Source organism: Halogeometricum pallidum JCM 14848 (assembly GCF_000337095.1).
GTDB lineage: Archaea > Halobacteriota > Halobacteria > Halobacteriales > Haloferacaceae > Halogeometricum > Halogeometricum pallidum.
The window spans coordinates 57,672-115,342 of record NZ_AOIV01000035.1 but is presented as its reverse complement, the minus strand read 5'-3'; the positions used below and the strand labels follow the sequence as shown (position 1 = coordinate 115,342).

Sequence of the window (57,671 nt, the reverse complement as noted above, 5' to 3'; positions counted from 1 at the left end):
GAATAGGCTGGCCGAGACGAAGGCGTAGATAAACACTGTCAGCGCCATAATGGGAAGGCTGTCGACGCTGACGGACGACGACCCGGCCACCAGCGAGAGAGCGGCGAGTAGCCCCGAAACGGCGAAATACCGTGCAAGCGCATCGAAACGACGCTCGACGCTGAGGGCGCGTGAGAGGGTTAGCCAGCCCGCGACGCCGAGCCCCAACCAGACGAGCAGTTCGAGCCCCGCGGCACCGACGAAGTAGGGAACCCGAAGGTCGACCAGCGCGCCGACGTTCCTTGCGGTCCGAGCTGTCCCCATCGGAATCATCGAGTACTGGATACTGAACGTGTCTCCGAGCGTCTCCGGTGTCACAAACGAAACGGGACCGAGCCTGCGGAGCCAGTCGGCCAGCGATACGAGGAGACCCGCGACGACGAACGGAGCAGCGAGTGCCGGATTGCGACGAAGACGCGTGAATGCGAACCGTAGCACGGTTTCTATCGTCACTGTTTCTCCTGCCATCGTCTCGTCTCGACTCGCGGGCGTGTCGAGGCGTTCAGTTGTGCCATCCGAGTCGGTCGTCATGCCGACTCCTCCAGTGCGATGACTCGTCGACGATTAGTCGCGTATAGAACCCCGTCGCCGACAACCGGGGTCGATAGGGGAACCTGTGAGGGGCGGTACTCGAACAGCCTTTCCCCCGAGACAGCGTCGAACGCGAGTAGTGAAAACCCCGCACGGACGGCATACACCACACCATCCGCGACGACCGGCGACGTGGGTCCCTCGAACGGCGTCGTCCAACGGACCTCGCCCGTTGCCACGTCGACCGCGTGCAGAGTCGCCCGTTCGTCGCCGACGAAGATGGTTCTATCAGCTACCGCTGGTGCGCCCTCTGTCATATTCCCGTCGAGTGAGCATCGCCAGAGCGTGGTACCGTCCTCTGCGTCGAGTAATCGGACCCCGCTCCGGGTCGGGACAACGACGCCTGCCTCTGTCGCCACTGGCGCGAGCACCATCTGTTCGTCGAGTTCGCGACGCCATTGCCGCTTTCCGGACTCCGCGTGGTAAGCGGTCGCCTGGTTGGGCCAGTTCGTCACGTAGACGAGACCCTCCCGGACGGCCGGTCTGTTGAACTCGGCGCTCGCCGCGTCGTTCTCGTGGTGAGTGTGCCGCCACAGCACGGACCCGTCGTTCGGCTCGAGCGCCGAGACGCTGTTCGTCCCCGGTATTGCAGTGTAGACGACGCCGTCAGCCGCGACGGGTGTCTTCAACGCCGCAGGGCCGAAGAAACCAGCACCGGGAGAGCGGGGTCCCACCCACCGTCGGGCACCGAACGACCGGTCGAGGAACGGGACGTTGACGCCACCGTCCGCGTTCAATCCGAACACGCCCGACGGCGCGGTCACAGCGAGCGTATCTGTCGTGTACGCGGACGCCGGAACGCGCGCTGGGGCCGATTGGTAAGGACCGGGGGCTCCGAACCGCTTCGTCCCCGTGTCAGCGTCGAGAGCAAGGAGTCCGCTCCCGACGGCGTAGATAGTGTTTCCAAGGCGAATCGGTGGGGCGGTTCCGAGGAACCAATCGGTCGTCTCGTGTGACCAGGTGACTTCCACGCCGTCTTTCGGCCCCGATGCGGTGGGGAGATAGCCGGTGCCGGCAGGGTCGCACCGGTCCATGGGCCAGTCGAGGGAGGGCGTCGGACTCGCCGTGGCGGTAGTCGGGGCGAATGCGCCGGCGAACGCAACCCCCACCGATCCAAGGAATTGACGTCTGGAGGGAGACATCACGCTACCGGTTCGCTGCTCTGTATATAACTCTTGAAGAAGTGTCTATGGATTGCGACGGTCGCCGCGACTCGGCGGCGAACGCTACTCTGAGTAGAACGCTATGAAAACGAGTGCCTCCAAGCGGCAGTCTCAGCGCCGTGCTGTCGGTGCGAAACTGGGTGAGAGTAGTTCTGGTGAGTCTCGGTTCGCTGTTCGTTTCCGTGCTCAAACGGGGATTGGGATACTGCCGATTCTGCATTGATTCGAGAGCAGACAGTTGAGTGCCTTGTTTCTGGAGTAAGAGAGCAAATTGGGTCGCATGAGAGGAAACCGGTGCTAGAGAGTGCTCCTAAAGCTGGCAGAAAGATAGGAGACGTGCGAGGTTGTTCGGGCGGTGGGGAGACACCTTTTTCCTCCTACAAAGCTTATGTTCTAGTATTACTGACTGTACTGGTATCAGATGGAAATGAGAACGTCTCGGAGGGCGTTCCTGGGGGCGGTCGGGACGGTGGCCGCAGTTTCCGTAAGCGGATGTAGCTCTCCGGATGAAGGTGAGAAATCGAGTGATCTCTCCGGTGTCGAAATTGCGAAGCCTGTCGTAGATTCGGGCAAGCTTGAGGGATGGGAAGAGACCGACGCACGGAAGATGAAGATGCAGTCAGAGATAGGAACGACGCCGTATGTAAGCTTCCGCACGTTCGAGAACGTCGCATTCCGGGAGCGGGTGAAGAATCTCACCTTGGGCGAGTTCGATAGCCCACTAGCGAAGTTCTTCGCAGCACACATCGACCTGCGCGGCTACACGACGATCGGGGCGACTCCGGAGCGGCTGGTCGGGCCTGCAGCAGCCGAATTGAAGGCCAACATGAGACAGAGCGGTATCAAGAATATCCGTGAAGTCGAAGTTGGGGCGAATACTCCGGATGTCGCGAAGCAGACTCGTGAGTACGAGGGCGAGTTCCACTACGAGGGCTTCTCGGACACGATGATGCATGAGAAGGCGGGGGAAATCACACTCAAACTTGACGGAGGAACGCTTCCTGTTCGAGGCTTCGTTTCGACATGGAAGGTGAATTCTGGGACGGGTTTCGCGGCGGGTGGTGCCTACCCTGCTGAATCATTCCAAAAGGCAAGCACGACCAGCGTTACCGGGAATGAGTCGGTTGGATTGAATCTCATCCTTTCCGCAGACTTGGGGCTCCAACCCACGAAACGCCGGGTTGAGATTGTTGAGTTAGCAAACTCAGTAACGATTGAATCTAACTCATAACAGGCTCCGCATCTTCTGCTATCTTGAGTATGCCTTTCCTCAAGAAGGAACACCTGAAGGATGGACTTCAAGCGCTAATCATTGGTCTCTATTCAGGCCTTGCAGCAACATGGTTGGTCGCTCCAGATACAGGGATCCACTGGTCACTTGGTTCGGGGATGACTTTGTTGGCCGCAGCGGTGATTACTCCGTTCGCGGTCGCTGCAATTGATTACGCTACTGAGAAAACATTCCGACCTGGCAATCCTCCCCATTCTCAGATTGACGATCGAAGCTCTACGAATAAGTTGCCTAATCGTGAGATACCGAGCGATTCTGACGGAAACTCGGTAAGGCTGATCGCTCGTCGCGGTCGAAATCGCCGGTAAATCATCCTGACTAACATCTATTCTGTATCGGGTTGGGACAGGTGTCTGGCAGTTTTTAGCACAACGCCTCTTCCAACTCACCCCAAGAGGAGTTACGATCGTCAAAGGCCGTCCTTAAATCTGGATGTGCAAACTATGTGCATGCACCGGAATTATTATCCGACTGTGTGCAGAATTTGCACATAGGATGGGCGCGAGTGACAAGCCCCGACGGGTCCACTTCCAGTCGCCGGAGTACCTCGTCGAGCGTCTCGACGCGATTGCGGACCTCTTCGACAAAGACCGGACGGATGTCCTCGTCGAAGCGATCCGCGAGTACATCGAAGAGACCGCCGACAGCGAGACGTTCCAGGAACTGGTGGCGACGAAATACTACGACGACCAGCTCGACTTTGAGACGGTCAAGCAGTTGGTCGGCGCTGAAACCGCCCAACGGCTCCGCCTGCTCAAGGCGGACCTCGAGTCCGAACCGTTGGATCTCGCTGCGCCCACTGACGTCGACATCTACGGCGACGACGCGACGACGGTCGAGACTGGTGACGGCGACGAGCGATGAGCAGGCCGCGGCTGCGGACAGTCGTCGCCGACACGAGTGCACTGGTCAGTCTCGCCGTTCCACGAGCCGACGCTGCCTACGACACCGACACCGCTCCGGATTCCCTCCAGTATCTCCTCACTTCGTGTGATGTGTTCGTGCCGCCAGAAGTAATCGCGGAGCTCCGCGACATCACGCAGTATCAGGATATCCACGCCGCAGCCGCGAACAATGTCCTTGCAGCCCGCAATCACTACACGGTCGAGGATCCCTACGAGCGCGACGATACGCCAGACTCACGGCCGACGTTCGGTCTCGACGACGGCGAAACCGACGGCATTGTCCTCGCGAACGCGCTCGATGTCGACGGGTTTCTGACCGATGAGTTCGGTGGGCGAACTTCCCGCTGATTCACGCCGTGCTGCAGGGGCCGCGGATCGTCCCGATGTCTCGGCTCATCGTGGATTACGCTCGAAATGGGCATATGAGCCACGAAGAGGCCCGAACGCTCATCACGACGATTAGCCCTCATCGGAGTTGGGAGAACAGTCCCTACGTCGCTCAATTGCTCCAACGCCTCGACGAGTTTCTCTCGGCTATTTGTGAACTTGATGTATAGGTCAGGGATGTGGTTTCCAGCACCGACGCGGATGGTCGGGTTGGGAAAACTACTGACGTGGTCGGCGTAGACCCCCTTCGTGTTGCTCTGCCGCTTGTACTTCTTCGCAAGTGCCTTTACTGCGCGGTCATGCTCGCTTGCCATCTATATTGTACTTCGCACACTCCAATATATCAAATTTACCGCTGCACCATGCGAACAGAGGTTCCTAACGCAAATCCGCAGTTGTTTCATTACTTGTCGAGTAGGTTGCTCACCCCCTCACCAGTTCGGAGACGTCGATATGCGAGTACTCGTTCTTCGTCGTCGACAACGACTTGTGACGGAGCACGTCCTGCGCTAGTCCGCGGTCGATCCGGAACCGTTCGTCGCCGAGCCCGCGGTGGGCACCGTGTGGGAGTGGGAGTTCCCCGTCGATATCGACATCGGCATTTACACTATACCATAGACTTATACAAGTTGGAATTAATGACTTACAATGTGGGCAACAATACTGGACATCAGTTGGCTGACGACGATTTAAGCAATGATGTGTCGCGTCGTTCAATGATCAAGCTGACCGGAACTGCACTAGGCATTAGTGGTGGAGGCATTAGCATTCCAGCCATCGCATCTACAAACGCTGAAGCTGAAGTCTCAAATTTAGACGTTGAAGTTGATAGCTTTGAAAAAGAGTCGTTTGCGGCATATTCTGATGTTGAGGACCGTTATGAATTTATTTCATTGCCAGAAATTGATAGCACTGGTATTCGACTAATAGATGATAGTTTTGTCACTGAGATAACCAGCATGTCCGGACTATTACGTTATCCTGCTGCTGGTGACACTTTTCAATTCTCAGTACTTCACAAAGCCGCTTAGTCAGAACGTCTGCTTGCTGAGGATGTGCACTCCAACAAGCAAGCAGACACTGTGATTCACGAGGACCAGCTTCTNCTCGGCAAACAGAAAGACATGCCCAAATTCAGTACTTCACAAAGCCGCTTAGTCAGAACGTCTGCTTGCTGAGGATGTGCACTCCAACAAGCAAGCAGACACTGTGATTCACGAGGACCAGCTTCTTAACTTTCTCGTCAACCGCCTCGACGAGGAAGTTCCGCTCTCGTTAGCCAATAACGCTGAAATCACTGCCGAGGACATCTATGAGGTCCTCGTCGGCGCTTGCGCCGACGGGACCTCTGTCTCTACGCTCTGTGCTTCAAGCCAGAACGCACCCGCTGGGAACACGATCCTCTACCACCTCCGGACGAAGTTCGAGCCGGAACGGCTCGAACGAGCCGCTAATACGCTCCTCCGGAAGGATCTCGATGAACTGCTCCCCGAGCAGGTGGAGGTCTGCGCAGACCTCCACCTGCGCCCCTACTACGGTGACGAAGCCGACACAGACGGCCTCTATCACTCGGTGGCGAAGCGTGGAACCACCGCGTTCCACGCCTACGCCACACTCTACGCGCGTGTGAAGAACAAACGCTACACGCTGGCGGTACGCCGTCTCGAAGACGGCGACACCGCCAGCAGCGTCCTCGCTGAGTTTCTCGGTGTTCTCGACGGCCTTGACACCGAGGTCAAGGCCGTCTACCTTGATCGCGGATTCTACGACAGCAAGTGTCTCACGCTGCTTCAGGCGCACAACTACGCGTACGTGATCCCGATCATCCGATGGGGTGAGACGATTCAGCAAGAGCTCTCGGAAGGGTGGAGCCGTGTCATTCAGCATGATTTGACAGGGAAACTCGACGGTCACAGCTGGACCGTCGAGTTTCCCGTCTACATCGACTGTACGTACCTGAACGGAAAGTACGACGAGCATGGCGTGGCGCGTCACGGCTACGCCGCTGACGCGCCGTTCATCGAGACACCACGCGACGCTCGATACCACTACTCGAAACGCTTCGGTATCGAGTCGAGCTATCGGTTGTCCGAGCAAGCGATAGCGACGACAACGACGCGAGACTCTACGGTGAGATTGCTGTACGTCGTGGTGAGTCTGCTGTTGCAGAACACGTGGCGGTATCTGCACTACGAATACGTGGCGACGCCGCGGCGAGGCGGGCGTCGCCTCTGGTGGTGGCCGTACAAGGAGTTCGTGAATATGGTTCGGCGGGGTGCGTGGACGGCCCTCGCGGTGCGTCGGGCCGTCCCCGCGAATCGGCCACCTGACGACCGGTTCTACCGGTAGTCACTGACCGGGATCGCCGCCTTGTGAGTGGCAACGCTGTCGCGTCGGCGGCTGACCGCCGCCGACAGCGACAGCTCCCTCTTCGATCAGCGTTGCTTGACCAGCAGCGACGACTCATTACAACAGAACAGGTGGCTCAGGTCAGGCTAACTGGCGATGCTTTGTGAGGTACTGANATCAGCGTTGCTTGACCAGCAGCGACGACTCATTACAACAGAACAGGTGGCTCAGGTCAGGCTAACTGGCGATGCTTTGTGAGGTACTGAACATTGAGCAGCAAGTCAAGGATCTGATTCACCACTTTGCGATGATGTCCGTCCAAGAGGAAGACGACGGTATCATCCCCCTCTACGGTGTCGACGAGCAACCTGACATGCTCGATTGTATCATTAACTGTTTCGAGGAAACCTACGGTGAGGAAGCACAGGACCGTCTGGTCGAGGTTGATGATGTTCTTGGGACTGTCTCCGCTGGCGAAGAGGCGTATCCCAACCTTCGGGCATTCATTGAGGACCATTTGTTCGACTATCACGTCAATACAATGAATAGCACACCAATAGTCTGGAAACTCACCACCGAACGAACCATCGCCGACTCAACGGACGAGGGATTCGCGTGCTTCGTCGACTATCACAGCCTCAACTCTGGAATGCTCGACAGACTCACGTCTAAGTATCTAGAACCTCGGAAAGCCGAGCTACGAGAACGCCGCAGCACCGCGAACCGTCGTCGGAGCGACGACTCACTATCTACAAGCGAGCAGGCTGAGGCAGCTGAGAAATACGAGCGCTGCACGAGTGGACTCAATCAAATTAGCGTCTTCGAGGATGTGATTCAGGAACTGGGGAGCACCAATAAGCGGAATTTCGACGATGAGGATCGCCAGCGCGTTGAAAAACTGGCCCCCAAGATCGCTTCCTTCCGTGAAGAAACCCGAAAACGCGTGGACACGCTAGCGGAATTGCGAGAGCGCAGGGGAGAGAAGTGGTTTAAAAATACATTCTCCGACAAGTTCTGGGAGGCTGTCGACGAATGGCGTGACGAGTGGATTGACGCTCTTGAAGAACTTGAACGAGCCTGCATGGAATACGCCAAGCCAGTTGATAAGCCGGTCGAATCGCACTTGGCAGACCTATTTAATTACTTTCATTGGCGGCTTAAGGGTTCAGACCACTACTCCAGCACAGGGATCCTATTCATGACCTACTACTTCGAGCGTGAGGGTACAGATCTTCTGGACGACGATGGCCAACCGTTTGAGAATTTGACCGAAGATGAACGCTTACTCGCTTCGCTCGCGACGGGCCTTGACGATTCTTCAATTGTAAATACAGAGTATCTGGAGGCGATGACCGAAGATGAGGAGAGTGTTGGCGACCTCCCGCCACTTGCAGAGTTCAAAGCGCTAGCCCAGGAGATTGACGACCGATGTCAGGCTGTTGAGAAGGAGATCCCGTCTGATTGGGCTGTTCGCGCGCTCTCAGAGATTACGACGGCTGGGTACCAGCCGAACCGAGATCACGGCGTCGAAATCAACATTACGCCACTCGTTGATGCCAATATTGTTCCGAAGATCGTGGGCAAGCAGGTGATCTAATGCAGGCCCACATCTTCACAGAAGGGTCAAACACGACTGCAGAGAACCGCAACCGCCCGGTCAAGGAGTACTACGAAGGGCTCTTTGGAATGGTAGCTGGTCTTCACGACGAACTTGCTGAATTCACCGATGCTCATCTGCACGTGCTGTCAGAAACATACGGTGTCATCGGTGGCGAAGAGATACTGTCAGCAGTATCTGATGAGAGACAAGAGCCAATGAGGCGTAGCGAGATGGTTGAACAAGCGAAAACTGAACTCCTCGAAGCTGCAGACGACGCCGATGTGTTGGTCGTGATGTTGTCGACCGACATCTTTCAGAACACAGCCGGAAAGGTGTGGAACGACCTTGTCAACGCAGCTAAACCGGGCTCTATCTGGTGCCTTAGCGCCTCCAGGAGCTCTCTTGATGCACTCGAATTTGACGCACTCGAAGCCAAGGGGTGTACGGTACTCACCTACCAGCGTGTGGGAGTTGCTCGAATTGGCACGGAGACACGCGAAGAACTGCTCGAAGCGGTGAGACAGAAAGCTGTGAAATAGTCATGCCTGCGACAAAGACCCTCCCAGAGTGTGCCCACGACGCCATCGAGACCGCCGTCGACGAAGCAGCCGACGAGGACCCCGTCATCCTCTGGTGGGACGACGGTGGCTACCTCCGAGACATCGTCAAGCACGCGAGCACGCAACTCCGCTGTGAGTTCCGTGCCGCCGAGCAGACGCCGTTAGAACTCCGTGCAGAGGCACCACGAGATCGAACCGTCTGGTACATTCCTCAGCCCAGCAGCGGCGACATAGACTGGTTCAGGGACGTCGAACACACTGGTGGTGTCGTTGAGCAACACATCGGCAAGCTCGCGGCACGCTGCTTCGAGGGCGATCGCCTCCAAGCGGCGACAATCCGCAGCGCCTACGAGGACGCCGAGGACCGTGAGAAGGTCGCACAGACGCTCTACGAGGAACTCAACGGCGAAGGCGGGCTCCCATCCCTCCAGGGTCTGCAGACGAAGATCGTGCTGGACGGCCACGACGATCCCGTGCAGTTCGTCCTCGAACACGGTACTCGAAATCTTCCAGAAGGCGACGAGCTGCTGAAGATCCGTGACCTGCTGGTTGACGACGGCGTCAAGTCCGTCGAGGGCGAGTCCGACGCCTGGACCATCGTCGAGAGAACACGCCGTTGGGCGGTCGCTGAGTGGCTCGTCGACGAAGGGCTCGACAAGTCGCTGCTCCCGGTGGAGTATCAACCCGAACCGAGCACTGGGTTCGGAATCTCCAGACCCGAGCTCCGCTCGGTGCTGAGCAAGACCGCACAGAAACGTGAACTGGCGAACGTCTACCTCGATCCGGACCAGCGGTTCTGGCACGACGTCCTACGCACCTACGACGAGCCGTGGGATCTCGTCGACTGTCCGGTCGACGCCTCGCTCGAACACCGGCTCTGGGACGAGTGGACCCAGTCGTTCAACAGCGGCGAGTACGAGACGTGTGTCACCCAGGCGAAGCAGCGTCACGATCGGCTCGACTCGACCTACGGCGACGTTCCGTGGACGAACGTCTGGGAGCAGGCCATCGACGTGGCCACCCTTGCGAACGAACTCGCGACATGGGAAGAGCGCGGCGACACCAGTGACGTCGTTGATCTCTACGGCGACGTCGATGGGGGGACCTGGCAGATCGACAACGCCGTCTTCAACCTCATCGTCTCCGGCGAACCGGAGACCGGACTCCCAGAGGAACACCCGGCGACGGCGACGCTCGACGGGCTTCGTTCCTCCCTAACCGAATCGCGGTACCTCGAGTACCTCACCGACCTCGGTGACCTCGTCGTTGACCAGATCAAAGCTGGCTCACCCTTCGTCGGTGAGAAGCATGCTCACCAGTTCTTCGCCGAGGAGCAGGAGCACCTCCAGAGCGGCCAGAGCGTCGCATTGTTCATCGTCGACGCGTTGCGCTTCGACCTCGCCCACGAACTCGCCGACTCGATCCGTCGCGAGCTTCCCCAGCTCGAAGTCGACGAGAGCACGTGGGTTGGCACGCTCCCATCCGATACCGAGTTCGGGAAGGCCGCGCTCACGCCCGGCAGTAAGTTCAGCTTCAACATCGAACTCCAGGACGGGGAACTCGTCCCCGAACGCAACGATCGCAAGATTACGAACCACCGTCGCCAGACCCTCCTCGAGAACGACGGCTGGAGCTACATCATGCAGGACGCTGAGGACGAGGTGGGCTGGAGCAACACCCGTGTCGCCTACTACTGGAACGACATCGACGAGACGGGTGAGAAGGAGCTGACGAACTTCGAGGAGCTGTTCAGCGATCGCATCGAAGCGATCTCTCGCATCATCTGTGAAAAACTGCGGAAGGGTGAGTGGGACCGTGCGTACATCCTCTCAGACCACGGCTTCGTCTCGCTGCCGAAGCACGTCGATATCGACGACCTCCACCCACCGGACAACGCCGAACAGGTGACCCGACGGTGGGTCTCCGGAACAGATCTCGATGACGACGCACCAGGCGTCCTACTCGACGAAGACACTCACCTAGGCTACCTCGATGACGATGCCAGGGTCAGTATTCTCGCCGATCCGATACAGCGCTTCCGCAACCAGGGCCTCCCTGACGCGCGGTTCTACCACGGCGGCGTCCTCCCACAGGAGTTCGTGTTGAACTTCGTCACAATTACTCAGGAATGATTGCCCGCCATCCGAAATATCAGATATGTTTATATTAGTGTATATCTGTAGATAGGGTATGCCTGGTATATCAAGCGTAATTCAAATCGCTAAACATGCTGCCAAATCTTCTGCAACAAAATCGGCCGCAAAGAAGGCTGTTAGTTCTAGTATTGTAAAAAACGCAGTTTCTACTATCGTGCTTGATGCCGCAGTTCCCATAATCAAAGACCGGATCTCACAACGTTTTGAGAAGGAAGATATAGAGACAACTACAAATATCAATGGTTTAGATGGATGGAAGGACCCGTCAACGCTTGGACTCCAAGATGAAACCTACTCCCGATATCTTCAATCACAACTCCTTCTTTTATCCGAATATGAACATTACTTAGAGTCATTTGAGGATGATGAGTTTCAGTCCTATATGAACCAATTCTATAGCTTCTGCGACGAATTGGAAACTCAGGAGAAAGCAGCCGAGTTCTTGATCAGCTCACTTGAGTCGTATATCAATCATCTTGAGCAATTCGCAGTCAGGGACGACGAATTCCGTTCATATGCAGTTCAGGGGCCTGTAGATATCCGGAGCCAGAATTCGGTTGCTTCTCCTTCCGACGACCGAATTCAGTCACTAAATGATTTAGAGGACTATATCAATGCTTGTGATCGCCATATTGAGTATCTACAGGAATATATGAACGAGGATGCTGCGTACAAGATACATGTTGAATCAGCCGATGACCTGTTAAGTGGGTCTGTCGCAGATATGGAAAACGCTGTTCTGGCAGGGGTCAGTTATTTGGATTACTTAGAACAGTATGCTGGGAAAAACACCCATTACAATCAATATGTGGAAGGATTCTCCGTGGCTGGTGAATCGTATTACTCGCTCGTGGCTGCCGAAAACGAGCTAATAAAGGATCTGTCGGCATAGTTAGATACAGGTTAGCAGTTTGATCAAATAATGAGCAGGTTTGAGTCAGGGGATCAAATCCTCCTCAACGACAACCCCGCCGAGGTCATCAAGACGTACGCCGTCGGCGACCTCGAGTACCTGCGGGCCTATGTCGAGGACGCCGGCGTCAAGACCGTCTGTATCGACGACGTGGAGATCGAGCGGAAGCAGGACCAACTCAGTGCGCTCGAACCTGCAACGGCCACTCAGCTACATCCTGACCACGAATCAGTCTCTGCAGAGTGGTTCGACCTCCGTTCACAGGCGCTCCAGCTCCAGATCGCTCACGAGCAGGGCCAACTCCTCTCCATCTCTAACTCACTGGTCCGCCTCGAACCGTACCAGCTCGCCTGCGTCAATTGGGTGATGCAGAAGCTCCGACAGCGAGCACTCATCGCCGACGACGTCGGGCTGGGGAAAACCATTGAGGCGGGGCTTATCCTCAAAGAGCTCACAGCACGCAACCGCGCCGACCGCGTCCTGTTTGTCGTCCCCGCCCATCTCCAGAAGAAGTGGATCCGCGATATGGACCGCTTCTTCGACATCAGCCTCACACCAGCGGATCGGCAGTGGGTCGAAGGTGAACGCCGTCGTCTCGGTGAGGAGGCGAACATCTGGGACCAGGACCACCAGCAGCTGGTCACGAGTATGGCGTTCCTCCGTCAGGAAGAGTTCCGCGAGGAACTCGACGACGCGTTCTGGGACGTCGTGGTCGTCGACGAGGCACACAAGGCGGCCAAGCGCGGCGAATCGCCGAGCAAGACCTCGAAGATGGTCGAGCGTGTCGCCGACAATTCCGACTCGCTGCTCCTGCTGAGTGCGACGCCACACGACGGCAAGGGCGAGGCGTTCCGCTCGCTCATCGAGTACATCGACCCCTTCCTCGTCGCCGAGGACCAAGACCTCTCGAAAGAGGCGGTCGACCGCGTAATGATGCGTCGCGGGAAGCAGACCATCTACGACGACGACGGCGAACGCATCTTCCCGAACCGAGAGGTCGGGACCATCCCGGTCGAAATGACTCACGAAGAGCGCCAGTTCTACCGTGCGGTCACGGATTACGTCAAGCACGTCTACAACCGCTCTGAGCAGCTCAACGAGCCTGCTGTGGGCTTCGCGATGGCGCTGATGCAGAAGCGCCTCGTCAGCAGTATCGGAGCGATCAAGGCGACGCTCAGCCGCCGACTCGCGAACCTCGTGGACCAGCAGACGACGGCGACATCCTTGTCCGAAGAGGCCTCCGCCTATCTCGAGGGAGAGGACCTCGACGAGCAGGACCAGCAGAAGGCCGAAGAGGAGCTTGCAGGGCTTACGATCACCGAGAGCGACGCCCAACTCGAAGAGGAGATCGAGACGCTCAGAGACCTCGTATCGCTCGCGGAGGGCATCCCTGTCGACTCGAAGGCCCAGAAGGTTCGGCGGTACATCCAGCAACTGCTCGAAAAACAACCCAACGAGAAGGTACTGCTGTTCACGGAGTACCGCGATACACTCGACTACATCCTCGAACTGGTGAAGGACGAACCGTGGGCCGACGAGATTCTCGTCATCCACGGCGGCGTCGACAAGGAAGACCGCGCTCGCATCGAAGACGAGTTCAATCACGGCCAGTCCCGCTTGCTCTTCGCGACCGACGCAGCCAGCGAGGGGATCGACCTCCAGCACAGCTGCCACATCATGGTCAACTACGAGTTGCCGTGGAATCCTAATCGATTGGAACAGCGCATCGGTCGCCTCCACCGCTACGGCCAAGAGAAGGAGGTCAAGGTGTGGAACTTCTCGTTCGAGGACACCCGCGAGAGCGAGGTGTTCGAGATGCTCCAGGAGAAGGTCGAGAACATCCGCGGCCAGCTGGGGAACACTGCTGACGTGCTGGGGATGCTCGACGACATCAACGTCGACTCGCTCATCATGGAGTCCATTCGGAACGACGAACCAGCGAGTGCGACCAAGGAGGAGCTCGAAGAGCTCATCGACGAGCGACAGCGGACCCTCGCGGAGTGGTACGAACGGAGCCTCATCGACACCAGCACGTTCGACGAGGAGAGCCGCCGGAAGATCCAGGAGGTGATGGACCAGTCCGAGGACGTCTACGGTAGCGAAGCTGACATCCGACAGTTCTTCGAGCTGGGGATTTCCGCGCTGGGTGGAGACGTCGAGAAGGCTGGAAACAACCTCTTCCGTGCAGAACTGCCCGACTCGCTTCGACGCTCGCGTGACGGTGAGCCGTACGGACCGTTCACGTTCAACCGTGAGTTCGCGATGGACCACGACGGAATCGAGTACATCTCTCCCGATGCAGATCTCGTCCAAGAACTGATGCAGCGGGTACTCGACAGTGAGCAAGGTGCTGTGGGGCTCAAGCTGCTCCCGTTCGTCGACGAACCGGGAATAACCTACAACTACCGCGTCAGATTCGAGGATGGGACGGGCGAGGTAATCCGCGAGGAGATTCTCCCCGTCTTCGTCGATGCGGCACATCGTGATCCCCAGCAGCGCCTTGGTCAACGAATCATCGAGGGAGATACGATCAAGGACTCCCCGAATGGAGACCGTGTACGCACGCTCCTCGAACACCAAAGCGAGATGCGTTCATCGGCCGACCGATACGTGAGTCAGCGTGTCGAATCACAACGCGACAAACTCCAGGATCGCCGTAGAGAGGAGACGCAGCAAGAGCTCGATGATCTCGAGGCCTACGCGGAAGCCGAGCGCGAGCGAATCGAGACATTCATCGCGGATTACGAGCGGAAAGCCAAAGCGGGGTCGGACATGGACATCGCGATCCGGAGACAGCGTGACCGACTGTCGAAGTTGGAGGGACGGATCGAGAAACGTCGGCGTGAACTGCAGCGGAAGGCGCAAGTCATCTCGCTGGCACCCGAGGTTGAAAATCTCTGTTTCGCTCTTCCAGTGTAGTGTGAACGACCGACCCACACACCACGCTTCTGGGGAAACGGCTACGCGAAAGTATGTGGAGTGTTTTGATCACGTGCCCCTAGGCACACCCCTAACAGAGAACGAAACTCCTCCCGTTCGCTTTCATTTGAGTTCACACGATCGCCGAGCGTGAACACACAATCTGGCCGATCGGTGTGACGTTAATCTCCAATTCGCTCTGTTGTTTCCCTGCAGCCCCGGAACCGAAGCGGACTCTTCTGGAGTAGGTTGTTCGCGCAGTTCTTCTCCAATAGTACAACGCCCAAGATCGGGCTCGCTGTGTGTTCAAACTCGAACATCCTTTGCATCCGCCTCTCAAATGTCTATTTGACTCGGAAGACCCTTTGAATGACCGTCCGAATCCATCAGTAATGTCACTAATCGGCTTCCGCCGCGAGGAGGGCGAGATCGAGTACCTCGAAGAGGTGGAGTATAGCGAGGAACATCTGGAGGGCGATCTTCACGAAGTGATCCACAGCGATCCGAGGTTGGTGATGGGGACGTTGACGACCCGAGAGAACGTCGTTCTCGGGAGTAAAATCCAGCTGCCAACGGGCAAGGAGCCAGACCTGCTCGTGTGCGATAAGCGGGGGACACTCACGACGATCGAGTTCAAGCGCGACCGATCCCCGCGATCGGCCGTGACCCAACTCTTTGACTACGCGTCCTCGCTGGCCCGGTTGGATCAGGACGAGTTTTTCGACCTTACTGACTATGAGTCGCTGGAGGAACTCTATGAGGCGTTCGACCACGAGGAGGACTCAGAGTTCGACATCAATGACTTCGAGCGGGAGTTTACCGAGGGGTTGGAGTCGCCTCAGCTTATGCTGGTCGCGTATACGATTACCGACGACGTGCGGAGGATGACGCGCTGGCTGCGGGACACCCACGACCTGAAGATCAACTGCGTTGAGTTTGACTACTACGAGCGGGACGACGCCGAGATGTTCGTGCCAACGATCATTGGTGCCGACGAGACACAGGAAATCAAGGAGCGGGAGGCGTCGCCGAAGCAGAAGAAGTACCGTCGGTTTTTCGGCGAGGTACTCGAGCGATTCAAGGAGGAACTGCCCGGCGTCACGAGTAGGAGTGCCAGCAGCGATAGCTGGCTCACGATCCCAGCTGGGCACTCGGATGTCGAGTTCGTCTGGCACTTTAAGGGTAACCCCGGAGACAAGGAACTCCATGTCGTGATGAACTTCCAGTTCGACGATTCCGTACGGAATGAGGTGATGCTCGAGACGATGCTGTCGGCAATCAAAGACAGTGCACTGGACGTGCCGGAGGAGATCTACTCCGAGGAGTATGGCAGTAGCGGGTACACGCGGCTTTACGTCAAACGCGAGGTTGGCCGGCTGGACGACGCGCTGGATGACGAGGAGCTCAAAGAGTGGGCGGTCGGGCGGCTGGCAGAGTTCCACAAACAACTGACACCGGTCTTGGAAGAAGAACTGCGATAGACGTATCAGAAGGGATGTCTGCCCACCGGTACAAGGTTTTGACGCTTCAGGGAGAGAATAGAGGTCGGCCAAGAGCAAAATATATCAACATACCAATCTGACAGACTATAATGTATCTCTATACACCGGATGAGATGGACAGGGAACGTGCCCATCACCAGGCGGTTATTCAAGGTGCCGAAAATCGAGACGTCAAACGTATTGGTAATCTCGGGGAACTCGCATTTGAGCAGTTCTGCCGGGAGTACCTGCCGGTAGAGATGTGGGAGTGGAAGAACGAGGAGGCGATCCGTCGGTGTAACCCTGAGAGTTTTTCTGGATACGATTTTGAGGTGTTCGGATACGAGATCGACGTGAAGACGTCACGTGACGTCTCGGCGTTCCGTCCTGCGAACATCTTAGAGAACGACCCGGACGACGACATCATCGTGATGGTCTGGCATCGGGACAACGAGGATGCGCTCATTCTGCTCGGGTGGGAGCGGACTGAAACGCTGAAGTCGAAGGTCAAGACCCAGGAGGCATACTCCGGTGAAGAACCGGAAAAACTCGCTCATCTCGCTGCTCGACCGATGAACGAGTTACACGACTTGGGCCCGAACACGGCGCACCTCAATCAGAAACCTGAGAATCCGTTCTCGCCAGGTGACCGTGTGGTGAAGAGCGGGGATGATGATGCATCAGTTGCGGTGGTTGTTGAGGTATTACCGCCCGAGAAAAATACGACCGCGTACGGGCAGGAGATGGACGGCGAGGCAGTGAATGTTGCGTTCCCGAACATGCTTGATGAGGGACCTGGCAACTGGCGTGAGATCCATCCGGCGAAGCTCGCATCCTACTGCGACGATCAGGACATCAAACTCTACACGTACAAGCACACGAATCTAGAGCTTGCTGAGAATCCATTCACGCCTGGTGATTACGTCATCAAACCGGATTACGACGACCCGGATTTAGCAATGGTCGTTGAGGTGAACGATGAGGGAGACAACCGGGATATCGCTGTCGCGTTTCTCCACCACATCGAAGAGGAATCAGGAGGGCAGATGTACGTACCTCCAGCAAAACTTCGCTCGCACTGTGACGAGTGCGGCGTCAAATCGTACTCTTATGAGTCCGCTGAGTTGAGCTTTGAACACCAATACTGAACTCAAAAGCACGGCGCAAGGGCAGTGAATCGGGTTGATTTGCCAGTCTACGTATCACACTGGGTGAGGGCTGCTGAGATGCGTCCGTGCTGACTGCGGCGGACTCGGACTAGCCCTGAGAGGCTCAGACCCCTAGAATTTCTCTTTCCAACGGAACTCGGCACGCAGAGACCAATCGATTACCGAGTTACCTCACAGAGTTGAATTGCCAGCGATGTCGTGAGGTAACCATTCTTAGCAACGAAACCTCTGCGAGCAATGGAGCCGTTACTCGGAGGGTATATGTGGGAGGATTTCTTGGATGAAGACAAGGAGACCGTCTCGTTCGTCTGTTGGCGTAATCCGGACGACCTCGTAAACATCCTCGTCGTAATTGAGCAGCCAGAGTAAATAATGGGTCCGAGAATACCGTTTCCATCCCTCACCTGCTTTTCCACCAGGCCCACCGTCCTCGTCAGGAGTGGCGACGAGGTTAACTCTGAATGGTTTGCCCGTGCCGTCGCCGACCGATTCCTTGGCATACTCGAATTCAATTGATTCGACCCGATGGCTCTCGACCGCGTCCGGAAAGACATCGCGGTTCTCCAAGTAGAACTCGTAGGTGTCGAGATTGTACGATGGGTCCGTTGCCGTGAGCCAGTTAACAGGGATACGGTGGATATACCGTTGCGTGTTGAACCTGGTCGATTCGACATCGACAGGTTCCGTAAAGTGGTGTTCTCTCGTCTGGTTAGAGACCAGATCAGCACCGTATCTCTCCATCATACAAAAAGATAGAGGGTGAACCTGATAGCAGTAGCGGGCACCTGTGACAGCAATCGCTGATTTAGAGGACTAGCCTACGATATAGAACTCCTATACTCTCTTCAAATTCCATCGACCATCGAGTTCTAAGCCTGATATAGGATGGTGAACCAGAACGACCCCAAGGTCTAAGGTTAATTTTAATATTAAGTTAGCGATCTGAGCGTCCGGGACTGTGTTTTAGAAAGACTAATAATGCTAACCTGATTATCTACGTTAAATTGTCTAATAAGCGCTGGAAGGTCCGCCAAACAAGTGAATTAGCAAAACGAGTATCATCACGAGGTCAAAGATAGAGAAATGACAAAAGACACAATCGACAACTCGCTTCTATCTAACCTCCATCGTCACAACCCCTGGTGGAGAAACGGTGTGAGCGCACTTGACGAATTAACCATTCCAACGCAGAAGAAAAGTGACTTTTATCGATTTGCATCACCTTACGGATCCAAACCAGAACCCGATAAATACGATGTGTATGCGTTAGTTGGACAAAGAGGAGTCGGGAAAACCGTACTCATTAATCAGTTTATCCGCCAGCGGATCAAAGAAGACGAGATCCCGCCTCAAAACGTACTCTACATTCCTTTCGACGCAAACCCGCTATACCAGCTCCAGTCAAATGACCAGCTACGACGTGCAGTCAACTATTACGAGGGACGTATTCTGAGCCAGGTATTCGAGAACGAAGCGCCACAGTACATCATCTTAGACGACGTGCATCGGATTGAACATCCGAATAAGTCTCTAGAAGGATGGGGTGAGGAAGTTAAGTCGCTACTCAAAGAAGCAGAAGACCGGCATGTGATTCTCACTGCAAGTGCAGAGGTTCAGATCAACCGAGAGCTCAAACGAGTTGGATTCGATGCCGATCGATATTCGGTTTGGCCGATTTTCCCCGAAAAGTTCCGTGACCATATTCAGAGTGTCTTCCCGAAACTCGAAGAAGACGAGAGACGGCTGAGACCCTCACTAATTCGTCGAGGTGAGACCGGATTACCAAACGCCTGTCGGACGAATGACCCAGTGCAATTTTTCGAGGCGTTATGCGAACTCTATGACTCTGTAGAGGCCGATGCGAGTCGTATTCGTTCGCAGGTGGCGCACTACCTCGCACTTGGTGGGATCCTCAGCTACGAAGCAGAAGGAGTCGATTCTGCATCAAAGCTCTCAGAAGATGCCTACAAACAGCGCCGCGAAGACGTACGGCTCTCTCTCTACCAAGAGATACCAGGCCTAGATGCAGTGAAGAACATTGCAGACTTAGAGCGACTGTGTGCACTCGTGGCGGCAGATCTGGAAACACCGTTCAAATACAACCGTATTTCTGAACTCTTCGACGTTGATCGACGAACACTTCGAGAGAGCTACTTTGAAGCCCTCAGTAAGCTATTCCTTCTCACTCCATCCCCAGAATACGATAACAGCCGTCCACGTTCTATTCGACTCTACCTACGTGATACGGCGCTCGTCAATGCCTATACCGGCCATACACCCAGTGAGGTCCTCAACGACTATCAGCTTGAATCGAAGCTGGCACATGTAGCAGCCTTTGACCACTCGATGCGTCTCAGTTTCAATATGAACTTTTCCGCGGGGTATGAATTCGAGGACTACGATCCACCAGCTGAACCGACAGTCGAGTACTGGCCAGGAACGGAAGGTGAGGTCGATTTCGTGTTCGAGTGTGCAGGTGTCCCTGTTCCTATCGGACTAGGCTATCGAGCGGGTTCGATGGAGCCAACAACAGATGCAGTTGCAGAGTTCATTGAGACTTACGAAGCTCCGCTTGGTATTGTTGTTGCAGGTGACACTGCGACCTTGTCAGAGCCAGTGGAAGTTCTTGAAGAGACACCGATCGTACGTATTCCATACTGGTTCTATCTCATGCTTGCATAGCCGCACAAAGGTTGGATAGTGAAAAGAATACGTGCAGACTATCTGAATCCCAGACGCTGCAAAAACCCGCGTTTGGGTTTGATACCAGTCCACTCAAAGAACCGCTCAGGTTGACTAAACTCTATCCGTGCTCGTTGCTTTTCTGCCCGAATCGTTGCGGGCACGAGCTTCTGGTACTTCCAGACGTCTTGTGACTCAAGTTCAGCGGAGAAGTCCGCACGGATAACTCCATTCCGTGTTTCAAGGGTGAACAGATCGCTCTCGTGTGCGTGTCGCCACACTCGCCGACCATGATCATAGATGTCCTCGGCAGGGCCTTCAGACGGGAAGTAGTCGGGTTCGTCACGTCCAGCAAACTCGTACAGCTGTTTGAAGACATCTCGAGCGACAGCTAACTTGTCCGACCGATCCGGAAGTGAAAGCTCTTGTTCGAACATAAAGTGCGAGAACCAAGAGAAGAGTCGGTTCGGTTCGTTTGCAATCCGAGCGGCTTGCTCGCGCTGATCACCAGTAACGTCGAACATGACGTCGAAGTCGAGGACCTTCATTCGGGTACGGAACTCCGACTTGGGCTTCGTGTGGTTGCTGGTGAAAATGAACGTAGGGAACGAAACTGAACCATCCCAGCCCCCTTCCCAGTAGGTCTTGACGATGTCGCGCTCAACATTACCCTTATCGACGTCGTCAACGACGAATGGGAAGACAGTATTCGACCCTCGGCACCGGTTGATCGCGTCCTTCGTGAATTGCGTTCCTTCCACAGGTTCTGCTACATACCCATTCGAGATGAGCCGAGTCGCAAACCGGATGAACATCCCCTTGCCGGAGTCGTTTCCACCATGAATGTAGAGGAAGGGGAGGTCCTTGTCAAGTTCAGCGCCGGGGGTACCAGCGTAATGATTCGCGAAGTGATCCGCAAATGGAGCCCAGAAAAAGTATATCAGTGCCTCATAGAAATGCGCCATCGTGGCCTCCGAGTACTTGGTGTCTCCAAAGCGCTGGATCGTCTCAATGTAGGATTCGAGATGCGCTAGTGCATCGTCGACTTCCGAGGTGTGGTCAGGGGCAGAAGTAAGTTCCAGCGTGGTATTATCCACCTGCATTCTGACCGACTGCTCATCCTCGTTGACCCACATTATTGGGAAGTCATCATTGAACGACCGCATATAGCGGGCGAAGCCAGCTGGCGATCCACAGAGTTCCGTTGGTTTCACCACAACGTTGTGACGCGTAAGCGTAGGTTTGGCGCTTTTAACCGGGTCTTCGAGGCCTTGTGGAGAGAGTCGGATCTGTTGACTCGGTCCGACATCTGTCGGATCGACATCTCCAGAGCCATCGGTTGAGAGCGCGACGATTTCGTCTGCCTCGTCCGGATCAGAAGCCACGTTGACCCGCCGGATTCGCTCGTCGTTTTCGTCGAGAAGATCGACGATACGGCGGTGAAGATCACCAGTGGGGTTGTTCGACGGCGTCGTTCCGTCAACCCAGAGGTGTAGTTCCTCCGTTCGCTCCTCTGGTGTCTCGGCAGCATCAAGTCGCTCTGTGAGGTCCTTCATGAACACCTCACATTGCTTTCGATGCGCTTCGTAGAACTTCTCGAACCAAGTGTCGATAACCGAAGTACCATCCGTTGAAAAGGCAACCAGCATATTCGTCTGGTTTCCCTCCCACGCTTGCTTCGAGAGGTTGGGCGACCCAAGGATGAGTGTACGGCTACCATCGCGATTCTCGATCAGGTATAGCTTTGAATGAAGCGTCACCTGCTTATCAAGGGTGAACAGCTGGAGCTGCTCATCTTGGAGTAGATGGTTTAGCTGTGCTGCCAGGTCAACGTCTCCCTGCAGATCTTTCCGATACTCGCTCTGGCGGTAATCACCGATAACCACTTCAAGGAAATCGATGTCGAGCTGTTCGTGGTTGAATACTTCGTGAATGATCTGGGGCGACTGCGAGTAGGTGACAGTACGAATGGTCCGTGCCTCCCCGAAGTACTTCACGAACGAGCGCCACGACCGGATCATCGCGAGCTCCATCTTGATTTCGACCGTGTCGTCGCCGTCACTGCGTGGGACCGTGATTGGTGTGCTAAAGTTCATGGGTTTGTGTGGGTTTAAACGGACTCAGTGATGAGATCGCCGCTCACCATTGGCCGAGGGGTGGCTACAGATACGGAACCCCCTCGATCAGTTCACCGTGGAGTAGATAGCCCTCTCGGGCGTGCTCAGCGCAGCGGTCTGCGTAGTAGGTCGTAATCGGAAGCCGAACACTCCGCGAGACACTTCCGATATGGGCTTCACTCAGCCAGTACACCTGCTTCAGGAGCGTCAGCATCGGCGTGTCGCCCGCACGTCGAACAACGCGTAGCGTTTTCGGGGTCCCAAGGTTATCCGAGTCATCGAACTCAGGTTTCCCAGTGGTCGCGATGAACCCGTGGGTATCATCTTGGGAGATGAACAGCCTGCCCTTTTCATCGATTTTGAACGAGTTATCCTCGTACCGGGCGATACGTGGAGCACCGCTCTTTCGGATGTCGAGGATGTCGATTGAGACGCCCGAGTCTGCGAACGGTGCCTGAATCTCATCTGCGTCCTCGAATAGCCGACCGTCGCGGTGGATGACGATGTGCTCGGGTGACCGTCCTTCGCGTCGAACAAACTCCTGGAAGACGTCTTTGATGACGTCGATGATGGATTGTTCGTCGAACGTCTCTCCCGATTGTAGTGTCTGAGTCTTCGAGGCGAAGACTGTACCATCAGCGTAGACCACGTTCGCACTAGCACCGAGATGTTGCCCCGTCTCCGGATCGCGAGTGACGTCGAGGCCAATGAAACAGTCCGCTTCACCGGGCATCTCGTCGACGCGCCATGGAACACCACCAGCACCTGCAATGAGCCCCATTGCAGTGTTGTTCATCACCCATCTCGTGTCGAGGTTTTCGGTCACGACCATCTGTGACGGGACCTTTTGCTTTCCGAGCCCTTTCTTGAATTCAGGGTAGGGGTCGGTGATGTCCCCAGCTGCAATTCGGTCGTCGTTCCGTGGCGGGACGACAGCAAGGACAGCGTCTACCGACTCCAGTTCGTTGATGACAGCAAGGTAGCTGAGTTCACCGCCGAGTTCGTAGGGAACATGACGCGTTGCCGTTGGCTCGCAGTGACATCGTGAAAGCTTGTTCTCGAAGTTCGAGATAAACTGCTTACTCTCCTGTTCGCTCTCCGTGGGGTAGACGTACGCGATATCGAAGCTCGTGGGTTGTTGGTAGACCCCTGAGCGAATCCCGCTCGACGGAGTGGTAGCCGTTCGTCCGTCCTTAAATCGGAGATTCTCCTCGCGATCGACGGCTGTCGACATGTAGGACAGACTCGGACCGAGAGGCTCTGGAGCAACCGTCGCATCGATGTCGGGGAGGCTGCCGAGATGATCGACGAACTCGATAGCGTGGCGGAACCGCTTATCTGGTAGCATCTTTGCCTCGCGGTCCCACCGTCGATGAAAGGTTGGGTCCAATTCCTTGACCACTTCCTTGCGTGGTGCGACTCGGAGCAGTTCTGGCACGTGGATTTGAGCAGGTTCGTCTTCCTGATACTGGATATCGACGAGCCGTGGATTTTTCTCACGAAGCGCCTCGAGGACGCCTTCGGGAACGCGATCCTTCTGAGCGTACCAGTCTGCAAGTGAGAGGCCGCCGAGTTCGTCGAGAGCATCGGTAAAGTAGTGGTCGGTGAATCCCACTACTCGTCCAGTCCCACTGACGTTGTACCGCTCGGGGTCGTGCTCGACGATAGTTCCGACTAACTCGCCAGTCTTGTCCTCGTAGACGTCAGCAGTGACCTGACTCCGCGCGTGGTAGCGCACTTCGATGCCCACGAATGCATCACCTGATGGCATGACATCAACCCGTGCGGCGAACTCGTAACACGCCTCGAAGAGCCCATCTCCGGCAGTGATCGCGGGTGTTCGCGCACGAATTCGGTTGATCTGGTACGGGTCGTACGTCGAGTCGTCGATTGCAGCTTTGACGAGTGATTTGAGGAGCCGCTCGATTCGATGACGATCCCGGGCATCAGCTGCTTTCAGTTCTCGCTCCGTCGGTTCGCTCAGCGAGAACGGGTCCGCGAGTTTATCCGGGAGTTTCCGGGTCGACACGATCTGCATCGGGCCCGCATACGCGACGCCTGCGCCAGTAATTCGACGGAGCCGACCAGCACATTGGTAGGTGACTGTATCGGGATCATCCTCAAAGGCCTCAGCCGCTTCAATCGAGTACTCGTAGACCGAGAGGGTATCGAAGGACCGACTGATCGGGAAGAGCGAGAGGTAGGCCTGATTAGGCGACAAGTTTCCGAGAATGGTGTCAACACGCCCTACATCGTCGGCCCTCGTCTCGTCCTCCTCTGATGCCTCCAGGGGTGTCGCACGCATATTCGACGAGCCATTCAGACTCTGTTTCCCGTTGAAGACATTTCCGCGTGCGTTCTCGAGTCGGTACCATTGGCCGATCGTCCAGTCGTAATCCGAGAGTGCGTTGTTCTTCCAGATCGCTAGGGGGAACCGATTCCCAGCACGGTCAGCGACGAGAAGACGAGTTGCCATCTTCGGGCTAGGCTTGTCGAGTTCCTTGAGGACCTGAACCTCGATTGTTATCGGCTGCTTGTGAGCAATGTCGTCCTTGGTGTTCATCCTCAAACATAAGTACACACCGCATAACTTAATTCTAGGGAAAAGATGAAACGAGATGTATCTTTTGACCATAGAGACTCAATAAGAATCAAGTTCGTTGAATTAGTGCACCAGAGGCAATACTACTGCCATTTAATGCTAATATTAATATTAAGCTTGTCAGAGCCGCTGTCCAACCACTATTCAGACGCGGAAGGACTGTACGGGTAGAAGTGAATCCGCTATACAGCTCTTCAGGACGGTTGAATAGACGGTCGAGGTCGAAAAGGGATCAATGTCCCCTGTAGCATAATGCGAAATCAACCGTTCGAGGTCATCTATCGAACAAGGGCAGTGTCCCCGTTATCGAGTCCATCGACATACAGCTCTCCCAGAACTTGCCCGATATGCTTGCCCTGTACATGTGCGGAGTCAATCGCGTCTTTACTTATCCCGTTGCGACTGACGTCGGTTCCATCAAGAGATTGCTCTGGCGGTTACACGTCGACGTGAAGGATAGAGAGATCCTCAAATCCATGCCTTTGGTGCTTCCTCGGTTCAGAACGTGTTGTGCTTCGAGTGAACCACCACGTTGATTCCATGCCGGTGGACGGAATCCTCGACCGTAATCGCGAATGTGGCACCGGTCTTCATAATCTTGGTAGATATCAGGCTCTTATGGGTCGGGTGAGTGCGTGTTCGTCGAGGACGTTAGCAATGAGTTCGCGGGCCCCGTCAGCAGTCTCCCCAGCCTCGAGAACATCCACCACATGTAGGTCAAACTTTCCCGTTTTTCGCGTTCATGCCATCCAGAATAGATTTCTATACGATAAAATGTGCTGTAAATTGATAATCTATTAGTTACTTTCTCGTCAGAAAATCGAAGCCCAAGAACCGCTGAAAAGTGAGCGCTAGCCTGATTAAGTCTACGTCGCAAAAGGGGACCCCTAGTAGTTACAGAGGACAGCTACGTCTCTGGAAGAGGATCAGGGTTGTTCTGTTTCTCTATGTCTGTCCCAAGGCTCCAGGTATCTTCCCCACTAGGGCCGATACGGGGATACGAACTATATTCACCCGGTAGTTCGCGGTGGTTGCCGGTTTGTAGTATGTCGATTGTGGCAATAAGGTCAAGCCATTGCGGTTTGGTGAGTTCAATATCAACCCCTTCGGCATCACCTTCTCCGAGGCGCATTTTTGCGAACACGTTGTCTTCGTTCGAAGAAGTAATCTGCAGTATTAATGGTTCTTCTTCGCCAGAGCTGCCGGATACCCGGTGAGGCTCGTTCTCGGCACGGTCGAACGGGTAGGTCTCTAGATCGAGGACTTTCCCCTGACCAGGGACCTCGCCGCCAGAAATTGTCTCAAGCGATACCAGCACAGCCTTCAGTTGTTTAACCTCGTCACCAGCTAACCAGATGTAACCTCCCTCCCACGACCCGCGTCCAAAGTGAAGCTTGAGAGCAAAGTCTCCATCCGCTTCGAAATCGGTGATAGTGAGGCGAACATAGCCTTGTTTCATCTCTGATGGGTTTTCGAACGGGTCCATGCCATCATGATAGGGATCGGCAGACCGCCCTTTGAGGAGATACGATCGAGCTGTCTTCCCTTGTTTAAACTCAGACTCTGGCGGCCGGAGTGAGTTTGAAAAGGATGCAGAGATCCAGCCAGTTGTATCCGCTAATTCTGAATTGTCGGTCAGGAGATCCTGTGCATACTCGGCTGCATCTGAGTTCTTCAAACGTTCTGCTTCTTCTTCAGTAATAAAGGGAGAGATGACATCCTTTCCTCGTTCGAGGGCGATATCCCCATATCCGAGTTTTCTGGGCCTGTATCTATTCATGTAACCATCGTGCTGAGGGATCATATTCGTCGCTCGCCGAGCAAGGCTGACGGTCCCGTCCTCATCTACGACCAAGATCCCTACTTCATCCAGTTCCTCGTGCAGAGATAGAACGTTTAGACTCTCCTCTTCGAGGGATTGAGGAACTGCAAGATAGAGCCGAGATAGGGTCTTTGTCTGGAGAAATTCAGAGAGCTGCCGGATCATTCGGTCCCCACCAAAGGATGATTCACCCTTTGCTTCAACACCAACGACCTCGTTGAGATCTGGGGCCTCGACAGCATCTGTTGGGTCTGGGCTTTCTGAGAATGCGAGGAGATCTATCGGGCGGAACGCCTGGTCCGACTCCCGTACATTAGGGAGATATGCCTCGGGAAGACCCCCATACTCTCGCCAGATACAATGACGTACCCACGGTTCTTCACGTCGCGCGAACACGGGGTCGGTCTCGCGAGAGAGGAACTCAGCATCGCGCAAAATATGGGGTTCATAGGCTTGGTCTGGATCGATATTTTTCTCAATGTCGTAGAGGACACTCTCTCTGAGATTGAGCGGGATATGGATAATTCCCATCTCCGTGGGGCAGCGGGCTCGTTGAAGCTCGGTCATAGCCTGTGTCAACGGAATTGAGGATTTTGAGTCCGCCACTGGCCCATCAAGTTTGGAGGAGATATACTTCCGAATAGTAGCGGCCGCCGAAGTGCGACGATTCAGAAACTCCTCCGGGAGCGTCTGTTCAATCGCATGATCGACGGTTTCCCGTGTATACTCTCCAGCAGCGATACCAGCACACAGCTTCTGACTGGTCTGATTTAAAATGCCGATGTCTGGTTTGTTCGACCCATTGAGAACATTCTGGAGACCATCAACGGCATGGGATGCGAAGAAAATCCGATCCAGAGCACCACTCTCCATGTACCGATGGCTCTGGTCATAAAGAGTGGATCCAAAACCGACTCCAGATTTGCTTTTCAACTCAATCCCCCAGATCTCGTCGTCTGGCGTCTTTGCAATCAGATCGATTCGTCCGGTTCCAAGATTCACCTCACCCTCAACCTCCATCTCTTTCTGAGTCTCTAACCAGTACCAGAGCCGTTCCTTCAGCAGAGCCTCGATAAATGCGGCCATTAAGTTGTCACTGTCCTCTGGTAAGTAATCTAAAAAAGATTATCCCTTTGAGTCCCATGGTGGGATTCAGATGAGAGACGATAAGGTACGTATGGAGATATGTGACGCCAAGGACCTCATCTATGACAAGACCGGGGGGTGGGCACTATTCGATTCAGAATCCTATCGATCCTTCTTCCCGGATAGGTGTCGAGATTTTTACGGTGTTCCATCAGACGATGGACAGTACATTGCGTGCTGGGCAGAGGATGGACGGGAATATTCAAGCGGTTATGAACCAGCCGGAATCTGCCTTGTTAACTCCCACAAGGTCGTTCAAGTAATCGAAGTTACTGGCATCTCGGAAGCGGTTCCTGGGAATGATGGAACGATAGCAGCGCTAGGCGATCGGGGCGATACGTTCTATTTGTTCGATTCTAGCGGCACGCAGCTTTTGAAAGAGTCCTTTGAGAGTAACACTGCAGCGTTAGCGATCTCACCCGATGGTCAGTACGCTGCTGTTGCTACCGCGTTCCCGGACAACGCAGTTCACATCTATAAAACTAAAAACGGGCGATATCTTGGCCGTACCGAAAACGTGTCTACCAGCGTTCTCGGCCATCTTCAGTTTACATCCCGCGGAGACAAGAGAATCGTTGAGACATACAACATCGGTCCTGATTCGACGTTAGATGTTGACCCAAGGCGGAAGGAAGTATTGGATAAGATTCCCGTAGAGGCACAGTTAGATGCGATGCAGTTGGAGGGAATTGCGATCGTTCCGGACTCGTCGATTGGGGAGTGGCACTTCATTCCCGATGAAGTACTGGAAGAAGTAGATGGGGCACTTCGAATTCCAGGCGTGGAATTAGTGATGGGTTGCGGCGAAAAAGTAGAACCGCTTACTGCAGATTTGATTATTGACGACCCACAGAACGCGGTGAAAGGGGAGTATGAGTTCTGCGAAGAGTGCAAATCATCGTCGGCAGCATATCCTGTTACGAAGGTGGAACGGACGCGGTAACGAATGTTATAGGGGTGGGAAATAAGACTACTCGTTCAGACCGTCAGTCTCTTCGGCAGCATCATTCCAGAATGTATTGACCCACTCGCCGTCCTCATATCGGTGAGCACGAACTTCGTAGTTCAGATGTTCCTGACAGTATACTTCACGATCGGGCGGGTCACCAGTATATCGGAAACATTCGATGAACATGGTACGCGGGTGCAAATTACCCTTCTGGTTAAGCTGGACCACATCTACCGTGCTCCACACATCCCAGTCTGTCTCCTCAACGTACTCGTGAAATAAATCCTCTAGGTACTCTTCGCTTCCTCCGTAGTTAGCCGCACCACCTAGCTCAGCATCATATGTGTCATGATGAGTCGGTGGATTCGCCAACTGGGACGAAACTACTGGTGCCGACACTCCATACTCATTCAGTGTCTCTTCAACTTGGACCCGAACCTCTTCATCCGCATCCGGAGCTATAATTATACGATTTATCAACGCATCCATATCTGCAGAGAGAAATATTGCACCCGAATTGTCCGGAATCATCTCCTCTGGGGTTTCACGACCATCCAAGAACGTTACAGGGTTCCCTCCTCGATTTACCAATACCCGAAATTCCTGCTCATAATCCATTTCACGGTGTTTGAAGAAATATAGCGTGTAGAACCCCATAGTCGGCGTGTGCTCCTCCTCGTAGTCTAGATACCGGACAATTCCCATATAGAGGTCGTCTTCGTCAGGTGCAACGTGCTGCTCTATTTGCTCGTACGTGGTCTCAATAGCTACACCTTCACGAAGATCTGCATATTCTTCCCAGATATCTCGGTTTTCATCAGTCCCAAGTCGCCAACAATTCGCATAGTAGTTGTGACGAGCACTCTGCCTAGCGTTCTCAACTCCGCTCGCGTAGTCGACTTCTTCTCCATTATTGAGTATCTTAGACGAGGAATTTTGTGACTGATGACGCTCGCGCTCTCGAGCAGGCTGTGACGCCTGTCCCTCCCGTTTTTCATATTCAGCAGCTTGACCTGCGCGGAAACCGTTCTCCAATGTATCAGCGAAATATTTCAGCGGTTTATATCGCCTGATTACCATAGGGTCCGAGGGAATCATCCACTCGGTACTCTTACCGGTGACAGAGCGGCGTGAGGAACTACCTCTCGTCATTCATTCAAACTTGTACTTTTCCCTACTTGTAGGCCACGGGATAGAGTCGCAGAACTTCAATACCCACTCATTTCCATATATCATCATACAGGTTAATATTGCCAGATTAGGTGCTAGGAGGCTCAGGATTGCCGAATTTGGCGGAATTTCATTTTCGATTTTACTGTGTATTAGACGAGTTGTACACAGTAAATTTACGTGGGTCGCCGCCATCGGTCGAGAACGAACCATGGAACTCGACGAGGGCGACGCTATACCCGGGAGAACGCCGGTCGAGACGGCCATCCAGCAGTATCTCGACAGTGTCGAGGCTGGCAACTCCCGGAAGAACTTCCAGTCGACCCTCGTGACGTGGCAGTCCTAGCTATACGAGAAGCGGGGAGTAACGGCCCTCAAGGAGCTGGACATCCTCGACTGTCGACGGTACGCCCGCCACCTCAAGCGCCGTGTTCGTACCGGGGACCTGAAAGCGAGCACCGCGACGACCTACTACGCGTACGTTCGTGCGTTCCTCTCCTTCTGTGTCGCTGACGAACTCCTGGATACGAACCCTGCAAAGGCCAAGCGCGCGACCGATGAACTCCCAGAAGACCTCGGTGATGCGGATCGCCAGTTCTGGCGACAAGAACAACGGCGTACGATCCTGCGCTACGTCGACAAACGAGTCCAGCGTGCGCTCGACGACGAGGCAGACGTCTCTCGCGAACGGGCCTACCGCGACCGAGCAATCGTCTATCTCTTGGCTTTCTCGGGTGTCCGTGGAGCAGAGGTATTCGCCGAGCCGTCCGACGAGAAACGCACTGGCATCGCCTGGAGGGACGTCCAGCTCGACGCTGGTGCCGTCCGCGTTCTCGAGAGGTCATGCGAGTACGAGTATGCCCAGCTCCCTGAGAAGGCTGCGACGGCGCTTGAACGGTACAAGACCGTCCTCGATCCACCAACTGACGAATAGCCGGCCTTTCCCAGTGCACACGCTCCCTCGAGATATCGCGCCGTACGCGAGCAGCTGTCGAAGCGGGACGTTCCCGACGATGAGATCGAGACCATCCTCGAGAGCGACAACATCGATACGGTACTCCGAGAACACGGTGTCGTCCCTCCAGCAATTTCGACGAACGGAGCACGCAACCTGATGAAGCGGCTCTGTGAGGATGCCGACATCGTCGTCGACGGTGACTATCTGAAACCTCACGGCGCTCGTCGAGGACTGGGTCACGAACTCTACGCTAACGATCATGCTGAACTCGCGCAGTCAGCGCTCCGTCACGCCAGCATCGAGACAACCCACGAATCCTACTCTGATATCCAAGCTACAGAGACTGCGCGGCAGGTCGATGATCTACTGAGCGAATAAATTAACCAACGAGAAGCTCTCGGCGTCGTTCGTTGGTTAAGAACCAGCGCCACAGAAAGCCAATTAACCATAATATTAAGATTAAGTTCGCTCAGAAGTCGACGTATCGGGTGAGAACGTGACGGCACCCACGGTGGGGAAGGAATTCAGATGCACGTTCTGGCGTTCCATTCTCGTGTTGACTCGCATGCTCCTCGAGAAGTGACTGAAGCATTGTGAGCGGAACAGCCCCACCTTGAGAGTCGATGTCTCGTTTGATGCCAGCACAGATTTCTGTCGTTCGATGATCATCGGGGCCCATCCATTGGTAGACGTACTCTTGGGAATCAGCTCGGGACGAATAGCTTTGCACCCGTCTCAGGTTTGACATCGCGGCACTTTCCGATCCTATGATCGTGAATACTCGATCTTTATCCAATCCCGTGTGCTCAGTTACCTCGTCGGCGATTCCTCGCATACTATAATTGCCCTCGGTCAGTTTTCTGCAGAGAATTTCAGCGATTTCCTGAGCCTGAGACTCCGGTATATCTTCGTAATGTTGGTGTATCGTCTCAGAACGGGCGTCAACATCGTTCCAGTCGTACTGTGGAATCGTCTCTGACGGTTCTTCCTCGGACGTACGAGTATTCCCAAACAGCCGGTCAATGAGTCCCATAGTAGGATTGTGAGTTGTTAACACAAAATTATTTACACGAATAGAAAAGTGTTCGCTCGAATCCTTATCAAATGGATTCAGACAGTAATCCGAGTTCTTAATCTTAATATTGAGATTATACCACACCAATCGGGATTCAGCCTTGCGTGCTTGACCTCGCCATACTTCGCCGTTCAATATAGACTCACCAAAATCTACAACAGTATCGGTAGCTAAGAGCGACCATAGTAGCCCTCAGCGAACAGACTACAGGGATGGAACTCATATTCCCACTACCTGTACCATTGAATACCTTCTACCTCTTTGAGATCCACGAGCGGTGTCATTCCTGAGTAACTGAGGACGCTCGAACTTGCTATGACGGACGAGATTCTAGGGGCTCCGAGATTAAAATAGAGATAGTAGCAGGGTTTAATATTAGGATTAAGGTTAAGTGAGCGGCAGAGAATGCCAGAGATACAATCAGTCTGCTTCACTGTGATCAGGTCTGGTGGTGGGGTGTTATCTTGGCGATCATGGTCCATGTCGAAAATATCGGGCTGTTTCTTCGACAGTATGTTTAAACACCCAGGATTGTCAACAGTCCATATGGGAATGTTTGACAAGATATTCGGTAAGCGCTCTTCCTCCAAATTGGAAAAGGAAGCGGAACCGAGTCCCGAGATAGTAATTGAAGATTCTTTGAATTCTGAGTTTATCTCCGGTACCTTCCGTGGATCAAGAGTGATGTTCCAGTCGGTGGAATCTCCCAATGGTGAATGGCACTGCCTCTATGCCAGTTCTAGATCAGATGATGGCGCACCAATTGTGCTAGTGAACTCTTCAGGCCAAGTTGCACACGCCTTCAGCGTCACTCGTGTAGAGGATGCTGCTGTAGCCAACAATGGAACTATCGTAGTAACTGACATCGGTGACGCTACCGACCAGGATCTAGGTGGGACGCTTGTTATCGTCGATTCTAATGGTGAGCTGATCGTTGAACACGGGTTCGACGCAAATATCTGGAGGTGTGCGATTACTGACAACGGACGATACGCTTCAACGGCGACCCACAACCCAGATCGGACAGTGTACATCTTCGACGTTGATACAGGGGGAATTGTGACAGAATACGAGACGGCCAATCTGAACAGCCCACCACAGAAGTTTGAAAATTACGATGGCGAAGAGGTATTGTATCTGCTGGATGGTGACTCTCGGTCCCGTGCAATAAATTTTGACGGTGAAACAGTGTGGCGGAGCGAAGAACTTGTACGCAAGGATCGTTATGAAGAACTTCGAGCAAGTGGAAAAGAGGCGAATCTGGAGGAGGCTCTAGAACTTCTTGAGGAGGCCTACGAGCTTGCGGACAGCGAGAACGAGAAAAAGCCGGTGGCTCGGGAACTCGGAGAGACACACTGGAAGCTTGCCAAAGAGATATGGAAAGAAGAGGGTGACACCGACGAGTGGTGGGCAAATCTCAACCAAGCCAAGATGTACTACATGGAGATTCTTCCATGGCACGATGGCAAAAAAGGCGTTGCCAAGGTTCAGCGGAAGCAGGCCAAGTACCACCTCAAGAAGGGTAACGAAAACATAGCCCTTGAACTCCTCCAGAACATTGCTACGATGGAGGACGAATACGACGTCCAGCTCCTCACAGACCACGACAAGAAGACGATAACGGACCTTTCCTAAGTGCTTCTTGGTCGATATTTTCTAACGAAGCAATTGATTTGAAACCGATATTGGAATTGCGGCTAAGCTGGCGTCGACAACAATAGCGAATGACCAGTTCGAGGTGAGTCGAAAAATCGACAGCAGCTTAGTGAGTTTGGCTGCAGGACAGGCTACGGTGAGGACACCACTGGCAGTGATCGCCCGCAGTATAGTCATCAAAGGTCGAGTCCTCAGCCGCTTGTAACCGTGTGAGGAGGTCTTGTCGACACTGCGCTAATTCATCATCAGAGAACGTCCGAGTACTCATGTCGGGGCCAACCGACCCGACATAGACATAGCCAGCTTCATCGATTCGTTCGTCGAAGAGCTGTTGGCAGGCGAGCAGGTAGATCGGCAACTGGAGGTTGTCATCGAGCGAGCGCTGCATCGTGGTCGCCTTGTAATCAAGGACGACGAGGTTGCCAGCCGAGTTGCGATAGACGGCGTCAATTTTCCCCGTAATCGTATGACCATCAATGTCGAGCGTGAATGACCGTTCTGCACTAAGGATCTCCCACGAACTTGCCTCAGTGCTGAAGTACCGATCGATGCAACCCTTAGCCTGATCAACGATACCTGCCGAGTAACTCCCCTGGCGGCCGAGTTCGTCGCAGACATCGTTCCACTTCTCGGGTGATGTAAGACTCCGTTTCGCAGCTAGCTCAGCGGTATCGTGGAAGAGGATACCCGTATCACGAATCGACACGGTGTTGGAACCGGTGTCACCTCGCTGGGGATCCTCGAATGCACGAACAAGATAATCGAGATAGTGTCGCCGAGAACACTGGCTGTACTTCTCGAGTGAAGTATAGCTGTGCCGGTGACTCAGCGCAGGACCACCATCCGTCGACAGCGCCTCAACGGCAAATCCAGCCGTTGCAGGTGAGACAGAATCGAGGTCCCCGTTCAATAAACCACGCGCAAGTGCTAGAACGCGGTCCCGGGCCACTGACTGGGGTACGGATTCGCCGTTCACAGAGATCGTCGGATCCACGCCGCCATCGATCGGAGCAACCTCGTCCGTCCAATCTGTGGCCGTCGGTGGAAGTCCAGCGGTAACCTCTTGCCAGATGGGGAAGGATGCGCCGGTGGCTCGCCAAGGGATTTGCTCGGGAAGCCAGGAGTCGATGAACGATAGCGAGAGATCACCGTCATCAACTCCGCCGTCGTCGGCGTGTCGACCAACGAGTACGAGCTGTTCTTCCGCACGCGTCATGGCAACGTGGAAAATGCGGCGCGCTTCGTACTCGTCACGCTTTTCGAAGTCCTGGTCAAGCGGGGTAGCAGCTGTCTCTTCGAGCGTGTGGCCGAGAGTATCGTACGAGCGCGTACTCGGTTCCCACTGGTCAGCAGAAAGGTTCGGGAGAAAGACGACCGGGAACTCCAGTCCCTTGCTCTTGTGTACAGTCATGATGTTGACCGCGTCACTCACTGTTTCAGCTTGGTCCTGTACGCCAGCGACACTATCGTCAAGTGACTCCATGAGGGAGAGCAGCTCAAGGAACGACTCATCTAATGCTGGCTGGAGCGCCCCCTCTCCGAAGGAGTCGATAAGTGACTCCAAGGTCCGTAGGTCTCGTCGTTCTTGTGGTGACAAGTACCAGTCGATATTTGTCTGCTCCTTCAACTCACGGAACAGACGAGCTACGGAGTAGATCTCTCGCTTGGCACGCAGCGCCTGGAAATCTTCGCGGGCACGACGAACGCGCTCTGGCTCACGAAACTGGTCGAGTGGAAGCGACTGCAATGCCTCCGATAACGAATCAGAGGCTGTGTTTAGTAGTCGGAGGTCAACGTCGTGAAGCCGATAGCGCATCGTCAACACACGATTCAGACTGACCTCGTCCGCTGGGTTCGCGAGTGCTTTGAGATACGCGAGGACGGTCTCAACACCAACCGAATCAGCCGCGAGTCCACCAGCGAGTTGATACGGGATGCCGCGCTCTTCAAGCGCCCGTACAATCGGCTTTGCATGGCGGTTTTTCCGTACGAGAAGTGCGATATCGCCTGCACCGTACGTTTCATCGACGTCACTGAGTGACCCTGCAAGGAGACGGCCGATCGCAGTCGCAATCTGTTCAGCCTGCTCTTCATCGTCCTCTGCTGCCGTTATCGTCGCAATACCATCGCTCGCATTCGCAGCGTCACCGACCGCGGTGAGTTCCTTCTCGCTTCCACGGGCCTCTAGCTGTGCAATGACGTTGTTCGCGACATCCAGAATCGGTTGCTTGGAGCGGAAGTTCTCCTCAAGCGTTTCTGGTATCAGCGTCTCGTAGCGCTCCTCGAGTCGGTGCCCGATGTTCTCGACTGCCGCCCCACGCCACTCGTAGATCGCCTGGTCATCATCACCGACCACGAACAGTTTGTCATCGTCCGCGAGCTGGTCGACCAGCTCGAATTGGACAGCATCCGTGTCCTGGAATTCGTCACAGAACACGTAATCATACTGTCCCGCAATTTCGGCACGGATGTTCGGGTCCTCAAGAAGATCGAGCGTCGCACCGATCAAGTCAGCAAAGTCAACCAGCGATGCCTCGTGAAGGCGTTGCTCGTACGCCGTATAGCCAGCGACCAGATCGGCTGCTTCCTGGCATTCCTCGACGAACGATCGAAGTTTCCCGGTGAGCGTGACAGACATCGAATCGGGGATACCGCTCGGTGGACTGGCGTACGTCCCGAACAGATAAGCTGGCAGACGGAACGCGGGCTTGTGCTCATCATCGATGATCGACGCCTCCTCCGTTTCTAATAGCTCTGCGAGAGAGGTACAGGTCTCCTCCATGCCACACAGAAACGTCGCAACCGACTGTTCAACACCGGTTTGGCCGAGCGCGGTTCGTTCGTCTTCTATCGATTGTTGGAGGTCTGCGAGGCCGTCACGCATCTCTTCGAGGCGGTCTGCAGACGGGGCCCGCCAGCTGACCCGGACTGTCTCATTCGCCCGGTCGACAATTCGGTCGACAAGTGCCTCCAGTTCCAGGAGTCGGTCAGCGTCACCAAGGAATGTCTCGATGGTACTCGGCGAGATCCCTTTGCTCTTCATCGTGGAGATGAATTTGAGCAGGCTGCCTGCAGCCCCATCGGCATGTGAATCGGGACCGTAGACTTCAGGACTGGTGAATCGATAGGTGATTTCGTCGAGCGCTTCGTGAATGAGGGCAGTTCGATCAGCGTTATTCACGACATCGAATTGCGGATCGATTTCAGCGTGATACGCATACTCTCGAAGGATATCGTGGCAGATGGAGTGATAGGTGTACGCGTTCACGTCATATCCCGGTGCGCCAAGCTTCTCATTCAGCTTCTCGCGCATCGAGGCTGCAGCCTTGTTCGTGAACGTCAATGCGAGGATTCGATCCGGTGAGACGTCGTGTTCGTCGATCAGGTGTTCGACCTTCCGAACCATCGTGAACGTCTTACCGGTCCCGGCCCCGGCCAACACTCGCATTGGGTACTCACTAGACTCGATAATGCGCTGTTGGGGAATCCGCGGCGACGGCTCTTCGTCGGAGTCGTCTTCAGAGGGAGAAGGCGACATCAGAACTGCACCTCCTCTGCGAGTGCATCGGTACACATAGAACGGTAATCACACCGGTCACAGGCATTCTCGCGGATCGCGTCCCACCGAATGGGCTCGTAGTTGTCCTCACGGATCCCATCGTGTGCCCGCTGAATCAGTCCCCAGATCGTTTCTTCTTCGCTGTAGTAGGTTTCCTCAACGTTGCGACCATAGCCCGAGACACGGGGCTGGACGCCGGCAGTACTCTTTTCTATATCTGTGTTGGCAAGCAACCCATAGTACGTGAAGACGATCTCCATCCCCGGCTCGTAAACGGATGTATTCTGAATCCCCTCAATGTAGGTCGCCGCCTGAATCGCGCTCTTGACGAGACGAGGGTGATAGTCCTCGCCGGCAAGGTGCTCGCGGAGCTTTTCCTTTGCGCGGTCGCTCGTCGAGAGTTCGTATCTGACGGATGGCTTGTAGTCGATGACCTGAAGGCCATCGTCCGTACGGACGACGTTATCAGCGTACCCGTGGAGAAGGATCCCATCTCGTTCGCATTCGAGTTCGACTTCCGTGAGAACTGATCCCTGCACGTGACCGACTCCGGGTCCGGTCGAGAAGTAGGCCTCAATCGCTGCACGAGCGAGTTGCTCATCATACTCGTAGTGGGCACTAGTAGTATATTCAGTACGACTCGTCTGGGAGTCCCACTCGTCGTCGAAGGCATCAAGCGCGACAGCACGAATCTCTTCATCCGACTCTCCAGCCATAGTCTCACAGACATGTTCAATGGTGCCGTGCAGCGCTAGTCCACGGTCTAAATGCTGGCGCGTTTGATCGGGGTTTTCGACAGAGAGGTCGTGCTTATATTCGTACTGACGCGGGCACCGAGTGTACGTTCCCAGTCGGGAAGGAGACAACGGTCGCGACGAGTCGGAATCAGTCACGGCGAACCCTCCCTTCAGCGAAGTCGACATGCGCTTCGAATGCGGCTTCAAGTCCGGGGTCATCTGTCTCATCCAACAGCTGCTGAATCGCGCCGAACTGCGTCTCAATCGCGTTCAGGTCGACCTCGTCGCCAGTGACGGGGGCGGTCCGTACGTCCTGGAGAGTACGCTCAACGCTGGAGAGAACCCTCGTTGCAGCACGACCCTGGCTATGGACGTCCTCGTGGGTGATCAAGTCGAACTCGAACAGATCCCGGAGCTGTTGCAAGAAGCGAGACGGCTGCTTGTACTTTCCTGGATCTGCTGCGTTCTCTGCATAGGTACAGAAGTACAGTTGATCCGTCGCCGCGTTGGCTCCAACCGCGAGGAGCCGTCGACTCAGCTCGGTATAGTACGCCGAGAACGGGTGTTCGATGTCGTCGTCAGCGGTCGGGAACGTTGCACGAACCTCGTCTCGAGTCGGACTCGTGACAGCTGGATATTCGGGAAGCGATTTGAGCTGCGCAATCGGAAAGAGCGACGAAAACCGTGGGACTGCAGGGTACTCCTCCTCGACGACGTTCAAGACGAACACCGCTTTCCAGGAAGCGTTTTTGACCACACGAGCAGAGTCGACGAGGACCCCACCCTCCTTCACGTCGACCTCGCTGTAGAAGTCGGGCGCGGAGTATCGGAATGCTCGCTCCAGTGCCTGACAGAACGCGTCCCACGAAGAGTCCAGTAGCGGGCAGTCCTCAACGAACCGTGCGAGGTCGAGAACGCGCTTGATGTGCTGGAACTGGATACGAGCTTCCAGCCGTGATTCGGTCGAAGCGACTCGTTGCTTGAGATCAGTGTCGAGGACCCAAGTCGTCAAAGCGTCCGAAACCGATGCAGTCGCCAGCTCGTCATCGTCGAGAATCATCGTGAAGTCCGGCACTCTGGCTTCGAGCAGCGTTCGGGATTGGTCGTCTCCGCCCGACTTAAGATATCGAGCAACATGATACAGCTCCCGGGCGGCAGGGTCATCAGAGAGCGCACTCGTGGTGATCGACGCTGTCGGAATGCCTGCTTGCTGTAAGATGCGAACGGTCTCTTGGATAGGGGAACTCGAATCCTTGAGGACAACCGCGAACTCGTCGTACGACCACCCCTCTGTCGTTCGCCGGCGTTCGATTTCTTCTGCGACGGTCTGTACCTGGTCGGCGAACGTTTCCTCGGTTATCTCGAAGAGACCGTCCGTAGCTTCCGGTTTCGGCGCTTCGCCGGTCGCGAGATGCGCTGCTACCTGGGCAGGGCCCGAGATGGGAGACGAGGAATCGTGGACGAAGGTTTCCATCTGGAGATGGTCGGTGATGTCTCCAGGTTCGTTCCGGACCCGCTGAATACTCCCATGTCGTTCTCCGACACACACCAGTTCAGTGTCCGTCGACACGGCTGCCAAGAATCGGCGTTCCAGGGCGGAGAACTCTTCGACCTCTACTGTCAGAATCAGATCGAACCGGTCGAGAATTGGCGAAGGTGCGGTCTCCGCTTCCAAGTACTCTAACGCTCGTGGGATGATGCTCGCACGTTCAGCATACTCGTTCGTCGCAAGAACCTCCTGTAGATGAGCTGTGAAGTCAAATAATTCAGCAAGCGCGGGATCGTTCGTATCCACATCCTGGTTTTGCCACGCTGCTGCCAAGGTGAAACGGCCGACGTCGTCTTCGAAGGCATCGAATGCCGACGCTTGTTGCAGAAACAAGTCGGTCCATTCGTACCCAGAGAGGACCGACGCGAGAACTGCAGCACGTTCATGCTGAGAGACGAGTGTCGGGTTCTCTGGGCTTGATTCGAGGATTGTCCGTGCGAACCGCGTGAGCGACATCACTTCTGGTCGTTCAACGGAGTCGACGTGAGTCGCCAAGACATCGGTAAACGTCTCGATGCCAGTTGGAAACCGCTTCAACACAAGGATATCGCTGACATCGTGTTCACTCAGACACTCGGTGAAGATAGGTGCGACTCGCTCCTCAAGTGGGGGTCCAGTTGGAGAGAACAGATGAAGCACCCCAGGAAGTTCTGTCACCAAGTGACCAACTGCAGACATAGTACCGTTATCTACATCACACTTGATAAGTCTTCAGCAGACTTGAGATAGAATATCCCAGCTCAAGAAGAGAACAGAGTGCCAAGCCGGTCAATGAAGAACCCGACAGAGGATGCTACAACCTACACCCATAGTTTGGGAAGCTATGTCATACAACTGAACCAGCGGAGCTCCCAATGGTGTTCGCCAGCTCGCATTGCGATTTTGGGGGCTTCTGTACCCGGGCTGAACACCAGCAATATAAATATTTAATCCGTTGATGTCAAACCAATCAAAGACTTCTATATATGTCGGAATGGATTTCGCTCAGTTACGTTATAATGTAGTCGCTTTTCCTGAACTTGAACACTGGGTCCGGTAGCCTCGCACCGCAGCCATCACATTCAGCATTCCATTCATTTGTCGACTTCAGTTTGACTAGAGTACCATCACAATTCGGACAGCTGTTCACAATTTCCCATCCATCCTCACCGTTGACACCGTGCTGACTGAACCGGACCGATGGCACTCTGAAGTGCTTCCTGGTACTACAATCCAAGCGGATATCATGGGCGACTTGAGCAATATCATCCTGGTCCATATTGTCGGGCACGCTGCTAACGTGTACATAGGCACTGCTGAGGTTGCCCCACTCCTCTAAGGCAAACTTCACGATTTTATCTCGACGCTCACGGATTTGCTCTACTCCCCAGCCCTCATCGGGGGTCGGTAGCTCTTCTATCATCCGCATGTCTGAGCCAGTGTAAATGCTCTCGTACTTTTCATGGTAACTCAGGTTCCCTGCCCCCGAATTATCTTTTGGACCCAGGAGGATTAGATTTCCTAACGAGTGAACTACGCCATCAAGCCCTTCATCGTTGTCGTCTTCTGGGGTCTGCGGATAGATGTGTTCGATTGTGATACCCTCTTGCTTCCACTGACTGAAACTGGGTATCTGAGTGATCGTCGAATGTACTCCTTCTTTCCGGAGGTGCTTTTCATACTTGTAGAGGAGGTAGCGGACTGCTTCTCTGTTTCTTACACCCGTCCATCCATCATTCTCTGTTGCTCCGTCGAAAATATCATCTCTCGTCAGGCAGTCTCGGAAGTAGGAGTCAGTACAGTGCTTGCCCATCTGTGTCTCGAACATTTTGCAAGCCTCTGAGAGGGCCTCGTCAATGTTGTCGTACCAGATGGGTGTCTCCTCTCCAGAGAATACTTCGCTTGCCTGTTCGTTTTTGCCTGCCCACTCAATCCAGTAAGCATTTCGTCGGAGAGGGTTGCCTGCAGCGTCTGCCCTTCTGTCTGCAACATTATATACTCGAAATGAAAATTTCTCACAGAGGTTAGTTATCAAGTCAAATTCTTCGCTAATGCCAAACCGACAGAGAGATGCCATGAGAATGGGGTAGAAGTTGGTGGAAACCGGCATCTGGTTGATTGCATCAAGACTACTCTTTATCGATTGAGCATACTCAATATCACCCCGGATCAGATTCGGATTCTCTATCTTCGCATATGCTTCGGAGCAGGCTGTGATACTTGCTAAATATGCCTCTATCCATGCCCGCATCGAATCCTGACTAAGATTCCTTTGAGCGTGCTTCTCAAGATACTTTATCCGCCTGTGTATCTCGTTGTATTCCTTGCCACGGAAACGGTTGACTTCACCGGTAAAGACCATCCAGTGGTTGTTGACGAATACTTCCAAGTCCTCATCTGATCCCCCGTGTTCTGTGATATTTCGGATCACCTCACCCATCTTCCGATAGACCTTGTTGGAGAGGTCGCTATCGTCGTGACGTGACGAGCAATATACGAGATAACTTTTGATGCGGTCTAGCGTTGTGAGATCCTTTCCTCGGTCATTCACAACCTCGAATAATCTACCTGCTTCTGTTTCGTCTTCTATAACGTATGTAGTGACTTCGAGAGAATTTCGTATAGTTCTTCCCAGTTCCTTCAGAAAGTGGTAATATTCATCAGCATCCAGGTTATCTTCCCGATATCCTTCTTTTTTCTCGTCAAGCCACTTTCTGATGGTCTCTTTTGCCTCAATAAGACGACGCTGAGCGATGTTCTCCCCTGGAACGGTATTGGTTGAGTCATTGTGTACAACGAGATTTTCAAACGTCTCATTGTTGATCGAATCAAGAGACAATCTGATCGTTCCGTGCTTGCAGATAAAGTCGTCTCGACAGTCCTGCGCCAACCGATCTGGTGGGACCTGGTGATCTTCATTCATGTCTCTCTGGGCTATATTCTGTAGCTCTTCGTAGAGACACCCCATCAACACGGAAACGGTCGTTATTCGTTGTTGACCGTCAATGACGTTATAGGAACTGAAGGTCTCCGTCTGTCCCTTTTCAACACCCTTGTTCTGAAGAACGACGGTACCAAAGTAGTGGACGAACTCACTGTCGCCAGCACCCGAACTACGTTCCTGAAACGAGTACTCGATGTCTTCCAATAGATCTCGTACTTGTGTCTCCGTCCATGAATATCCTCTCTGGTATGATGGTATCTCAAATACAGACCGAGGGAAGAGATCTCCGAGCTGTTGTTGCTCAACAGATGCCATATAGTAGTCAATGACAGTTCGTAAATATATATCTTCTGGATATAATTATTTTCTTAGGAATGGATATTCACGGCTAAAGTAACCTGCCGTAAGATCTTGCTGCGTATCCCGTCAGTCCGCTTCGGTAGGCGGAGACAAAAGCTCCAGTCTGCTTGAACAGACAAAGTTTGGTACCTCTCATGATCCCCTCCGCTATTTCAGATCCAAGTCGTTAAACGAAGGTCCGTCCAATCCAACTTCTCTTGCTACGAACTGGAGGAACCTGTAGAAGTTCTCAATTCGGTTCTGAACTCCGCCAAAGAACCGGTCGCAGGTGGGTTACTTGTCGATACTACTTTCTTGCGTGTTTGCTGCTCTCCCCAACTCTCGTCCCCGGTCTCGCGCATGAAGAACCGATAGACCTTCCGGGTAGGGTGGGGTAGTTTACCACACGACTATACGATGAGGAAGATATAACGCGAGAAACCATGTTCCGCCGATTACTGCGTGCACTCGGAAGCAACGGAGATGATAGCCCAAAGAAGGATTCAGCGACGGCTTCCTCGGTCGGTTCGTTTAATCACTATACCGATGCAGTCGATACGATCAAACAGCTAAAGCGAGAGCAGCGCCACGACGAAGCCGAATCGTTGCTTCTCTGGTGTATTGAGCAAACAGAACAGGCTGAAGTGGGCGATCCGGCACCGTGGTATTACAAACATCTTGCGATCGTCTATCGGAAGGAGAACCGATACGACGATGAGGTTCAAATCATCGAGCGTTATCTCAACAACGCTTCCTCACCTCGGGACGACCTCCAGAAACGACTGCACCGGGCGAAGGAGCTTGCAGAGAACAAATCTGGATAGCTACGACCAGGTTGGCTCCAGCAGTCCGCAGGGTTCGTCCGGCTCAGAGTAGGGCCCATCGAACTGGCCATCGTCAAGACTCCAGTACTGGGCGCTATCTGTGTGCGTATCGACTCGTTCAAGAAGTTCCGGGTGGCACGTCAGCAGGAAAACCTGGTTCGTATCCGCCAACTCGGAGATCGTCTGCAGCGTTCGAACGTGGTGAGCGGGGTCGAAGTTTGTTATCGAGTCATCGAGCAACACGGGGAGCGACGATTCATGGCGACGAATCCGAGCAAGGCGAATCGCGAGGAACAGCTGTTCGGCAGTGGCTCGCGATAATTCCGCGGTACGTTGTGTCTGGCCATCAGCGAGCACCGACTGGAAGTCGAGATTGTCGAACTCGTTCGTGGAGTCGACCTCGGTATAGGCGTTGTCGGTGATTCGCGCGAAAATCTCGCTGGCTTCGTCGAGAAGTGGCCCAGTTGTCCGGTCAATGAATCGTTCGTGGAGTTCGTTCAGCAGGTACTCGGCGATGCGAGACGTCGCATACTCCTCGGCAAGCGGTTCGAGTCGACGTCGCCCCGCCTCGATCGTCGCATGTGCCTCGCGGACATCGTCATCGGAGGCGAGCTCTTCGAGTTCTTTCGTGAGTTCAACCCGGTCTTCAACACACTCCGATCGTTCCGTTTCAAGGCTCTCGATGGTTTCCCCAATCGTATCGAGTCGCTCCTCGATCGCCTTTCTATTAGCGTGCTCCTCAACGACACACTCGAACGCAGCAAGCGCCCAGTCGTCATCGTCGTCCTCTGAATCGCGGTACGACTCAAACGCTGGTTCGATGGCTGACGCCGTCAGTCGGCGCTTGAGTCGGACGCGAATCTCGTCGCGCTGTTCCCGCGCTTCCACGAGCTCAGTGACCCTCTCACCGCGTTCGAGGAACTGGTCGGCCGTACGAACGACAGTAGCTGAATCAGCAGTGGTGAGATCTGGTGCATCGTCCCACTCGGCTAAGAGATCACGGAGGTCATCTTTGTGACTGGTGACGGTCCGTTGGGCTGTTGTAACCGCCTGTGCGAGGTCGAGGTCGTCTTCGGTATTTTCGACCGTCGCGAACAATTTCTCTGCGTCTTCGAGCGGGTCGATATCGTCAGTATCGAAAACACCGAGTTCGGACATGGTATCGGCGACTGCTGCGAGGTCTGAACGGAGGGTTTCCTCCTTCTCATCGAGGGCTTCGACGTCTCCTTCCAGCGTCATGAGATCGCCTCGGAGCGAGGAGATGTCAGCATAGAACTCTCGTACGGCAGCAGGACTCGTGTCGTTTGAGAGTCCGAGCTTCTCTCGGAGGGAGTCCAATTGCTCGGTCGCGGTCGAATACTCTGTTTCGAGACCCGCTTTTCGAGAGCGCAGTCCTTCAATATCGGCAGTCAGGCTGCGTTTGTCTGCTCGAAGCGTCTCGACAGATACGCCATCGACTTCAGGGGACTCGAATTCAAGCCGTGACGCGGCATACGTGCCGACGATCAGGGTTATCACGAGCGTGATGACGACACCAGGAATCGCACCACCAACAACACCCACCGCACTCCCCACAATCAGCGCGACTACCGTCCCACCTGCAGCGACGGGAAGCTGGTCACGAAGTGTGTGAGACGCCTCAGATGATGAGTCGGTTGCAGTGTCAATCTCCTGTTCCAGCTGTTCGTGACGAGCCGTTTTCTCGTTCAGGTTGCGCTCAACCTCATCTAATTCGGATTTGAGATCTTCACAGGAGCGCGTAATCGACCGAACTTCATCGCGAGAGAACAGATCGGTCTCAATATCACGAATTCGGTCAAGCAAGGATTCGCTATCCCATCCAGGTTGTAAGTCCGCAGCCTGGGAGCGAAGTTTTCGACGCTCTTTCGCAAGCTCAGACAGTTGCTCTTGTACTGAATTTACCCGCTCACGCCAGCCAGCAATTTCCCTGTTGTACGCCCGTATCGTAGACGTGGCATCCAGTACCCGGTCGCGATACGTTTCGTGGTCCTCCGCACTAACCTGTCGAGCGAACTCTTCTTCCGCAGTCGTCAGTTCCTCCTGCCATTCCGCCAGCTGACTTTGCAGTTGCCGAGCGCGGTCAAGTTGGTCTGTCGGGAACGCATCGACTTTGTCAAGGTCAGCCCCATCAAGTTCGAGATTCAGCTCCTGAAGCGTCTCGAACTCCTCGTATTCCGTGAGGACCGTGTTGAGGCGGGTTTGTTCCGTTGTTAGATCAGCAATCTCCTCATCAAGTTCCGTGATGCGAGAATTCACATCGCCACGAGCAGCCTGCTTCCGATCGTGCTCGTCGACTTGGGCGACGGCGTCGTCTCGCGCATCGACTCCCGACCGGATCTCATTAATTGGCTCCTTGAGGTCATAGACATCGCGTCCGTGTTTGCCTCCGATCGATTTCGCCCGATCGCTGAATACGTCTTGAATCTGAGGGATTTTGAGAACGTCGCCATACGCCGCACCGAGTAAGATTGCAGACAGGCTAACGTCATCATCAAGACTCGTTGGCATTCGCCGGAGTTCGTCGAGACTAATGGTGAAGAGTTGCTGGTACTGTGCTGACCCCAGATTGCCGAACACATCCGAGAGTACTCGATCGGGAGCACCATTGACAGGCGCTAGTGCAGGATCACCATAGCCAGTGAGTGCCAGCTCGTATTCAGCGCCGTTGACGACGACGTCGGCCGTGAGGTCATACTGGTCCGTTGCTGGCGGGAGACCATTACCACGAGAAATCCCATAGCCCAGATGGCGAACCGCTTCCATAAACGTCGTTTTCCCCGCTCGTTGTGGGCCAGCGATGACGGTCAATCCATCATCGACATTTTGGAGTCGAGCTCGCCTGAAGCATCCGAAATCATCCAGATCGAAGTTCTTAATTCGCATTGTCCCTCCGTGTCGCAAGTTCGTCGATTGACCGAGTGACGGCGCGGTCAATCAGGTCATCTAGTCGTTTGTCGTCCAACGCAATCCGTTCCTCTGAAACGTCTTCGTGTTCTTCGTCCGTACGCCACTTCCAGACGTCACCTGTTTTCGCTCGCAGCTCAGCCCGTGCCGCGTCGTCCCCTCGAATCTCGTTGGAAAGCTCAACGAGTTCGCTAATAATCTCGTCCGATTCTACTAACGTCTCAAGGTCTGGAAGCGGTGGTGCAGAGTAATCACGGACAGATTCGGTCCACACGAAGGGTGAGCCACTACTGCTTCGATCCCGCAGTTGGTTGGCAAGCACATCCGTTGCTTCCTCATTGAGCGCTTTAGACAGCTCTCCACGGCCGGTCAGCGTCCATCGACATACAAACCCCTCTGGCATCCAATCAGTTTCAGCCACCGGCATCGGAAGGGCGTCAGTGAGAGAGTCCTGGTCCGCTACCCGAAGGTCTAACATACGCTCCTCGAGGTACCCTTCCGCATCTGCAAGGTTGCGAAGGGGAGCATCGTCGTCTGTGTTCGCAGTGCCGAGGTCGACCACGATTTCCTGCCAGACGATGGGGCTCGTTGGAACGAACTCGATGTCAGGGTCGCCACCTGCATCCACGTCGACGAGCAAACACCCGCCGACGGAAGTTTCGCCAATATTTCGTCCCTGTGGTATACCAGCGTACGCTGCTGGCGCTCCGTCAACGAGCCGTGGTGTATGAATATGCCCGAGCGCCCAGTAGTCGATCTCTTTTTGTGCTAAGTCGCTTGGTCCACAGGGGGCGTACCGTCGACCATCCGGATTCAGGCCTGTATGGAGTAGGCCAATATTCGGGATTGCTGTGTCTGGCGGTGTGTAGTGATAGTACAGAGAGTTGCTCTCCCACTGACTTCCATAGGATTGGCCCATGATGCGAGCCTCCGGCTCGTCGTCGTTCGGGTACAGGACCGTCTCGACGTCGTCTGCACCGAACACGTGGACGTTCTCGGGTAAGGGGAGTTTCTCTGCCCCTGCTCCTAATGGATCGTGATTCCCGTGGACGACATAACACGGGATCTCGGCGTCTTCGAGCCGCTCGAATTGATTGACGAGAAATTCATTCGCGTAGACGGAGCGCGCTTGCTGATCGTAGAGGTCGCCAGCGACAACGACGAAGTCGACATCCTCGTCGAGTGCGACCTGGATGACTCGACGGAGGGCTTCGTGCGTCGCTCGCTGCAGGCGCTCAGCCAATGATTCAGATGCCGCTTCCACAGCGCGGAGAGGACTTCCGAGATGGAAATCTGCAGTGTGGAGGAACGTAACTCCCATTCGGTTGACTGTTATGTGAGATCATATCAATGTTTCCAGTTCAACATAAGTACGACAAACCACTCCGAATTAACCAACGTAGCTAATGCTCATACTCCAATTGTTGGTTAAGCCACTCTAATATCGTACTCAGAACCAGTGATCTCACTTGAGATTCCCAGAGGATTAGCGGCCTCATATTCCAGATATCCCGATTTCGATAGATACTCAATCCGCCGAGTAACCGAAATGAATATCTTAATCTTAAGATTAAGATTCAAATTAGATTTAAGTCGGTTCAGTATGTGGAGCCACTATGAGCGATCAATTCACAGAAGCCCTCGATAAAACAGAGGAGGCACAGGAAGCCTATGCGAATCAACTCGGAATCAAGCCAGATCGGATTCCATTCACAGCTGAGACACTTCCTGACGCGAGTATAGCGGTACGTGCGAATCAAGATCTTCTTAATGAGGTTGCGAGCCACATCCTAAATCGAGCAGGCCACATCTCGATCATCGATGAACGGGGCGCTGGGAAATCTCACTTCCGTGATCTCGTGTACGATGCTCTTTCAGATGGTCCTCGGAGCGAGGAGTTCCGAGTCGCTCGAATACGCGAAGTGGAGTCCATCACGACACGTCGCTTCTATACGCGCCTTCTCGACGAGCTCAATGAGTACGATGACCTCGATATTCCAGAGTCGTATCCTCACGCCACAGACGAAGTTCGACAGATTGTCGAGGAGGTTGCCGACCAGCTCGAGGCCCTCGATATCGCGTGTATTATTCAGGTCGATCAGCTTGAGGATGCAGCTCGGAATACACGGACCTTCGAGCAGCTACTAGCCGCGCTTCAGAGCGTCGGTGACCTCGGAGAAAGTGAACCTGTTTTCATTCTCTTCCTGTTCGGAACAGAGCGTGCTGGTGATCGAATCGACGAACTGCGCGAGACACTCAGTTCGCGACTCGTCGCGAANACAGAGCGTGCTGGTGATCGAATCGACGAACTGCGCGAGACACTCAGTTCGCGACTCGTCGCGAAGGATCGGACGCTGGAACGGTTCGGGTTCGCAGAAACGGAAGAACTCATCGCCAGGTGGCTTGCCTGGGCCCGCGAGGAAGAGTACGATTCTGGATATCCGTCCGATCCCTACACAGCAAGTGCCATCGAGACCGTCGTCGATGTCAGCGATGGGACGCCCCGTAATACTCGGCAGAAGTGCTATCATGCATTCCGGGCTGGTGCGCAGCAATTCGAAGCCGAACAAGACGTCCAGATCACGGACGAGACGTTAGACGAATATCTTTAATATTAAGCTTAAGAATAAGGGTATATGAGCGACGACAATCCATTCGGCGAAGCGATGGATGACGCAGCGGAGGAAAAAGACCGAGTGGACCGACAAAGTTCGTCGGACTTCGATACCGAACCCTACTACGACGCACTCAACACTGGCGTGAAGGACCATACGATTGGTGTCTCCGTGAGCGAAGAAATGCATCAGTTCTGGCGTGAACTCCAGGACACAGATGATGTCGACGTCAATCCGGCCCAGTCCATTCGGAACCATCTCGAGAATCTCGCCCATCGCCATCCAGACGTATTCGAGCGGGCGATGCGAAAGCTCGAGATTGATCGAGAAATGTGAATTGGATGGGGTGACGGGACCTGACCGAGGTCGTATCTACGGCCCCTCTCACACAGCAGTTTTCCTGAGTTGGCCAGATGAAGATGGGGGTACCAGAGACGGTTCTACCCCTCACACACCAGTTTTCCCGAGTTATCCACTAAATCAGACAGCGTTCACTTCAAGTCGAATCTACGGTACTACTACTAGCTATCATAACTGTAACGGTAGTAGTAGTAGTTGCCGCTAGACGATTATGGGGAAAACGCCAGACGTGGAAGTGTCTGACAGCAGTTTTCCTGAGTTAGCTGTCGCTAGGATGTCGTTTGTTTATATGTATTGCTTAGTTGGCGACGTTCACCGCCGTACGGACAAAATAGCGCTGACTCAGGAAAACCGCTGTGTGAGAGGAGAGGTTTTTGGGCAACTCAGGAAACTCATGAAACTCGGGAAAGATTAATGTTGATGGATACGTCAATCTTTCCTATCATGGATGATGTCGATTCAATCTTCGCCGATGATGTCGAACTAATCAGGAACGCCGACGTACTTGAAGAAGATTACACTCCCGATGAAATCCTCTGTCGGGACGACGTCCTCCAGCAGTACACGAGTGTTTTCAAACCCATCTACAAGGGACGACCACCGCAGAACGCGTTTCTCTACGGCGATACGGGCGTGGGGAAGACCGCGGCGACCAAGTATCTCCGGGAAAATCTCGAACGGGACATTGAGCGGAAGAACGAACAACTTCCCGAAAACGAGCAGATTACCCTCAACGTCGTCTGGATTAACTGCGAGAATTTCACAACGGGAGACCATAAGACATCATCGTACCAAGTTGCCGTGGGGATCGTGAATCGACTCCGAGATAAAGGAAATCGAATCACAGGGACTGGCTATGCCCCACAGGACGTCTATGATATCATGTACGAGGAGCTTGACGATCTTGAGGGAACCGTCCTTGTGATTTTAGACGAAGTCGACAAAATCGGGAACGACGATACGCTCCTCTACGAACTCCCACGCTCTCGTGACATCGGCTATGTCGAAAACGTCCGCGTTGGTGTCATCGGCATCAGTAACGACTACACCTTCCGAAAGAACCTCTCTCCAAAGGTGAAAGACAGCCTGTGTGAAACCGAGATCAAGTTCCCTGCATACAACGCAACGGAGCTCTCGGACATTCTCAGCGCTCGTGCAAAGCTTGCTCTCTACGAGGGTGCCTACACTGAGGAGACGATCTCTCTCTGTTCAGCCCTCGCGTATCAGGAGGCGTCAGGGAGTGCTCGTCGAGCGATCCGACTCCTCCGCCGATCGGCAGAGATTGCTGAAGAAAACGGCTCAGAACAGGTCGAGGAGAGTCATATTCGGCAGGCCGACAAGGACTTGGAGTATGGCAATATCGTCGAATCGATCGTCGATCAGGACGATGAAAAGCTCTACATTCTAAAAGCGCTCGCTCATCTCGATAAGGCAGGCCTCACGCCAGCTCGTACCCGTACGATTCACGCTGCCTACTCCCGTGTGGTTCATTCCTATAATACGACGACCGGGAAGGATCCGCTCACTCAACGCGGAATGTTCAATCATCTCTCGAAACTGGTGATGTTTGGGTTTGTGAACACCATCGATCACAACAAAGGCGTAGGCGGTGGACAGTGGAATGAACACGAGTTCAGCGATGATGTTAACCCGCAGAAGGTGAAGGATGCGTTTGAGGATCGCAACCTCGAGTGGCTGGATGTCGATGTCCGCGGAATCAAGGAGTAACTCAGGAAAACCGCTGTGGGGGTAATGGAGGACCCGATATTGTGAGCGAACCGATCATGGGCGTTTTATCCAGTTGTAGTGGGAAGGAAGACCCCCACCCCTCTCGACTTGTTTTCCGAAACCACGTACAGACACAGAGTCACCCCTATCGATTTGTTCTCGTACGAAAGAGCACCACAGGGCGAGGTTTAGCTGAAATTGAGGGCGGTAAGCCCCCGTCCTCAAGGAGCCGTCTCTGACGGCGAGTAGGGCGGAGTAGTTCACACCGATGAAAATAATGGGGGTGCCTCACCGCTGATAATCTCTGACGGCATTTCTCTCGTTTAACCTCTATTGTATCGATTTTCGGAAGGTGACACTGATATCGAACAAATCGATAGAGGAGATCGAGTGAGTTTAGAATGGCGTCTAAGGTCTTGTACCGATGAAATTGAGACCGTCCGTATCCACACTGAAGATACTTGTTTAAGTATGTAGATAGACGTTAAACCGAATGACTTCGATCGGTTAGAACAAATCGATAGGGGTGTGTCTACTCTAGCTAGACTAGTGCTAGAACTAGAAGAAAGAAGAAGAGATGGGAAGAACAACAACTGATTCAATGAAATACTCAATATAGAGGTAGTAACAACGCGATCTGGATTAAGTCACCCACCCCTCCTTGTGGGTAGAACAAATCGATAGGGGTGAGAGGGTGTTCTTCATAATAACTGCAAGGCGGAAACCCGCGACTTTAGGCGCGGGAAGAAGCCGACAACACTGACACAAACCACGTTCGATAGCAGTCCGACTCCCCACGCTAATCCGAACTGCTATAAATACATGCTTCTACATATGAGGCACCGATGGTGGGGGACTCAAGCACTCGAACCGTGCCCATCAAACTCGATGTGAACGAGAGTGCCGCTGACCTTCTCCACCAGACAACCGACCACTTCCTCGATGCCGCCAACTACGTCGTCAACGTAGCGTGGGAGCCTGACTGGAAAATCACCAGCAAGCAGAAACTCCACGACCTTACCTACTACGACGTTCGAGACGACTCGCCGCTCCCGGCGAACCTCGTGCAAGCCGCACGAAACCGCGCCGCAGAAGCCGTCAAAGGCGTTATCAAACGATGGTCACAAGGCAAGAAAGCGTCGAAGCCACACTTCTCGTCACGGTTCGCCAGCTATGATGCACGAACCGTCACCGTCAACGACGACCACGCGACACTCGCCACCATCGACGGACGAGTCACCGTCGATTTCGTCCTCCCCGACGAACAGCGAGAGACGCCACATTCGGCGTACCTCTTCAACGACGACTACGACGTGAAGGGAGCCACGCTTCACTACGACACAGTTGAGGACTGTTTCTACCTTCATGTGCGGACAAAGCCCGCCGTGGAGAACGATGAGACCGAACAAGGCGATGCCAAGCACGTTTCCGTCCTTGGTGTTGACCTCGGCATCACAAACATCGCAACCACCTCAACCGGCAAGTTCTGGAACGGCGGCGAACTCAATCACTGGCACAGGGAATATGAGAAGCAACGGGGCTCACTGCAACAGACCGGGACTCGGTGGGCACACGAGAACGTTCAGCGAGTCGGTCGAAAGCAAACCGGGCGGTTCGAGCAGATGCTTCACACCATCTCGAACGAACTCGTGGAGGAAGCTCTCGAAAACGACTGTACGCATCTCGTGTTCGAGCAACTCAAAGGCATCCGAGAACACCTGCCTTACGCGAAAGCAGTTCACAAGTGGGCGTTCCACCGACTTTACGAGTACGTCACGTACAAGGCTGAGTCGGAGGGACTTGTGGTGAAGCAGATTAATCCGGCGTACACGAGCCAGCGTTGCTCGAAGTGTGGGTTCACCCACGAGGATAATCGCCCACACAACAACGGACAGGACGAGTTCGGTTGTCTGAAGTGCGGGTACGATGTTCACGCGGATTACAATGCGGCGAAGAATATCGGTTTGAAGTATCTCCGCGACCAGCAAAAGTCTGGGCGTGGAGGCGCACCCGTAGGCGTGCGCTTGAACAGCGGGATGTTGAACGTGAGCGGCGAGTATTCGCCTACTGCTTTGAGCAGTTAGAACAGGAGTCCACGCTGAATGCCACGCCCTGAAGGGCGTGGTAGCTTACTCCTCATGAAATGTGCTGTGTCAGATCTATCGCTATCCACAAACTCTCCTCTCTCGTCGATAGAATTAACCAACAATAGACCGCATTTAACCAACGAAGAGAAATATGAGTCGTGTACCGGATCACTTGGAAGAGGAACTTGGGAAGCTAACTCCGCGACAACTGGACGACATCATAAGACTAGCTGAGCGACTGGCAGAGAATCAACGACGTGAGAAACGTATCAAGGAGAAAGCAGAGCAGGACGAGGAGGTACGGACAGATATTCGTGGAGATGACCTTCCGGACGGCGTCCCAGGTAAAGCGACTTTGACCAAGAAGAAGATCAACGACAATGAGTACTGGTATTGGCAATGGCGGGACGGAGACAAAATCCGCTCACAATATAAGGGACCTGTTGACAGCAGCTAATTCTTGATCCTTACCAGCTGTGACCCCGTCACTCCCAGACGTTCTCGTACACAGTGAACGCGGCGGGTCGATTATTGACGAACCCGACGAGGACGATCTCGATGATTTCGTCTGACAATGGTAGACAGTAGTTGAGACTAGCCGTCTCACTGCATATGAGATCCCCCACCCCACTTCCGCGGTGGCTGTTCCACGTGGTGCACTCGAACGGTGGTTACTCCGGGTCGAACGGATTGCTCACCGAGGTCAGCCGAGTGATGCCGTCGAAGCGGTCGAAGTCGTCATCGAACGTATAGATGTACTCGAGATCCTGCCGTTGCATGTAGGCAACCGTGATCGCGTCGACGAAGTTCACGCCGTTTTCCCGTCGGTAGAGCGCCTGTGCTCTGGTGAAATCCTCGTGCGCGAGGTGGACGATCCGGAAGCCACCGCTCTGCGTGATCCGGTCGAGGAGATTGAGACTGGTCTGATGACTGGCTTTCTTCGCGACTGGATGGAGAATTTCGGGGAGAACGTAGTTCGTGACCTGGCCGAGTGGTAGATCACCGTGATCCATCGCCCGGACGATCTCTCTTCCTTGCTCGTGGAACTGGTCACGCTTGAGCGCATAGCCAACGATGACGTTGGCGTCGACGAGTGCCTCCGCCATCCTACCCGGACCCGTGTTCGTCGACGAGGTCGACGGCGTTCGTCTCTTCACCCACGTCGACGGGGTCAAAGTCGTCGAACGCGCCGTAGCGCTCGCGAACGATCTCGGCGACGAGTCTCCCGTCATCGTCGGTTGTCCAGCGGAGACGGTCGCCTGGCTCGAGGTCGAGCTTTTTTCGAACGTCCGCCGGGATCGTGACCGAGTAGCTCTCGTTCACCGTCGTCTCGGCGTCGCCGGTACTCATACTTCAGCATATCCGCTTGGCACGGATAACAATTACTCCGGTAATTGGGTCAGTCTTGTCGCTACTGTTCCTTAATGCTCGTTCGATAGCGAAGGCCGAAAACCGAAGTGTTGCAGCACTCTTGAACGACATAAGTCTCTACTGGGAGAAGGATCAGTATGAGACTGATCGAAGCTCCATCTTGGAGAGAATGAGTGGCACAACACGACGTTGGTCTCTCGACGAAAGGAAAACTCCGAACACACGGATCACCGGCAGTATTCGAGTCCATGACGAATCGGGAAAGTGAACACCTCACGGGGTACGGCTACCGGTGGGAAATCGAGAGTGGCTACAGGTCGAATTGACTGGTGAATACGACCACACGCCGATCGTAACAGCTGATAATACGCTCACGCTGCTGAAGAAAGAGACAGGAATCGAATAGAGAGAGGGTCAGTCCAGGGCCAGTGCAGATTCCTGAGTGGCAACACTGTTAGGAATCTCTGAACCCGCCGATTCAGTTGGTTGAATGACAGAAGAGGCGATTGAGACAAGATTCAACGCCGAATTAGCCATTGATTCGTCCGAAACCGCGCATCACAGGCCCGCTAAACCTGCTATCGTCTCAACTTCCCCTGGTAGACAGTAGTTGAGCCTGGTCGTCTCAATGCATACGGTTCTGGAACCGCATACGATCAACGTGATTTCTTCTTCAGAATTTTCATAGATTTCACTCCTAACACTCTTTACAGCGGATAACGTACCTCCGTTCAACGATGTCTATCGACCGCGATACCTTCGAGAACACGAGCGAGGACGAGCTCGCGGATCTTTCGGTCCCAGATCAGGTCCTTGGATTTCTCGCCGCTAACGACGATCGTGCGTTCAAGGCCCGCGAAATAGCCTCCCAGATTGGCGTTGACGAGGGAGCGGTGAGCACTGCACTCTCACGATTGAAGGACCGCGGTCTGGTCGAACACAAGGCGACGTACTGGGCAGTGACCGACGACGCCGAGCGCCTCGACGGATACAGCGGCTACGAACGGGCGACTGCCCTGTTCAACGACCAACTCGGTACGGAGGACAAGGAGTCCTGGCGCGAACACGCGCCCAACGAACCACATCCGAGCGTCGAGGACGAACAGTGACCGACGAAGAGAGGCCGATTTTCGAACGTGGCGACGTCGTCTACGGTGATGACCCGTTCAAAGGTGAGGAGGATGCTCGGCCCTGGCTCATTCTCTCAAACCACGAGGGACGGCCCTTTCACGGCGAGCAGTACATCGCGCTGACCTTGACGTCAAAATCGTGGATGGACGGGCTCATCGAAATTCCTGAAGAGAGTTGGCTTCGTGGTGGTACGCCAGACGAGAGCCGGATCGTCCCCTGGGGTGTGCAATCGATCAGCTGCGAGGATATCGATTTCTGGCAGGGCAATCTGGCGGACGACATCGTCGATAACGCGACTACTGCTCTCGTCAAAGAATTATGGTAGCTACTTTCGAGTACTCACGTCTCTACGCGTTACACCTTCTTCTGAGCGAAGTCTCAACTTCCACTGGTAGAAAATTCGTATAGCGATATTGCATTCATAAGTTCGTTAGTTGCTGTGTTTTCGTCCTAGGAGGCTTCTAAACCGCGAATTCTGCTAATCCTTCTAATTACCATAGTGGTCATGATTACCCCAATAATCACGACCAAATTTTAGTACCCCTCCGCTGTCGGTGAAGCACGAATGCTGCAATCGGCTCAGAAAGACGCTTCCCCGGGGCAGAGCCGCCAAGAACAGGGTTCGAGATTTTTCTGACTCTATTCAGCCGAGTCCGTGGAGATGGCGGGGGCCGTTTTCCTGATAGACCAGATGCCTTTGACCTATATTACGACAAAGTACGAACGGTGTTTTATGACTGGGGGAAAATCGAGCTCCGAGGACCCGATGAAACGCCAACCCACGGGTGAAGACCGGGTGCGGATGGTCGCCCGGCAGGTATCAGAGCCGTGGACAGCAAACTGGATCGACTCCGAAGCGGACTGGTCATACGGGCCGACTAAGCGCGCCCTCGAACGGCTCGTCGACGACGGCATCCTCCACCGTGACGATACCGGGGCCCACACGACATACTTCCCGGATTATCATCGTCAAGCGATTACGGAGGTCATACGCTTCCGGGACAGCGACCACACCGTCGAAGACCTCACCGAACGGCTCACCAAGATGAACGCTCAGATCAGAGGATGGAAGAACGAGTTCGATGTCGAGTCACCGAACCAACTTCGCAGGACGATCGCTGACCAGGAACTCGACGTCACCGAAGAGGATCGTCGCCGAGAGATTGCGTGAGAGTGGGAACAGCTCCAGCGGCGAATAGAAATTGTGGGGTTTGCCATCCGAGAGTGGGACTTTCTAGCCCCAGCAACCGAACGTGGTGAGGCCCGGAGGTGACGGATCGTGTTCTCCGCACGTCCGTTGCTGGCAGATGAATATTTACGCCTATTCCGACTCACGTATAATGTTTTTATAGTAGTGGTCCGTGATACGGCATATGAACCGCGAGACGGATAGTACGAATTCGTCTGGGGCAGCTATTTCCCTTTCAATACCCCCTTCAGATCCGACTTTATTCAAACACAAGGCGACGAGCGACGTCCTTCTATTTTTAACAAATCACCGATTCAGTGGCTTCTCACTGCGAGAACTTGCGACACAGATCGGTCACTCACACCAGTCCGTCCGGCGGGCAGTGAACGTTCTCAGCGCGAACGACTTGGTCATCGAATCGCCCGAGAGCAACCAGCGACTCGCCCAGATCAACAGACAGCGTCTGTCGATTCCAGACGATCCGATCCTCCGGATTCCCCAATCAGAGTATCACCAACCCGTCAAAACAGCGGTTACAGAGCTCCGTGAGAACATCAACGACGTTGTGGGCATCATCCTCTATGGGAGTGTGGCCCGGGGCGAGGCTGACCGGCGGAGCGATATCGATCTCTGG

At 54.3% G+C, this 57,671-nt stretch carries 40 protein-coding genes and 3 pseudogenes (2 of these 43 cut by a window edge); 27 read left to right on the top strand and 16 right to left on the bottom strand.

All coding sequences use genetic code 11. The annotated features are described in order from the left end of the window. Both C474_RS13780 and C474_RS13775 read right to left on the bottom strand, forming a co-directional pair. Positions 1–570, bottom strand: the 5' portion of a protein-coding gene (locus C474_RS13780; RefSeq protein ID WP_008387823.1) for a hypothetical protein. Its footprint begins 279 nt before the window's first position; only the first 570 of its 849 coding nucleotides appear in the window; it begins with the start codon at positions 568–570; its stop codon lies off the left edge, out of view. After that, a complete protein-coding gene (locus C474_RS13775) occupies positions 567–1,664 on the bottom strand; it encodes a PQQ-binding-like beta-propeller repeat protein (RefSeq protein ID WP_008387822.1) in 1,098 nt (365 codons plus the stop codon). Before C474_RS13775 ends, C474_RS13780 begins: the two co-directional genes overlap by 4 nt. A 550-nt stretch (positions 1,665–2,214) precedes the next feature. Between C474_RS13775 and C474_RS13770 the strand changes: the two genes are divergently transcribed. From C474_RS13770 to C474_RS13720, 12 genes and pseudogenes are all read left to right on the top strand, one after another. Continuing rightward, positions 2,215–3,024, top strand: a complete 810-nt coding sequence (locus C474_RS13770) for a hypothetical protein (RefSeq protein ID WP_152421677.1) — start codon at positions 2,215–2,217, stop codon at positions 3,022–3,024. A 555-nt stretch (positions 3,025–3,579) separates the two neighbouring features. Further along, entirely contained in the window at positions 3,580–3,948 is a 369-nt protein-coding gene (locus C474_RS13765) for a ribbon-helix-helix domain-containing protein (RefSeq protein ID WP_008387818.1), read from the top strand. After that, a pseudogene (locus tag C474_RS13760) lies at positions 3,945–4,546 on the top strand (hypothetical protein). Before C474_RS13765 ends, C474_RS13760 begins: the two are co-directional and overlap by 4 nt. A gap of 480 nt (positions 4,547–5,026) precedes the next feature. After that, positions 5,027–5,407 carry a hypothetical protein gene (locus C474_RS22150; protein WP_160166841.1) on the top strand — a complete coding sequence of 127 codons (381 nt, stop codon included), beginning with the start codon at positions 5,027–5,029 and terminating at the stop codon, positions 5,405–5,407. 151 nt (positions 5,408–5,558) lie between these two features. Next, complete coding sequence (locus C474_RS13755; RefSeq protein WP_008387815.1) at positions 5,559–6,725, top strand: ISH3 family transposase; 1,167 nt, start codon at positions 5,559–5,561, stop codon at positions 6,723–6,725. Positions 6,726–7,035: 310 nt separating this feature from the next. After that, positions 7,036–8,322 carry a hypothetical protein gene (locus C474_RS13750; protein WP_204366094.1) on the top strand — a complete coding sequence of 429 codons (1,287 nt, stop codon included), beginning with the start codon at positions 7,036–7,038 and terminating at the stop codon, positions 8,320–8,322. Further along, positions 8,322–8,864, top strand: coding sequence for a hypothetical protein (locus C474_RS13745; RefSeq protein WP_008387812.1), 543 nt, complete (start codon positions 8,322–8,324; stop codon positions 8,862–8,864). The genes C474_RS13750 and C474_RS13745 overlap by 1 nt, the downstream gene beginning before the upstream one ends. A 2-nt stretch (positions 8,865–8,866) precedes the next feature. Next, positions 8,867–11,017, top strand: a complete 2,151-nt coding sequence (pglZ, locus tag C474_RS13740; RefSeq protein ID WP_008387810.1) for a BREX-5 system phosphatase PglZ — start codon at positions 8,867–8,869, stop codon at positions 11,015–11,017. Between the two features lie 58 nt (positions 11,018–11,075). Continuing rightward, positions 11,076–11,933 (top strand): hypothetical protein, encoded by an 858-nt coding sequence (locus C474_RS22145; protein ID WP_152421674.1) that lies wholly within the window; start codon positions 11,076–11,078, stop codon positions 11,931–11,933. A gap of 30 nt (positions 11,934–11,963) precedes the next feature. Beyond that, positions 11,964–14,873 carry a helicase-related protein gene (locus C474_RS13730; RefSeq protein WP_008387806.1) on the top strand — a complete coding sequence of 970 codons (2,910 nt, stop codon included), beginning with the start codon at positions 11,964–11,966 and terminating at the stop codon, positions 14,871–14,873. 392 nt (positions 14,874–15,265) lie between these two features. After that, the gene (locus C474_RS13725; RefSeq protein ID WP_008387805.1) at positions 15,266–16,354 is read left to right on the top strand and encodes a DUF4268 domain-containing protein; all 1,089 of its coding nucleotides are present in this window, start codon (positions 15,266–15,268) and stop codon (positions 16,352–16,354) included. Between the two features lie 110 nt (positions 16,355–16,464). Further along, positions 16,465–17,502: a hypothetical protein gene (locus C474_RS13720; RefSeq protein ID WP_008387803.1), complete on the top strand. Its 1,038-nt coding sequence runs from the start codon at positions 16,465–16,467 to the stop codon at positions 17,500–17,502. 267 nt (positions 17,503–17,769) lie between these two features. Here C474_RS13720 and C474_RS13715 read toward each other — a convergent pair whose 3' ends face one another. Beyond that, complete coding sequence (locus tag C474_RS13715; RefSeq protein ID WP_008387801.1) at positions 17,770–18,267, bottom strand: hypothetical protein; 498 nt, start codon at positions 18,265–18,267, stop codon at positions 17,770–17,772. Between the two features lie 411 nt (positions 18,268–18,678). Here C474_RS13715 and C474_RS21590 point away from each other — a divergent pair, with 411 nt between their 5' ends. After that, positions 18,679–20,205, top strand: a complete 1,527-nt coding sequence (locus tag C474_RS21590) for an ATP-binding protein (protein ID WP_160166840.1) — start codon at positions 18,679–18,681, stop codon at positions 20,203–20,205. A gap of 38 nt (positions 20,206–20,243) precedes the next feature. Here the strand turns inward: C474_RS21590 and C474_RS13710 are convergent, their stop codons facing one another. The 3 genes from C474_RS13710 to C474_RS13700 all read right to left on the bottom strand — a co-directional run bounded on the left by C474_RS13710 (position 20,244) and on the right by C474_RS13700 (position 27,832). Beyond that, positions 20,244–22,301 (bottom strand): phospholipase D family protein, encoded by a 2,058-nt coding sequence (locus C474_RS13710; protein WP_008387798.1) that lies wholly within the window; start codon positions 22,299–22,301, stop codon positions 20,244–20,246. 64 nt (positions 22,302–22,365) lie between these two features. Continuing rightward, complete coding sequence (locus C474_RS13705; protein WP_049917000.1) at positions 22,366–24,885, bottom strand: Piwi domain-containing protein; 2,520 nt, start codon at positions 24,883–24,885, stop codon at positions 22,366–22,368. A gap of 946 nt (positions 24,886–25,831) precedes the next feature. Continuing rightward, entirely contained in the window at positions 25,832–27,832 is a 2,001-nt protein-coding gene (locus C474_RS13700; protein ID WP_008387795.1) for a hypothetical protein, read from the bottom strand. 70 nt (positions 27,833–27,902) lie between these two features. Between C474_RS13700 and C474_RS21585 the strand changes: the two genes are divergently transcribed. Next, on the top strand, positions 27,903–28,835 hold the full coding sequence (locus C474_RS21585) for a WD40 repeat domain-containing protein (protein WP_008387792.1): 933 nt from the start codon (positions 27,903–27,905) through the stop codon (positions 28,833–28,835). Between the two features lie 27 nt (positions 28,836–28,862). On the opposite strand, the gene C474_RS22140 is transcribed toward C474_RS21585, so the two are convergent. After that, a complete protein-coding gene (locus C474_RS22140; protein WP_152421673.1) occupies positions 28,863–29,921 on the bottom strand; it encodes a hypothetical protein in 1,059 nt (352 codons plus the stop codon). A 301-nt stretch (positions 29,922–30,222) separates the two neighbouring features. Between C474_RS22140 and C474_RS23355 the strand changes: the two genes are divergently transcribed. Both C474_RS23355 and C474_RS23595 read left to right on the top strand, forming a co-directional pair. Further along, positions 30,223–30,357: a hypothetical protein gene (locus tag C474_RS23355; protein ID WP_275039815.1), complete on the top strand. Its 135-nt coding sequence runs from the start codon at positions 30,223–30,225 to the stop codon at positions 30,355–30,357. Positions 30,358–30,999: 642 nt separating this feature from the next. Then, positions 31,000–31,347 (top strand): tyrosine-type recombinase/integrase, encoded by a 348-nt coding sequence (locus C474_RS23595; protein WP_394295425.1) that lies wholly within the window; start codon positions 31,000–31,002, stop codon positions 31,345–31,347. A 91-nt stretch (positions 31,348–31,438) separates the two neighbouring features. Here the strand turns inward: C474_RS23595 and C474_RS22135 are convergent, their stop codons facing one another. After that, positions 31,439–32,002, bottom strand: a complete 564-nt coding sequence (locus C474_RS22135) for a hypothetical protein (protein WP_152421672.1) — start codon at positions 32,000–32,002, stop codon at positions 31,439–31,441. Between the two features lie 588 nt (positions 32,003–32,590). On the opposite strand from C474_RS22135, the gene C474_RS22130 reads away from it, so the two are divergent. Continuing rightward, entirely contained in the window at positions 32,591–33,679 is a 1,089-nt protein-coding gene (locus C474_RS22130) for a WD40 repeat domain-containing protein (RefSeq protein WP_152421671.1), read from the top strand. 127 nt (positions 33,680–33,806) lie between these two features. Here C474_RS22130 and C474_RS13675 read toward each other — a convergent pair whose 3' ends face one another. The 4 genes from C474_RS13675 to C474_RS13660 form a co-directional block, all read right to left on the bottom strand. After that, a complete protein-coding gene (locus C474_RS13675) occupies positions 33,807–37,238 on the bottom strand; it encodes an ATP-dependent helicase (protein ID WP_008387784.1) in 3,432 nt (1,143 codons plus the stop codon). Further along, complete coding sequence (locus C474_RS13670; RefSeq protein ID WP_083862040.1) at positions 37,238–38,182, bottom strand: RecB family exonuclease; 945 nt, start codon at positions 38,180–38,182, stop codon at positions 37,238–37,240. Before C474_RS13670 ends, C474_RS13675 begins: the two co-directional genes overlap by 1 nt. Then, positions 38,145–40,223, bottom strand: coding sequence for a PD-(D/E)XK nuclease family protein (locus tag C474_RS13665; RefSeq protein ID WP_083862035.1), 2,079 nt, complete (start codon positions 40,221–40,223; stop codon positions 38,145–38,147). The genes C474_RS13670 and C474_RS13665 overlap by 38 nt, the downstream gene beginning before the upstream one ends. Positions 40,224–40,533: 310 nt before the next feature. Next, positions 40,534–42,783 (bottom strand): DUF262 domain-containing protein, encoded by a 2,250-nt coding sequence (locus C474_RS13660; RefSeq protein WP_083862034.1) that lies wholly within the window; start codon positions 42,781–42,783, stop codon positions 40,534–40,536. 467 nt (positions 42,784–43,250) lie between these two features. Between C474_RS13660 and C474_RS13655 the strand changes: the two genes are divergently transcribed. Continuing rightward, complete coding sequence (locus tag C474_RS13655; RefSeq protein WP_049916997.1) at positions 43,251–43,631, top strand: hypothetical protein; 381 nt, start codon at positions 43,251–43,253, stop codon at positions 43,629–43,631. On the opposite strand, the gene C474_RS13650 is transcribed toward C474_RS13655, so the two are convergent. Together C474_RS13650 and C474_RS21580 are read right to left on the bottom strand one after the other, a co-directional pair. Further along, a complete protein-coding gene (locus tag C474_RS13650) occupies positions 43,632–46,535 on the bottom strand; it encodes an AAA family ATPase (RefSeq protein WP_083862033.1) in 2,904 nt (967 codons plus the stop codon). Next, positions 46,525–47,877, bottom strand: coding sequence for a metallophosphoesterase family protein (locus tag C474_RS21580; RefSeq protein WP_083862032.1), 1,353 nt, complete (start codon positions 47,875–47,877; stop codon positions 46,525–46,527). Before C474_RS21580 ends, C474_RS13650 begins: the two co-directional genes overlap by 11 nt. A gap of 1,315 nt (positions 47,878–49,192) precedes the next feature. Here C474_RS21580 and C474_RS13630 point away from each other — a divergent pair. From C474_RS13630 to C474_RS21575, 4 genes are all read left to right on the top strand, one after another. Continuing rightward, positions 49,193–49,507, top strand: a complete 315-nt coding sequence (locus C474_RS13630; RefSeq protein WP_008387776.1) for a hypothetical protein — start codon at positions 49,193–49,195, stop codon at positions 49,505–49,507. A 468-nt stretch (positions 49,508–49,975) separates the two neighbouring features. Then, a complete protein-coding gene (locus C474_RS13625; protein WP_152421670.1) occupies positions 49,976–51,259 on the top strand; it encodes a Cdc6/Cdc18 family protein in 1,284 nt (427 codons plus the stop codon). A gap of 845 nt (positions 51,260–52,104) precedes the next feature. Continuing rightward, positions 52,105–53,343: an RNA-guided endonuclease InsQ/TnpB family protein gene (locus C474_RS13620; protein WP_049916995.1), complete on the top strand. Its 1,239-nt coding sequence runs from the start codon at positions 52,105–52,107 to the stop codon at positions 53,341–53,343. Between the two features lie 154 nt (positions 53,344–53,497). Beyond that, positions 53,498–53,803, top strand: coding sequence for a hypothetical protein (locus tag C474_RS21575; RefSeq protein WP_083862031.1), 306 nt, complete (start codon positions 53,498–53,500; stop codon positions 53,801–53,803). Between the two features lie 214 nt (positions 53,804–54,017). Here the strand turns inward: C474_RS21575 and C474_RS13615 are convergent, their stop codons facing one another. Further along, on the bottom strand, positions 54,018–54,452 hold the full coding sequence (locus C474_RS13615) for a type II toxin-antitoxin system VapC family toxin (protein WP_008387771.1): 435 nt from the start codon (positions 54,450–54,452) through the stop codon (positions 54,018–54,020). Position 54,453: 1 nt separating this feature from the next. Further along, on the bottom strand, positions 54,454–54,696 hold the full coding sequence (locus C474_RS13610) for an AbrB/MazE/SpoVT family DNA-binding domain-containing protein (RefSeq protein WP_008387769.1): 243 nt from the start codon (positions 54,694–54,696) through the stop codon (positions 54,454–54,456). A gap of 148 nt (positions 54,697–54,844) precedes the next feature. On the opposite strand from C474_RS13610, the pseudogene C474_RS23135 reads away from it, so the two are divergent. From C474_RS23135 to C474_RS13590, 5 genes and pseudogenes are all read left to right on the top strand, one after another. Continuing rightward, positions 54,845–55,123: pseudogene (locus tag C474_RS23135) on the top strand (transposase); the annotation flags it as partial. A gap of 331 nt (positions 55,124–55,454) precedes the next feature. Then, positions 55,455–55,826, top strand: coding sequence for a MarR family transcriptional regulator (locus C474_RS13605; protein WP_008387768.1), 372 nt, complete (start codon positions 55,455–55,457; stop codon positions 55,824–55,826). After that, positions 55,823–56,173 carry a type II toxin-antitoxin system PemK/MazF family toxin gene (locus C474_RS13600; RefSeq protein ID WP_008387766.1) on the top strand — a complete coding sequence of 117 codons (351 nt, stop codon included), beginning with the start codon at positions 55,823–55,825 and terminating at the stop codon, positions 56,171–56,173. Before C474_RS13605 ends, C474_RS13600 begins: the two co-directional genes overlap by 4 nt. Positions 56,174–56,539: 366 nt before the next feature. Beyond that, a pseudogene (locus tag C474_RS13595) lies at positions 56,540–57,121 on the top strand (DUF7342 family protein). A gap of 100 nt (positions 57,122–57,221) precedes the next feature. Beyond that, positions 57,222–57,671, top strand: the 5' portion of a protein-coding gene (locus C474_RS13590; protein WP_193363656.1) for a nucleotidyltransferase domain-containing protein. Its footprint extends 246 nt past the window's final position; the window shows 450 of its 696 coding nt (coding positions 1–450); the start codon lies at positions 57,222–57,224; its stop codon lies beyond the right edge, outside the window.

What these genes read in the sequence shown, in the direction of transcription:
- C474_RS13620 (WP_049916995.1), top strand. Translation starts at nt 52,105, where the DNA reads ATGGTGGGGGACTCAAGCACTCGAACCGTGCCCATCAAACTCGATGTG.
- C474_RS21575 (WP_083862031.1), top strand. Translation starts at nt 53,498, where the DNA reads ATGAGTCGTGTACCGGATCACTTGGAAGAGGAACTTGGGAAGCTAACT.
- C474_RS13745 (WP_008387812.1), top strand. Translation starts at nt 8,322, where the DNA reads ATGCAGGCCCACATCTTCACAGAAGGGTCAAACACGACTGCAGAGAAC.
- C474_RS13675 (WP_008387784.1), bottom strand. Translation starts at nt 37,238, where the DNA reads ATGTCGCCTTCTCCCTCTGAAGACGACTCCGACGAAGAGCCGTCGCCG.
- C474_RS13630 (WP_008387776.1), top strand. Translation starts at nt 49,193, where the DNA reads ATGAGCGACGACAATCCATTCGGCGAAGCGATGGATGACGCAGCGGAG.
- C474_RS13770 (WP_152421677.1), top strand. Translation starts at nt 2,215, where the DNA reads ATGGAAATGAGAACGTCTCGGAGGGCGTTCCTGGGGGCGGTCGGGACG.
- C474_RS13625 (WP_152421670.1), top strand. Translation starts at nt 49,976, where the DNA reads ATGGATGATGTCGATTCAATCTTCGCCGATGATGTCGAACTAATCAGG.
- C474_RS13775 (WP_008387822.1), bottom strand. Translation starts at nt 1,664, where the DNA reads ATGGACCGGTGCGACCCTGCCGGCACCGGCTATCTCCCCACCGCATCG.
- C474_RS13665 (WP_083862035.1), bottom strand. Translation starts at nt 40,223, where the DNA reads ATGTCTGCAGTTGGTCACTTGGTGACAGAACTTCCTGGGGTGCTTCAT.
- C474_RS13605 (WP_008387768.1), top strand. Translation starts at nt 55,455, where the DNA reads ATGTCTATCGACCGCGATACCTTCGAGAACACGAGCGAGGACGAGCTC.
- C474_RS21585 (WP_008387792.1), top strand. Translation starts at nt 27,903, where the DNA reads ATGAGAGACGATAAGGTACGTATGGAGATATGTGACGCCAAGGACCTC.
- C474_RS21580 (WP_083862032.1), bottom strand. Translation starts at nt 47,877, where the DNA reads ATGGGAGTTACGTTCCTCCACACTGCAGATTTCCATCTCGGAAGTCCT.
- C474_RS13650 (WP_083862033.1), bottom strand. Translation starts at nt 46,535, where the DNA reads ATGCGAATTAAGAACTTCGATCTGGATGATTTCGGATGCTTCAGGCGA.
- C474_RS13765 (WP_008387818.1), top strand. Translation starts at nt 3,580, where the DNA reads ATGGGCGCGAGTGACAAGCCCCGACGGGTCCACTTCCAGTCGCCGGAG.
- C474_RS13715 (WP_008387801.1), bottom strand. Translation starts at nt 18,267, where the DNA reads ATGATGGAGAGATACGGTGCTGATCTGGTCTCTAACCAGACGAGAGAA.
- C474_RS22130 (WP_152421671.1), top strand. Translation starts at nt 32,591, where the DNA reads ATGGGAATGTTTGACAAGATATTCGGTAAGCGCTCTTCCTCCAAATTG.
- C474_RS13670 (WP_083862040.1), bottom strand. Translation starts at nt 38,182, where the DNA reads ATGTCGACTTCGCTGAAGGGAGGGTTCGCCGTGACTGATTCCGACTCG.
- C474_RS13710 (WP_008387798.1), bottom strand. Translation starts at nt 22,301, where the DNA reads ATGAACTTTAGCACACCAATCACGGTCCCACGCAGTGACGGCGACGAC.
- C474_RS13660 (WP_083862034.1), bottom strand. Translation starts at nt 42,783, where the DNA reads ATGGCATCTGTTGAGCAACAACAGCTCGGAGATCTCTTCCCTCGGTCT.
- C474_RS13720 (WP_008387803.1), top strand. Translation starts at nt 16,465, where the DNA reads ATGTATCTCTATACACCGGATGAGATGGACAGGGAACGTGCCCATCAC.
- C474_RS22135 (WP_152421672.1), bottom strand. Translation starts at nt 32,002, where the DNA reads ATGGGACTCATTGACCGGCTGTTTGGGAATACTCGTACGTCCGAGGAA.
- pglZ (WP_008387810.1), top strand. Translation starts at nt 8,867, where the DNA reads ATGCCTGCGACAAAGACCCTCCCAGAGTGTGCCCACGACGCCATCGAG.
- C474_RS13725 (WP_008387805.1), top strand. Translation starts at nt 15,266, where the DNA reads ATGTCACTAATCGGCTTCCGCCGCGAGGAGGGCGAGATCGAGTACCTC.
- C474_RS13700 (WP_008387795.1), bottom strand. Translation starts at nt 27,832, where the DNA reads ATGGCCGCATTTATCGAGGCTCTGCTGAAGGAACGGCTCTGGTACTGG.
- C474_RS23355 (WP_275039815.1), top strand. Translation starts at nt 30,223, where the DNA reads ATGGAACTCGACGAGGGCGACGCTATACCCGGGAGAACGCCGGTCGAG.
- C474_RS13610 (WP_008387769.1), bottom strand. Translation starts at nt 54,696, where the DNA reads ATGAGTACCGGCGACGCCGAGACGACGGTGAACGAGAGCTACTCGGTC.
- C474_RS13655 (WP_049916997.1), top strand. Translation starts at nt 43,251, where the DNA reads ATGTTCCGCCGATTACTGCGTGCACTCGGAAGCAACGGAGATGATAGC.
- C474_RS13615 (WP_008387771.1), bottom strand. Translation starts at nt 54,452, where the DNA reads ATGGCGGAGGCACTCGTCGACGCCAACGTCATCGTTGGCTATGCGCTC.
- C474_RS13705 (WP_049917000.1), bottom strand. Translation starts at nt 24,885, where the DNA reads ATGAACACCAAGGACGACATTGCTCACAAGCAGCCGATAACAATCGAG.
- C474_RS13730 (WP_008387806.1), top strand. Translation starts at nt 11,964, where the DNA reads ATGAGCAGGTTTGAGTCAGGGGATCAAATCCTCCTCAACGACAACCCC.
- C474_RS22140 (WP_152421673.1), bottom strand. Translation starts at nt 29,921, where the DNA reads ATGGTAATCAGGCGATATAAACCGCTGAAATATTTCGCTGATACATTG.
- C474_RS13750 (WP_204366094.1), top strand. Translation starts at nt 7,036, where the DNA reads ATGTCCGTCCAAGAGGAAGACGACGGTATCATCCCCCTCTACGGTGTC.
- C474_RS22145 (WP_152421674.1), top strand. Translation starts at nt 11,076, where the DNA reads ATGCCTGGTATATCAAGCGTAATTCAAATCGCTAAACATGCTGCCAAA.